We start from the raw sequence: 46,554 nt of genomic DNA, 5'->3' as shown, positions 1-46,554 counted from the left end.
AAGCGCTGCACAATCGGCTTCGATCAGCGCGCGCAGTTCCAGTAAGTGATCCTCCCTGCCATCGACATCGAGGCGGAAGGCATTGCCGCCCGGTGCGGCGGCGACAAAGGCGCCCTTGCCCTGGCGGGTTTCGACATAGCCATCGGATTTCAGCCGGGCGATCGCCTCGCGCACCACGGCGCGGCTGACCTGATGCTGCTCGGCCAGGGCATGTTCCGACGGCAGCCGGTCATGCGGGCGCCAGGCACCGGCCAGGATCGGCTGCAGCAGGGCATCCGCGAGGCTCTCGACCAGCGAGGGGGTCTCGGCGCGAAGGGGCAGGCGGAGGATAGCGGGCTGGGCTGTCATGCTGGCTGTAACCTGCCTGACAAGTTATCCGGATTATTCAGTTATATCAATGTGAGAACTAGTCTCAACTGGCAGTGCCGCTTTCGCCGGCGCCGCCCTGTTCGATCAGCCAGGCAACGAACTGCATCACGCTACCCTTGCTGCGGTTGGCCGGATAGAGCACGTGATAGCCGTCTGACAGTGCAATCGGGCCGCTGAGTGGCGCCACCAGGCGGCCGGCAGACAGGTCGTCATCGATCAGCGGCAGGGCGCCGACGGCAAAGCCCAGGCCCCGCGCCGCCGCCTCCAGGGTGAAATAGTAATTCTCGAACCGCGCCCCTGCCGTGGGCACCTGGCTGCGCCGGATACCGGCGGCGGTGAACCATTCGGTCCAGGCAAAGGGTTTGGAATCGCAATGCAGCAGTGGCGCGGTGAGCAGGTCGCGTGCGGTTTTGATCGGGTGCTTCTGCAACAGCGCTGGCGCCGCCACCGGGAGATTGCGCTCGAGCAGGAACTGCTGGCAGGCAAAGCCCGGCTTGTGCATCTGGTGGCGGCGGATCACCACATCGAAATCGCCATCGATCTGTTCCAGCGATGGCGTCGCCGAGGTCATCAGCCGCACCTCGACCTGCGGATGCGCCATCTGGAAGGCCGAAAGCCGCGGGATCAGCCAGCGCATGGCAAAGGTGGCCAACGTAGAGACGCGCAGCACGCGCATCGCCGTGGGCTCGCGCATGCGTTCGGTGGCGCCGGCCAGACGATCCAGCGACGCATGCACATCGGCAAAGTAGGTGGCGGCGCGCGGCGTCGGCACCCGGCCACGGCCGGATGGCTGGAACAGCTTGATGCCGAGAAAGCCTTCGAGCGTCTGGATATGCCGGCTGATCGCGCCATGGGTGACGCCGAGTTCCTCGGCCGCCTTGGTCAGGCTGCCAAGCCGCACCGTGGCCTCGAAGGCGCGCAGGGCATTGAGCGGAGGCAGCGGGCGCATCTGTGAGTTTTCCTGACAGACAGGTGAGCAGAAAGCGTCTGGTTCGGCAAGCCCGCTTGCGTAGACTTCGCCCGTAAAGCAGCCCTGTATTGAGAGGTTTCTGGTGATGTCCAGTCTTTCACTGCCCGCGCGGATCGCGCAGGGCAGCACGCTCTTTCTATGCCGTTTGCTCAACCATCTGTGGCAGGCCCATAAGGCCCGCGCCGCCTATCAGCGCAGCCTGGTCGCCCTGTACGAACTGGATGACAGCCGGCTGCGCGATATCGGCCTGACCCGGGCGGACCAGAAGCGCGGCTATCCGGAATATTAGTCCGGCTTGATCGGCGCGTTGGGCAAAGCGCTGTCGCCCGGCCCGAGCGGGCGCTGCATGAACACGCTGTCGACCCAGCGGCCATGCTTGAAGCCGATCGAGGGCAGTGTGCCGACAACACGGAAACCCAGCGCCGCATGCAGGCCGATCGAACCGAGATTCTGCGTGTCGCCGATCACCGCCACCATCTGGCGATAGCCCTGGGCGCTGCAGCGCGCGATCAGGTTTTCCAGCAGGGCACGGCCGATGCCCCGGCGCGGCGCATCGGCCGCGACATAGATCGAATCCTCGACCGAGAAGCGATAGGCGATGCGCGGACGATAGGCGCTGGCATAGGCATACCCCACCACTCGACCATCCAGTTCGGCCACCAGATAAGGCAGGCCCTTGGCCAGGATATCGGCGCGCCGGCGGCCGATCTCGGCGGCGTCTGGCGGCACTTCCTCGAAGCTGCCGAAGCCGTGCTTGACGTGATGGCCATAGATGGCGGTGATGGCGGGAAGGTCGCGCTCGTCGGAGGCACGGATGATGACGGGAGAGGCAGACATGACAGATCCAGCAATAGACGTGGCCATCACTATGCCACGCGGCCGGCCGTCGCGAAATCGTCAAGACCGGTCCTGCGCCGGAAGCCGTTGATATCGGGCACATATCCGGAAATTCACTTGTCCGGATCATGGTTAATGCCCAGATTGGGGCGATGAACACCCTGTCCCCGCCCGCGCAGCTTTCCGATGGCAATGGCCTGCGATTCAACGCCACCGGCGCGGCCGCCACGCCGCAGCCGGACTCGCCCGTCTTGCAGCAGTTGCTGCGCTACTGGGAGTCCAAGCTCGGCCCGAATGGACGGCTGCCGGCGCGCCGCGACCTCGATCCGCTCGAAATCCGCAGCCTGCTGCCGCATATCTACCTGATCGATGTGGTGCCGGGCGATGCAGCAGACCATTTGCGCTTTCGCATCCGCCTGCTGGGTGAAAAACACGTCGATGTATATGGCAACGGGCTGGTCGGCCGGATGATCGACGAAATTTATCCGGCTGCTGTGGCCACTGAATTCACCCGCCTCTATGCCGCCGTGGCACGACGCCGCGCCCCGGTGGTCAACCGCGGCCAGGTCAGCTGGATCCACAACAAGGAATGGCTGCAGTATGAAGGCCTGCATGCGCCGCTGGCGGCCGATGGCATCACCACGGACACCATCTTTGGCGCCGGTGCCTTTGTCGGGTTTGACTGAGAATCTTTAAGACGTGGCGAGCAGCCTGGCCGCCACAGCCTTCGGCAACAGCAGCCAGAAACGGCCCGGATGCTTCATGCGGCCGGCCACGCTTTCGGCTTCGGTGCCTGCGCCCCAGAAGACATCGCCGCGCACCGCGCCACGGATGGCGCCGCCGGTATCCTGTGCCACCATCAGCCGCTGCAACGGCTTGTCCCCCGTGGGCAGCGCCGGCTGCTGGGCATCGAGCCAGAGCGGCAGGCCGAGTGCATGGTGGCTGCGATCCACCGCCAGGCTGCGGCCCGGCACCAGCGCCACACCCTGGGCACCCGGCGGGCCGTCGAGATCATCCTTCGGCGCCGGCAGTTCGCGGAAAAAAACGTAAGACGGATTCTGTTTCAGCAGTTCCGGCGCCGCATCGGGATTGGCGCGCAGCCAGGCACGGATCGCCTGCATCGAGACATCCTCGCGGCTGATCGTGCCGCGATCGATCATCACCCGGCCGATCGCCACATAGGGGTGGCCGTTCTGCGCGGCAAAGCCGACGCGGGTTTTCGCGCCGGTATCGAGCTGCACCAGGCCCGAGCCCTGCACCTGCAGGAAAAAGGCATCGGCCGCATCGTCGAGCCAGACCAGTTCCAGATTCTTGTTCGCCAAGGCACCGGCATCGATCTGGCTGCGGTCTTCATAGGGCCGCAGGCGACCGTCACGCACGCGGCCGGCGATGCGCTGACCCTTCAGGCTGTCGCGGAATTCGCCGAGATCGACCTGCACCAGATCCGGCGGCTGGCGATACAGCGGCACGGAATAGCGGCCCTGTTTCTGGCGGCTGCCGCGCACCAGCGGTTCGTAATAGCCGGTGAAAAGCCCCTCCGCCTTGCCATCGCCGATCACGGCGACGGGCTGCAGCTCGGTCTCGATCAGGCGGCGCAGCGCCGCATCGTTGCCGGGCGGCAGCGCGGCCAGCGCCGAACAGAAGGCTTTCCAGTCATTGCCGCTGCCGTAGCGCTCGTAATTGTCGAGCGCACGCTCATTGCGCGGGATCATGCGTGCGCAGGACCGTATCAGTGCCGGCAGGGCGTCGGCGACGCGGTCGGCGGCATAGCCGGGCAGATCGGAAAAGGCGGCGGCGCGGAAGGCCAGAGCCGGTGGCGCGGGCGGCGGCTTGGGGGCGCAGGCTGCGAAACAAAGCAGAACCAGAACTGCGAGGCTGCGCCACCCCGTGCGCATCATCAGGCCGGGCTCAGTTCGGCGCCGAGGTGGCGATCAGCGTCCAGTTCGGATCGCGCGACTTGGTATCGCGGGCAAAGGTCCAGATATCGGTAACCTGCTCGACGCTGTTGGCATGGCCGCTGATGACATGGCCCTGGGCATCCTTGGTCACGCTGATCAGCTCGGATTCGAACTTCACCGTCACTTCACCGATGCGGTTGTTCACCTGGCTTTCGATGATCGTGGCACCACGCAGGCCGACAAAGGTGGTTTCCACCGTTTCGTTGCGCTTGGCGCGTTCGTCGATGGCGCCGGCGAAATCGGCAAAGACCTCACGCGACAGCAGCGGGCGCAGGGCTTCCTTGTCGCCGGCGGCAAAGGCGGTGACCACCATTTCATAGGCGGCCTTGGCACCGCCGAGAAACTCGGCGGCATCGAAATTCGGATCGGCGGCGCGCAGCGGCGCCAGGGCGGCCTCCTGGGCCGGATCGACGGGCGGGGCTGTTTCGCCGCGCGGCGGCAGGGCCACGACATTGTCGTCGCCGGCCTCGACCTCCTTGCCATCCTTGTCGGCAAAGGGCGGCCGGCGGCGTTTCTGTTCATGGCCGGTGCGCTGGCCCAGCACGGCGCGCAGACGCAGGGCGATGAAGCCGGCAATGGCGCCAAGCAGAAGAATGTCGAGGAACTGGAAACCGTCACCCATTTGAATTGCCTGATATCCCTGTTTTGGGAATTTTACCCCCGCCGCCTGAGGCGGTCCAGCCATGCCGCCGCCAGAAGCGCGGGTATGCCGGGGAAATAAGGGCAAATCGTGGCAAAGCAAGTGCCGCGGCCGGTAAACCGCGCCGGCCCCGGGGCCACCGCCTTGTCGATATCCGCCAAAGCATGCTAGGGACAGCCCGCCCTTTCAGCGACCGACAGTCTGCATTCGAGACGGAAAGACAGAGCCGCCATGACCGATACCGCCAATCCGCCGCCGGGTTTTGACCCCAACAGCGCACCGCATTTCGGCCTGAGCGCGCAATACACCAAGGACCTGTCGTTCGAGCATCCGATGGCGCCGCGCACCTTCAGCATGCAGGGCGCGCCGCAGATCTCGGTGAATGTCGGCACCGCCGCCGAGCGGGTCAACGACACGCTGTTCGAGGTGACGCTGCGCATCCTGTGCGAAGCCAAGCATGGCGAGGAGGTCGCCTTCGTGGTCGACCTGCATTATGCGGGCCTGTTCACGCTGCAGAATATCCCGGCCGAGCATGTCGAGCCGTTGCTGCTGGTCGAGGCGCCGCGCCTCTTGTTCCCGTTTGCCCGCCGCATTGTTGCCGATGCGACCCGCGACGGCGGCATGCCGCCGCTGATGCTCGACCCGATCGACTTTGTGCAGCAGTACCAGCGCAGCAAGCAGGCCGAAGGCCAGGCTGGCACGGCCTAGGCGTCCGCACTGATGGGCCCGGGTGGCAGCCCGGTTTTTCTTGCCATCCCCCTTGCCCGGCTGCAAGCTGACCCTTTGTATTTAAGTGACGGATTGGGCAGGGGATCGGGTGAGCAACTCGCTGTGGGCAAGTCACTGGACGACGAAATCAGCAGTTCGACCTATCCGCGCCTGCTCGGTACCGCGTTTCTGGATCAGTGTTCGCCGGCGATCCGCCGCATCTGGGACTACTGGGACAGCTTGCGTGGTGCGCGGCAGATGCCGGCCCGCAGAGACATCGATCCGCTGGATATCCCCGTCGACCTTCTGCCCGGCATTCTGCTGACCGAGGTGCTGCAGGCGCCACCCTGGCTGCGCTATCGGCTGGTCGGCACAGCGCAGGCTGCCCTGCGCGGCCGCGATCCCACCGGACAGCCGGTGCAAGGCAATTACATGGGCGCCCATCTGGGCGTCGCCGGCGACGATGTGATGCTGAACTACCGCATCGTCATCGAGAAACGCATCCCGGTCTATACCTACAATCCGGTGGCCGGCGCGTTGCCGGGCGGCGGCTCGTTGCGACAGGTGCCCTTGCGGGCCAACAGCTCGCTGCTGATGCCGCTGTCGAGCGACGACAGCAGGGTCGACATGGTGTTCTGCTTCAGCGAACTGGAAGAACCCTAGGCCCGCCTCTACGCGGCCGATGACGCGGCCTGCGCTGGACTGGCTGCGTTTTCAAGCCCCATGGCACGCAGCAGTTTGTCCAACTCGACCGGCTTGGCCACCACCGCATCGAAACCGGCGACTTCGTAGCGCGCCAGCGCTTCGGGCACCACATCGGCGGTCAGTGCGATGATGCGCTGATCGCGTCCATGCGCCAGGTTGCGCAGGCGGTGATGGGTCTCGATGCCATCCATGTCGGGCATGTGGATGTCCAGCAGCACGACATCGAAGGGCTGTGCCGCCGCCAGGCTAAGTGCCTCCAGGCCGCCCTCGGCCAGCACCAGTGTCTTGCAGAAAGGCGCTAGCAGAGTTTCGATGATGCGACGGTTGACGTGATTGTCGTCGACGCAGAGCACGCGCGGCGGCCCGGGCGGCAAGGGCTGCAGCGCCGGCAGGGCGCTGTCGTAGGATTCGTTCTCGTCTCCCAGCTCAAGCGGGATCTCGATCCAGAACAGCGCGCCGCGGCCCTGCTGGCTGTGGCAGCCGATTTCGCCGCCCAGCAGATGACAAAGCCGCCGGCAGATGGCGAGGCCAAGCCCGGTGCCGCCAAAGCGGCGCGAGATAGATCCATCCTCCTGGGCGAAGCGTTCGAAGATGCTGGCCTGCGCCGCAGCCGAGATGCCGGGGCCGGTATCCTCGATCTCGAAGCGCACACCGGCAACGTCGTTGGCCAGCCGCGCCGGTTTGGCGCGCAGCGTGATATGACCGGTCGTGGTGAATTTCACCGCATTGCCGATCAGGTTGACCAGAATCTGGCGCAGACGCATCGGATCGCTTTCGATGCCGGGCGGCAATGCCGGGTCGATCTCGGTGCGGAAGCCGAGTTTTTTCTGGGCACAGGCCGAGGAAAACAGTGCCGACATGGAATCCATCAGCACGCGCAGCCGGATCGCGCTGGGCGAGACCTTGAGCTTGCCGGCTTCGAGCCGCGAATAATCGAGGATATCGTTTATAATACCGAGCAGGCTTTCCGCCGACTCCCGGATCACGCCGACATAGTCGCGCGCCATAGCATCAAGCGGCAGGCCTTCGAGCGCCTGCGCCATGCCTAGCACGCCATTCATCGGCGTGCGAATCTCATGGCTCATGGTGGCAAGGAATTCGCTTTTCACCGTTGCCAATCTTTCGGCCCGTGCAGTCTGGTCCTGCAAATCACTGTTCAAGGCTGCCAGGGCGCGGGCCTTGCGCTCGCGATCCGCCAGCACATCCATCGCGATCAACGTTGCAATGATGCCGCTGAGCAGGATCATGCCCGAGATCACGCTGATGATGGCGGCCAGCGAACTCCAGTTGGCGATGCCCTTGTCGAGCGGTCGCGAGGTGGAGAGGATCAGCCGGCCATCGAACAGCCGGCGCACGGCAACAATGCGCGGCTCGCCGGTGAAGGGATTATCGTAGACACCGCTATGCGCATCTCGGCCACTGGCGGCAAAGGCTTCGTAGGCTGAAACGCGGGCCTGCGATTTTCCGATTTCATCCTCGCGCCAGGGCGAGCGGGCAATCATGGTGAAATCGCGGCTGAGCAGGGTGACGTAATCCCCCGGTGCCACCACTTTCTCGAAGGCCTGCGCATAGGCGTAAGGATCGACGATGGCGCCGATCACGCCCTTGAACTGGCCGTTGCGATCGCGCACGGCCATGCTGAGATTGAGTTGCCAGCGCTGGTCGACCGTATTCCTGCTGGGGCCGGCAAACAGGAACCGCTCATCGGGGTTGTCGCGCAGACGGGAGAAGATCTCGTTTCTGGACGCGTTATAGGGCTGGATTGGATAGGAGCGCGAGGAGTACAGGCCATCGCCCTTGGCATTGACCATGCCCAGCGCCCGCACATAGGCCAGCTGTTCTTCCATCTGCCGCAGATGCCGGTGCATCTTGGCTTCGTCTTCGCCATCGATCTGCCACAGCAGCTCGATCTTCTCGAGTACGAAACGCGCGCTCTGCAGCGAGTTTTCGATTTCATGGGCGCGGATTTCACCCTGGCGTTCCAGATCGCCGATCTCTTCCTCGATCGCGGCCTGGCGCAGCGTGGTGTAGACATAGTGATTGAGCCCGGCCAGCGGCAGGATGATGGCGCAGATGACGAGCGCAACAAAAAGATACTTCCGACGCATCCGATGGTCTCGGGCAGTCCAGGGCCGATTCAGTCCGTGTTTCGGGACCGCAAACTAAATCGACACCAGAGCCTGACGGCATAGGATTGCAAATAGGTTATCGGAAAATTAGTCCCGTAAACCCGACCTAGTCGCCCCTGAGCCAGATGGCATCCTTCAGCTTGGCGACAAAGGCCGCGTGGGCCGCCTGTTCAGCTTCGCTGGCCTGATGCGGGCGCGGTGGCCGGGCGGGCCCACGCATCTGCGGTGCCGCCACCAGGCTGTCGCCGGCTTCGCTGCCGGCCAGGCCCAGGCCCTGCTGCCGGCCGCCGATCAGCTCGAGATAGACCTCCGCGAGCAATTCCGCATCCAGTAACGCGCCGTGCTTGATACGCGCCGAATTGTCGATGTTGAAGCGTTTGCACAGCGCATCCAGGCTGACCTGGGCGCCAGGGAATTTGCCGCGCGCCAGACGCACCGTGTCGATGGCGCGTTCCATGGCGATATGCGGGAAACCATCCAGCCGCGCCAGCTCAGCGTTCAGGAAGCTGAGATCGAAGGCCGCATTGTGGATCACCAGCATGTCCTCGCCGATGAAATCGCAGAATTCGCGCGCGATGGCAGCGAAGAGCGGCTTGTCCTTGAGAAATTCGTCCGACAGGCCATGCACCTTGAAGGCGTCTTCCGGCATCGCCCGCTCGGGATTCACATAGACATGGTAATGCCGGCCGGTCGGGATGTGATTGACCAGCTCGATGCAGCCGATTTCGACCAGGCGGTCGCCTTCATTGGCCTTGAAGCCGGTGGTTTCGGTATCGAGGACGATTTCGCGCATCAGCTGCTTCCCGCCTTTTGGCGCAGGGTGGCAATCAGCGCCTCGACCTGCTGTTCGGTCTCGGCCAGGCTGACGCCGGTATCGATGATATAATCGGCCCGCGCGCGTTTTTCCGCATCGGGCATCTGGTTGGACAGGATGCCGGCGAGTTTTTCTTCACTCATGCCGGGGCGTGCCAGCGCGCGGTCGCGCTGCATCGCCTCCGGCGCGCTCACCACCACAATCGCATCCAGCGTCTTTGCGCTGCCGCCTTCCAGCAGCATCTGGATTTCCAGCACCACCATGGCTTCGCCGCGCTGTTCCGCCTGGCTGAGAAAGTCCTCGCGCAGGCGCGCCACCAGCGGATGCACGATCGCTTCCAGCCGCTTGATCTCGGCCGGCTTGCCAACCACCAGCGCGGAGAGCGCCGGCCGGTCGATGGCGCCGTCCTTCACCGCGCCGGGGAAGGCGGCGCCCACCGGCGCCACCGCTGCACCGCCACGGGCATAGAGCTGATGCACGGCGGCATCGGCATCGAAAACCGGGATGCCGCGCGCAGCGAACATTTTCGCCACCGTGGTCTTGCCCATGCCGATGGAGCCGGTGAGGCCGATTTTCAGCATGGCTGTCTCATGCCAGCACCGCGGCGCGCAATTCCGGGGTTACCGCCGGCGCCACCCCGAACCAGGCCTCGAAGCCCGGGCGGCCCTGATGCAGCAGCATACCCAGGCCATCCACCACCGGGTTGCCGCGGGCCCGGGCGCGAGCCAGCAGGTCGGTTTCCAGCGGGCTGTAGACGATGTCATTGACCAGGGCCGTGGCCGGCAGATCGTCGAGCGCGAGATCCAGCGGCGGCTGGCCGGCCATCCCCAGGCTGGTGGTGTTGACCAGCAGGCCGGCGCCGCCCAGCGCCTCGGCGCGTGCCTCCCAATCCGCCGGAGCAATGCGCGAGCCAAATTCGGCGGCCAACGCATCGGCCTTGTCGCGGCTGCGGTTGAGCAGGCGGATTTCCGGCGTGCCGGCATCCAGCAGGGCGACGATGATCGCCCGTGCCGCGCCGCCGGCCCCCAGCACGGCCGCCGGGCCGGCCGCGGGACTCCAGCCGCCTGGCGCATCCGCTTTCAGGCTCTCGAGGAAACCGAAGGCATCGGTGTTGCTGCCATGCAGGCTGCCATCGGGCTGCACGGTGATGGTGTTGACCGCACCGATGCGCTGGGCCACCGGATCGACCTGCGCCAGATAGGGCAGCGCGGCAACTTTGTGCGGGATGGTGACATTGATGCCGCGAAAGCCCGGTTCCTTCGGCAGGTCGGCCATGAAGGCGGCAAGGTCTTCAGGCGGCACCGGCAGCTTGTCATAGCGGCCGCTGAGGCCGTGCTGCTGCAGCCAGAAGCCATGCAGCTTCGGCGAGCGCGAGTGATCGACCGGCCAGCCGATCACGCCGGCCCGCGGGATGATGTCGTCTTCGGTATCGAAACCGGTCATGCGCCCAGACTCATGACCGGAGCACCTTGTTCTCGCGCAGGATATCCAGCAGCGGCAGCATGGGCAGGCCGAGAATGGAGAAGAAATCGCCCTGGATGCGGCTGAACAGCTGCACACCGCGCCCTTCGAGCTGGTAACAGCCGACGCTGTAGAGAACGGCGTCTCCAGCCTGCGCCAGATAGGCATCCAGAAAAGCGTCGGAGAAATCGCGCATGGTCAGCTTCGCGCTTTCGGCATGGCGCCAGATTACGCTGCCGCCGCGCGCCAGCACCACCGCACTGACCAGCTCATGGGTCTTGCCGCGCAACCGCAGCAGCTGGTCGCGCGCTGCCGCCGGCGTTGCCGGTTTGTCATACCATGTGCCGCCGCAGTCCAGCATGGAGTCGGCGGCGATGACGAAATCCTGCGAGGTGCCGTGGCTGACGCGATGGGCCTTCAGCTCGGCCAGTGCGATGGCGGCATCGCGCACGCTGGCGCCTTCGGCCTTCAGGCTGTGCTTGATTTCCTCTTCATCGATGCGTGCCGGGACGATGTCGAAATCAAGTCCGGCAGCCCGCAGCATGGCCGCACGTGAAGCGCTGGCCGAGGCAAGAACCAGACTCATGACACGATGCTCACGATTACATTCACCAACATACTCACTGACCCGATCCCTCGAGGCCAAGCTCCTGCTGCTTGCGCTGTTCCTCGCGCCTTGTGTGCAGGTTCAGGATCGCCGCGGCGGTTTCCTCGATCGAGCGGCGCGTCACGTCGATGATCGGCCAGTTATGCTTGGTGCAGAGCTTGCGCGCGATGGTGAGTTCCTCCTTCACGCGCTCGTCATCCACATAGGCGGTCTCGGTCGTCTGGTTCATCGAGATCAGGCGGCTGCGTCGGATCGAGACCAGGCGGTCGGGCGAGGTGGTGAGGCCGACCACCAGGGGCTTTTTCAGCGTCTCGACCTCGGGCGGGATGATCAGGCCCGGCACGATCGGCACATTGGCGGTCTTGAACCCGCGGTTCGCTAGATAAATGGAGGTCGGCGTCTTGGAGGTGCGCGATACGCCCACCAGCACGATATCGGCCTTGTCGAGGTCTTCCAGATGCTGCCCGTCGTCATGGGCGATGGTGAAATGCATGGCATCGATGCGGTGAAAATATTCCGCATCCATTTCATGCTGGCGGCCGGGCAGGTTGACCGCCTTCTCGCCGAGATATTTGCCAAAGGCCATGATCACCGGATCGAGCACCGGCACGATCGGCAGCTTGGCCTTGGCGCAGCCCTTGATCAGGATCTCGCGCAGCTCCTGGTCCACGATGGTGAACAGCACCAGCCCGCCCATGGCGGCGATGGCTTCCACCACGCGCTCCATCTGCAGCGGCTTGCGCACCAGCGCCCAGGTATGGGTTTCCACCTCTTCCTGCGATTTCTGGAACTGCACCAACGCCGCCTTGGCGACCGATTTCAGGGTCTCGCCGGTGGCGTCGGAAACCAGATGAATATGCGGCCGGGTGGTTTTCGGCATCAGTCTCGCGCGCGGTGGATTATGGGGATAAAGCGCATAAGGCGGGGGTTTTCCCCAATGGCCTCAATTTCATGCCCGGAAGCAGGATTCCATGCAACCGGCCTGTCACCGCTGGATCAATTTTATGACGCCCCTGTGGAAAGCGGGGAGAATGCGTCATTCCGCCACAATGCTTACCAATCCCCGTTATCCCCATAATCCCCATTGTAGCTTTTTTGCGGCCCATCGCAGCTTTCCGCCGGCTTATCCCCGTACCGGCGGTTTTGCCGCACATAACCGGCTGTCGGGATGGAATCCGGGAGGATCGCTGGATTGGCGATTATCCCCGACTCTCACCGCACTACTGCCTCCACTATCTCTTTTAATTTAAATTAAAATAGAAGAGGAATAAGGCATGAGCCCAGTTCCTGCGGCCCCGAGCATGAGGCAAATGGCTACCCAGCCGACCAAACCGCTGTTGCGTACCCTCGCCGGCCTGCCGAGTGCGCGCCCGCCTCTGTGGCTGATGCGCCAGGCCGGCCGCTATCTGCCGGAATACCGCCAGACCCGGGCGCAGGCCGGCAGTTTCCTCGATCTTTGCTACAATCCGGAGCTGGCTGCCGAAGTGACGTTGCAGCCGATCCGGCGCTTCGGCTTTGATGCCGCCATCCTGTTCGCCGATATCCTGCTGATTCCCCAGGCGCTGGGCCAGCATCTGGCCTTCAGGGAAAACGAAGGTCCGGTGCTGGATGCGATCCGCACGGCCGGCGAACTCACCCGCCTGAACCCCGATGGCATCCACAAGACGCTGGGACCGGTCTACGAGGCGGTCGGACGCATCAAAGCGGAGCTACCCGCCAACTGCACCCTGATCGGCTTTGCCGGGGCTCCCTGGACGGTTGCGACCTATATGCTCGAAGGGCGCGGGTCGAAGGATTTCCCTGCCGCCAAGACCTGGGCCTTTGGCAATCCGGTCGGCCTGGACACCCTGATGGATATCCTGGTCGAGGCCACGATTGCCTATCTCGACCGCCAGGTGCAGGCCGGCGCCGAGGTGGTGCAGCTGTTCGATACCTGGGCCGGGGTGCTGCCGGAACAGGAATTCCGCAGGTTCTGCGTCGAACCGGTGCGCCGGATCATTGCCGCGCTGAAAGAGAAATATCCCACCCTGCCGGTGATCGCCTTCCCGCGCGGGGCCGGCATCCTCTACGAGACCTATGCCCAGGCCACCGGCGCCGATGCGCTGGGGCTGGACTACACCATGCCGCTGGGCTGGACCCGCGACCATCTGTGGTCGAAGACCGTGGTGCAGGGCAATCTCGATCCGCGCCTACTGGTGGTGGGCGGATCCGCGCTGGCGGAAGGCGTGCATCGCCTGCTCTCCACCTTCAAGGGCCGTGGGCATATCTTCAATCTCGGTCATGGCATCGTGCCGGAAACCCCGGTGCGTCATGTCGAGGAGCTGGTGCGGCTGGTCAAAGGCACGGAGACGGCGGCATGAGTCTTTTTCAAGCGGGCTCCGGGATATTTCGCTTTAGGTCTTGCTGACCATGACCCAGACGACAGCCCCCCAGAAGACCGCCGTTGTGCTCTTCAACCTCGGCGGACCCGACAGTCCGCAGGCGGTGCAACCCTTTCTGTTCAACCTGTTCAATGATCCGGCGATCATCCGGCTGCCCAATCCGTTTCGCTGGCTGCTGGCGAAACTGATCTCGACGCGCCGCGCACCGGTTGCGGCCGAGATCTATGCCAAGATGGGTGGCCGTTCGCCGATCCTGCCGCAGACCGAGGCACAGGCTGCGGCCCTGCAGGCTACGCTGGGCGACGGTTTCCGCGTCTTCATCGCCATGCGCTACTGGCATCCGTTTGGCGATGAAACCGCGCGGCAGGTGAAAGCCTGGGGTGCCGACCGCATCGTGCTGCTGCCGCTGTATCCGCAATTCTCCACCACCACCACGGCATCGTCCTTCACCGACTGGCACCGGGCCGCGGGCAGAGTTGGGCTGGCAGCACCGACGGCGGCAATCGGCTGCTACAACGACGAGCCGGGCTTTGTCGCTGCGCAGACTGCGCTGCTGCGCGACCGCCTGCCGGCGGCCGAGGCAAAGGGCCGGGTGAGGATCCTGTTCTCGGCCCATGGCCTGCCGAAAAAGATCGTCACCGACGGCGATCCCTACCAGCAGCAGGTCGAGCGCAGTGTCGCGGCGATCCTGCAGCAGCTTGGCCGCGCCGATCTTGATAGCCGCATCTGCTATCAGAGCCGCGTCGGCCCGCTGGAATGGATCGGCCCGGCCACTGATGCCGAGATCACGCGCGCGGCACAGGAGACGCGCTCCATCGTCGTCGTGCCGGTCGCCTTCGTCTCCGAACATTCGGAAACCCTGGTCGAGCTGGATATCGAATATGCCGAACTGGCCCATCACAACGGGGCGGCCAGCTATATCCGTGTGCCCACCGTGGGCGCGCAGCCGGCTTTCATCGAGGGTTTGGCGCGGCTGGTGCGGGGCGCCGGCTTTGACGGCCAGACCCGCTGCGGCAGCAGCCAGCCCTGCGGCCCGGCCTGGCGCCGTTGTGCCTGCGCGGCCTGACCGGTAAAACCGCCGCATGCTCTACGACTGGCTGAAAGCCCTGCACATCATCGCCATCATCGCCTGGATGGCCGGCATGCTGTATCTGCCGCGGCTGTTCGTCTACCACGCCGATGCCGCACCGGGCTCGCCGCAATCGGAAACCTTCAAGGTGATGGAACGCCGGCTGCTGAAGGCGATCATCAATCCCGCCATGATCGCCGCCTGGATCTTCGGCGGCAGCATGGCCTGGCTCGGCCATCACTGGGACCAGCCCTGGTTCTGGGCCAAGATTGTACTGGTGCTGGGCATGCAGGCCATCCATGGCAACATGGTGGGCTGGCAGCGCGCCTTTGAAGCAGACCGCAACACGCGCAGCGCGCGCTTCTATCGCATGGTCAATGAAATCCCGACCGTGCTGATGATCGGGATCGTGCTGCTGGTGATCCTGAAACCCTTCTGATCCTGACAGCAGGTGTCAGCAGAGGGATTGTCTGCCGACAATGTTCCCGTTGCGTGCTATATAACCTGATGGTATTAGGCGGCCAAACCATCTGACACTGTTATCTGGCAGATCAGATTTCTAAGCTGCCGTTGCGTCAGTGTTTCGTGCGATCTGTCACACAGGATTGGCTTGTCGTTCGCGCGATAGCCGCATACTTCTTCGCGCATGCAAAATAACTGGGGGTCTCCCAATGTCTTTCGGTAAGTTCCGTCACGGCGCGCTGGCCGTCGCCCTTCTGACCGGTATCGGCTCGCTGGCGTCCACCGCCGCGGCGCAGATGGGCGGCCCGCCGCCGGTGACCGTCGCCAAGCCGGTGGTACGCCCCATCGTCGAGATGGATGAATACACGGGCCGCTTCGATGCGATGAATTCGGTCGAGATTCGTGCCCGCGTCAGCGGCTATCTCGACACCGTGCATTTCCAGGACGGCGCCACCGTGAACCAGGGCGACCTGCTCTTCACCATCGACCGCCGCACCTATCAGGCCAATTACAATCAGGCCCAGGCGACGCTGAACAACCGGCAGACCGAGTTCGATCTCGCCAAGCTGGAATACGAGCGGTACCAGAAGCTGACCCAGACCGGCGCCGCCGCCACCGCGACGCTGGACCAGCGCCGCCAGGCCTTCCTCGCCGCGCAGGCCAATATCTCAGGTGCTCGCGCCGCCGCCGAAACCACCCGCCTGCAGCTCAGCTTCACCGAAGTGCGTTCGCCGATCGCCGGCCGCATCTCGCGCAAGCTGGTGTCGGAAGGCAACCTGGTGCGCGAGAACGAGACCCTGCTGACCACCGTGGTGCAGCTCGCGCCGGTGCATTTCTATTTCGACATCGACGAGCGGTCGTATCTGTCCTACCAGCGCATCGCCAAGCAGGGTGGCCAGAGCAGCAGCGGCGGCAGCAACGGCCGCGGCCTGCCGGTCGCCGTGATGCTGACGGATGAAAAGACCTTCATGCACACCGGCGTGCTCGACTTCACCGACAACCGTGTCGATACCGCCACCGGCACCATGCGCCTGCGCGCGGTGTTCGAGAACAAGGACCAGTTCCTGACCCCGGGCCTGTTCGGCCGCATCGCCGTGCCGGGCAGCCCGGAATACCAGGCGGTGATGCTGCCCGATGAAGCGATCCTCACCGATCTGGACCGCCGCTATGTCTATGTGGTGGGCGATGGCGGCGCCGTGCAGCAGCGCCCGGTGCGCATCGGCTCGCGCACCGACAACTACCGCATCATCCGCGAAGGCCTGAAGGGTGACGAGACCGTCGTGATCAACGGCCTGCAGCGCGTGCGGCTGGGCGGCGGCAAGGTGACGCCGATGCCCGTCGAACTGCCCAAGGTCTGGAATGGCCTGATGGCGCTGCCGCAGCCGGCTGCCCAGGGCGGCCAGCAGGCGCCCGCCAAGTAATCCAGTCATTCTTCGCCGCGAGGGCGCCATGAAATTCGGACATTTCTTCGTCGACCGGCCGATCTTTGCCGCGGTGATCTCCATCGTCACGGTGATTATCGGCGCGATCGCCTTCATCAACCTGCCGGTTTCGGAATATCCCGAAATCGCGCCGCCGCAGATCAACGTGACCGCCAGCTACCCCGGCGCCGATGCCGAGACGCTGGCCCGCACGGTCGCCACGCCGATCGAGCAGGAAATCACCGGCATCGAAAACCTGCTCTACATGTCGTCGTATTCCACCGCCGACGGCCTGATGCAGCTGACCGTCACCTTCAAGCCCGGCACCGATCTGGATACCGCGCAGGTGCAGGTGCAGAATCGCGTCACCATCGCCGAACCGCGCGTGCCCGAAGAGGTGCGCCGCCAGGGCATCACCACGCGCAAGCAGGCCGGCGACTTCCTCATGGTCGTGCATCTGCTCTCGCCTGATAAGCGCTACGACCAGCTCTATATCGCCAACTACATGCAGTTGCGCATCCGTGACCAGCTGCTGCGTCTGGACGGCGTGGGCAACGTCACCATCTTCGGCGGCAGCGAATATGCCATCCGCATCTGGCTCGATCCCAACCGCATGTCGGCCTATGGCCTGGCCGGCGCCGATGTGGTGGCCGCGTTGCAGGCGCAGAATGTGCAGGTTTCCGGCGGTTCGCTCGGCCAGCAGCCCTCGCCGGACAGCAACGCGCTGCAGGCCATCGTCACCACGCAGGGGCGGTTTGAGGATATCCGCCAGTTCCGCAATGTCATCATCAAGGCCGGCGCCGATGGCCGCCTGGTGCGGCTGGAAGATGTCGCCCGCGTCGAGCTGGGCGCCAAGGAATACAACAGCCGCAGCTATCTCGATGGCCAGACCGCGATTGCCATGGGCGTGTTCCAGCGCCCCGGCACCAATGCGCTGGAGACCTCCACCGCCGTCATCAAGAAGATGGACGAGCTGAAGAAGGATTTCCCCGAAGGCCTGGAATACACCGTCATCTACAACCCGACCGAGTTCATCGCCGAATCGGTGAACGAGGTGTACAAGACGCTGATCGAGGCGATCATCCTGGTCGCGCTGGTGGTGCTGATCTTCCTGCAGAACTGGCGCGCCTCGCTGATCCCGATCCTGGCGATCCCGGTCTCGCTGGTCGGCACCTTTGCGGTCATGCTGGCCTTCGGCTTCACGCTGAACGTGCTCAGCCTGTTCGGCCTGGTGCTGGCCATCGGCATCGTGGTCGACGACGCCATCGTGGTGGTGGAAAACATCGAACGCAACATCGCGCTCGGCATGTCGCCCCGCGATGCGGCGCATGAAACGATGGACGAGGTCGGCACCGCCGTCGTCGCCATCGCCGTCGTGCTGTCGGCGGTGTTCATTCCCACCGCCTTCATCCCCGGCATCACCGGGCAGTTCTACAAGCAGTTCGCGCTCACCATCTCGGTGGCGACGATCCTGTCGGCCTTCAACTCGCTGACCCTGTCGCCGGCGCTGGGCGCCGTGCTGCTGCGCAAGCATGAGCCGGGCCATGAGCCGAAATTCGCGCCGCTGCGCTGGCTGAAAGTCGCTGCCGACAAGTTCAACACCGGCTTCGACAAGACCAGCAACAGCTATGCCAAAAGCGTGGGCAAGATCGTCACCCGCCGCATGCTTATGCTGGGCGTCTATGGCCTGCTGGTGGCGGCGACCTTCTTCATGTTCCGCACCGTGCCGCAGGGCTTCATCCCGCCGCTGGATCGCGGCTATGCCATCGTCGTCATCCAGCTGCCCGATGGTGCCTCCTTGAGCCGTACCGATGCGGTGACGCAGAAGGCGACCAAGCTGGTCGAGTCTGTGCCCGGCGTGGCGCATGTGGTGGCGATCCCCGGCTTCAACGGCGCCACCTTCACCAACGCCACCAATGCGGCGGTGATGTTCACCACCTTCACGCCATTCCATGAACGCCTGCCGCAGGGCCTGACCGCGACGGCCGTCATTGGCCAGATGATCGGTCGCCTGCAAAGCATCGAGGAAGCCTTCGTCATCGCCGTGCCGCCGCCGGCGGTGCCCGGCATCGGTTCGGGTGGCGGCTTCAAGATGCAGCTGCAGAACCGCGTCGGCGACGATGTGCGCCCGCTGCTCGCCGCCGCCTATCAGATGATGGGCATGGCGATGCAGACCCCGGGTGTCACCGGCGTGTTCACCACCTTCTCGGCCTCCTCGCCGCAGGTGTTCCTGAATATCGACCGGACCAAGGCGCAGATGCTGAACGTGCCGCTGTCCAACGTGTTCGAGGCGCTGCAGGTCAATCTCGGTTCGGCCTATGTGAACGACTTCAACGCCTTTGGCCGCATCTTCCAGGTGCGCGCCCAGGCCGATGCGCAGTTCCGCCTCAACAAGGAGGATATCTCGCGTCTGAAGGTGCGTTCGGCCACCGGCGACCTGGTGCCGCTCGGCACGCTGGTCGAGATCAAGGAGACCGCCGGCCCCGATCTGCTGCAGCGCTACAACACCTATGTGTCGGTGCCGCTGCAGGGCAACACGCCGCCCGGCGTGTCGACCGGCCAGGCGCTCGCCGTGATGGAAGGGCTTGCGGCCCAGGTGCTGCAGCCCGGCCAGAGCTTCGAGTGGACCGAGATCGCATTGCAGGAGCGTTCGACCGGCAACACCGCCACCTACATCTTCATCCTGGCGGTGGTGTTCGTCTTCCTGGCGCTGGCGGCCCAGTATGAAAGCTGGGTGCTGCCGCTGGCGATCATGCTGATCGTGCCGATGAGCGTGCTGTTCGCGCTGTTCGGCGTCTGGGTTGCCGGCATCGACAACAACGTGTTGGTGCAGATCGGCCTGGTGGTGCTGATCGGCCTGGCGGCGAAGAACGCGATCCTGATCGTGGAATTCGCCCGCCAGCTGGAAGCCGAAGGCAAGTCGGCGGCCGAAGCGGTGATCGAGGCCTGCCGCCTGCGTCTGCGCCCCATCCTGATGACGGCATTCGCCTTCATCCTGGGCGTGCTGCCGCTGGTCACCTCGGTGGGTGCCGGCGCGGAAATGCGCCGCGCGCTGGGCACCGCGGTGTTCTCGGGCATGATCGGCGTCACCCTGGTGGGCCTGTTCCTCACCCCGGTGTTCTACGTGGTGCTGCGCGGCTTCGTGAAGGGCCGTGTCGCCAAGCGCCAGGTGCCGCACCAGGAGCAGCCCAATCCTGCGGGTGAATAAGCCGCCCGATAAAACAGAAAAGGCCCGGTGTAAAAACCGGGCCTTTTTATTGCCTGAAAGATAAAGGGTTCAGCGCTGCCAGCCTTAGCGCAAGAGGGCCGGATCGAGCGTGAACAGTTCCGATGGATTCTCGACGCCGCGCAAGGCAAAGCGCCCGAGCGAGATCGCATGCTCCTTCAGCCCGCCGGCGGCCGCCTTGAATGCGGCGGAGTAGATCGCGCGCTGGTCGACCGAGCGGGCCAGGCCGGAAATGCGCGAGAGTTCGTTCACCGCCGGGCCGACCACGGTGAAATCCAGCCGATCCTCGCCGCCGAAATTGCCATACAGCACTTCGCCGACGTGCAATGCGACGGACATGTCTGTCACGGGAAGGCCGGCATTGGCGCGGCGGTTGCGCACCTCGCGCAGTTCGCGCATGCAGGCCTTGAGCGCCTTCAGCGACTGCATGCAGGCATTTTCCAGGTTGCCGTCGTCGCGGAAAATCGCCAGCACGCCGTCGCCGACGAATTTCAGCACCTCGCCGCCATGGGCATGCACGGCCGAGACGGCAGCGCCGGCATAGTCGTTGAGCAGCGGCATGATCAGTTCAGGCGATACGGTATCGACCAGGCGGGTGAAGCCGCGCAGGTCGCTGAACCACAGCGCCGCCGTGATGCGTTCGGCCTCGCCGCGCCCGATGGTGCCGCTGAGCACGCGCTGGGCGGCGTTGCGGCCGAGATAGGTTTCCGCCAGCGTCTCGGCGATGCGGCGCACGCTGGCCGAGCGCACGGCGGCGGCGGCAAACGGGATCAGCGCATTCAGCGTTTCGAGCTGCTTCTCGGTGTAGCCTTCACCATGCGCCGTGGTCCAGGAGGCATAGATCGAGTCGAGCTGGCCGATGACGGCGCGCTCGCCGAAGCGCGTCATGGTGACGAGATAGTCGGTATAGCCCTGCTCGGCCAGTTCGGTCAGCACCGGGAAGGGATAATCGCCGTTATGGCCGATCATGCGGAAACGCAGATGCGGCTCGCCATTGGTCTCCAGATGATAGAACGGGCTTTCGCGCCACTTGCGCTGGCCTTCCTCAGAGATGGAACGGCCGAATTCATGCAGCGCCACCTGCTCCTGGTCGACATGCCAGGCAAAGATGCGGCCGGCCAGCACCGGATGCAGCGTGTCGGCGCCGAGCAGCGCGCGCTTCACCGGGATGCCGGCCTTGTTCAGATTGAGGCAGAAGTTGCCGAGAATCTCGCCCTCGCTATGGCCGTTCAGCGAGGCATCGGCAATCGAGCGGGCAATATTGGTGAAAACCTGTGGATCCATGGCGGCCAAGATAAGGCGGCAATGTGTAAAAATCGATGGGGCGGCCGCGTGTTTTCGTCAGCATGGTCGGCGGATCCGTGCAGACGCAATCAATCCTTTTCCCAGCGCACCCAGCGGCCGTGATAATCGCCGACACCGAGCTTTTCGGTGACGCCGGTCTGTGCATCGCCGGTCCACAGCGTCAGGGTCAGGTCGGCGCCATCCTTTGCGGCGCCCGGCTCGAACCGCAGCCAGGCCAGCGGCGCCGCGGCGGTAACCTGCTTACCGGCCTGCTGCATCAGGGCGGTGATGCGCTGCTGTTCCGCCGCCGCCACATACTGCCAGACGATGGAATGATAGAGCACGAAGACGGCATCGGGCCGGCGGTTTTCCAGCTGCGCGGCGAGAAAATCCGCCGCATGGGCGCGCGTCACCTGGATGCCGGCGGTCTTGGCATGGTCCAGCGCGCTGATCACGCGCTGCAGCCGTTCGGGCTGGTCGGCCCAGATATACGACAGCAGACGCTGGCGGTCGGTGGCACTGGCGGCATCCAGCGGCGCCACATCGCAACCGGCGCGCGCGACCACCTGCGGCAATGCCTGCGGCGGACGCGGCCCGCCCCAGCGGCTGTGCAGTGTCAGGGCGGCCGTGGTCGCAGCGCCATGCTGCCAGCGGCCATAATCATAGGCGTAAGCATCCCACGACAGGTTGAGGCCGGCGCTGGCGCCGATCTCGCAGGTCTGCAGGGCTAAGCCTGGACAGGCCTGCGCGATCTGCAGGAAGCCGCCGAGCAGCACCGCGGAGCGCTGCGGATCGTTGGTCTGCGGCGGGCTTTGCAGATACTGCGCCAGCAAACCGCCATGGCGCGTCAGCGCGGCATCGAGATCCTCGGCATCGATCTGGCGTGCCGCATAACAGGCGGCCAGTTGCTGGTCGCCGTCGAGCACGGCGCGATGCAGGGCGCCGGCCAGACGCAGCGCGAGTGCATCGGCCCGCGCATCGCCGCGCCAGGCCAGCAGCGGCGCAGCCCAGGGCGCGTTGGCGGCCAGGCGCCCGGCGGCGAGATCGAGCAGGCTGCCGGTGAAGGGCGAGCCGAGATTGCGACAATAGGCGGCCTGATCGCGGAAGGCCGCAATGATGGCGCCAGCATCGGGAGCGGGGTTGGACATGGCATATTGTGTTGGCTGCGGCGGGGCATCGTCCAGCACAGCATTGCAGCCCGACAATTGACCCGACTGCGGCGCGCCGCGTAGACAGAGGACGCCTGCCCGCTTGGCGGAATTGGTAGACGCACGGGACTTAAAATCCCGAGGCCGCAAGGCCGTGCCGGTTCGAGTCCGGCAGCGGGCACCAGCCTTTTCTTCGATATCCGTGCCTCCCGCAGGCCCTCTCCAGCCCGGCTGCCGGTTCCGACACCGGAGCGTGACAGCCGACACAGAGGCCCGTGCAACATTTGCTTGATCTTCGATATCTCAAAGTATATCTTACGATATGTCAAATGAGGTTATCTTATGAGCGAATATCTGATGAATCCTAACATTATCAATGCTTTCCGTGAGCATCGCTGCATGCACAAGGGCGGCGGCCGGCGCCATTTCCGTGGCCGGCTGGCGGCAGCCCTGTTCAGCGCCGGCGATGACAGCCTGGGCGGCCATGGCTTCCGCGCCAGCCGCGTGGTCTCGGCCGCCGATCTGCAGCTGCTGATCCTGGTGCTGCTGGAAGAGCACCCGCGCCATGGCTACGAGATCATCAAGGCGCTGGAGGAGCACACCTCCGGCTTCTATGCGCCCAGCCCCGGCGTGATCTATCCGGCGCTGACCTATCTGGAAGAGATCGGCCATACCAGCGTGGCGGCCGATGGCGCCAAGAAGCTGTACAGCCTGACCCAGGCCGGCCGCGACTACCTAGCCGAGAACCGCGTCAATGCCGACACCATGATGGCGCAGCTGGCCAAGATCGGCGAACGCATCGCGCGCGCCAAGCAGTTTTTCCGCGGCGGCAGCGCCGCGGTCGAGGAGGATGACATGCGGCGCGGCCGTCATGGCCGTCCCGGCAGCGAAGACCCGTCATCCTCGCTGCGCGCCGCGCGCCACCACCTGAAGGCCGCACTGTTCGACAAGGACGATGCCTCGCCCGAGGAACAGCGCCGCATCATCGACATCCTGGTGCGCGCCGCCAAGGAGATCCGCGGCCAGTAGGCTGCAGCACCGAAGACAGTGCGGGGGAATGCTGATGGGCCATATTGAATCGGGCGACATCGCCTGGAAAGGACATACCATGCGGGGACACCGCTATCGCGTTACCATCGAGCATGTCGGTACGCCGCGCGAAGGCGCGGAGATTCAGCCGGCGCTGAGTTTCGAGACGATCAATCACGACGAGATCATCGGCATCGTCGCGCGCATCCGTGCCAGCGGCCAATATGCCGAGGATGAGGCGGCCTCGCTCGGCATCGGGCTCAAGCTGTTTTCCGAAGTGATGCTGAAGCGGCGCGACGATCCGCTGTTTGCTGCCGTGCAGCCGGCCATCCGCGCCTTTATCGGTGGCCTGAAGGAGCGCAATCGCGCGGCCGCAGCGCCGGCGTAACAGCGACCCGGCTGCGGCAGAAACGTCCGGGGCGACACCGTATCGCTGCCTCAGCAATACGGTATCGCCCCGGTGCCCCCCTCGGCGTCCTAATCGGCAAAGCGACAGCTTATTGTGTCGCTGAAGATGGTTCGGCCAGCAGCTGATCAGAGCCAGCAGCGAGCGTGATTCCGAGAATGGCGTCTGCCTGGATTCCATCGCCGGCCAGCGGCAGCATCAGCGTTTCGACTTCGTCATGCTTCAAATCGCCGGCATCGGCTTCCTGTGACTGTGACCCGCGTCGCCAGGTCGGCATGCCATCGCGCGCAGTGGCAATCAGGCGGCTGCGGTTGGCGGTCCAGGCCTGCGGGCGCAACTCGTCATACCATTCATTTCCGACAGCCTGACCGATCAGGCGGCTGAATGCGGCGCCGGCCGTCCGGTAGCGGAAGCGCCAGGGCTCGCGATGGACATCGAGCAGCCATAAATGCGGCAGTAGGTCTGCCAGCAGCGGGCATTCGATCAGCTGTGGTGTCGGCAACCGGCCATCAGTGCTGCAGGAACGCAGCCAGCGATACAGCAGGTGCCGGACTTGCGGATGCCAGTCATCGCCGCTTTCGGCCGCACGCACGACATGCCAGCTTCCGCGCAAAGCGGCGGGCAGGGACAGGGTGGGTATGAAGACGGGATGCACCATGAGGAAGCCGGACCCTAACGACCCCCGCCAGCATCCACGCATTACTTTCCGGTTAGGTCGCGACAGCATTTGCCCGCCGGACCACTTGATTTATCGCAATGCGGCAAAGCGCGGTGTTGCGCAAGCTGCGGCCAAGCCGGCGGGACATGGCCAGGGTTTGCGATGAGGACGAGTGATGCGGCGTTGGATTCTGGCAGTTCTGGTAATCATTGCCGCGGTCGGTGCCGGCTGGTGGTATCTGCAGCGCGGCCGTGCGGTGCTGCCGCCAGGGTTCGCTTCGGGCAACGGCCGCATTGAGGCCAATGAAATCGACATCGCCACCAAATATGCCGCGCGTATCCTGGAAATCCGCGCCGATGAAGGCGACCTGGTCAAGGCCGGGCAGATTCTGGCGGTGCTGGATACCCGTGATCTGGCAGCCCAGCTGCGCTCGGCCGAGGCGCAGATCGCGCAGGCGCAGCAGCAGCGCAACCAGGTGCTGGCCGAGATCCGCCAGCGCCAGAGCGAACTGACCCTGGCCGACAAGGAGCTGCAGCGCACGCTTGTCCTCTCGGGCAAGAATTTCGTTTCCGAGCAGAAGGTCGACCAGCAGCGCAACATCCGCCGCACGGCCGAAGCCGTACTGGCGGCCAGCGAGAGCAAGCGCGGCAGCGCCGATGCAGCGATCAAGGTGGCCGAAGCCGAGGCCGAACGCATCCGCGACCTGTTGCAGGATGGCACACTGACGGCACCGAAAGCCGGCCGCATCCTGTTCCGCCTTGCCGAAGTCGGCGAAGTGCTCGGCACCGGCGGCAAGGTCGCGACGCTGCTCGACCTATCCGATGTCTACATGACCTTCTTCCTGCCGGCACAGGCGGCCGGGCGTGTCGCCATCGGCTCGGAGGCGCGGCTGCTGCTGGATGCGGCGCCCGGCCTGGCGGTGCCGGCGCAGGTTTCCTTCATCTCGGCCCAGGCGCAGTTCACGCCGAAACAGGTGGAAACCCGCAGCGAGCGCGAACGCATGATGTTCCGCGTCAAGGCGCGCGTACCGCAGCAGCTGGTGCAGCAGCATCTCGACCAGGTGAAGACCGGCCTGACCGGCATGGCCTATGTCCGTCTCGATCCGCAGGCGACCTGGCCCGCCTGGCTCGAGTCCGACCTGACGCGGAAATCGACGGCGCCATGACAGGCGGTGGCCTGCTGATCGAGTCCGTCAGCCACCATTACGGCAAAGCCATCGCACTGCAGGATGTGAGCCTGTCGATTGCACCGGGTGCGACGCTGGCGCTGGTGGGGCCAGACGGCGTCGGCAAATCGACGCTGCTGGCGCTGGCGGCGGGCGTGCGCCGGCTGCAACAGGGCCGTATCCTGGCCCTGGGCGCCAACCTGGCCGACCGCGGGGCCCGCGATTCCGTGCAGCCGCGCATCGCCTATATGCCGCAGGGCCTGGGCCGCAACCTCTATGCCGGCCTTACCGTGCGCGAGAATATTGCCTTCTTCGCCCGACTGTTCGGCCATGACCGCGCCGAGGAGGCGCGTCGCATTCCGGCCCTGCTGGAGGCCACCGGCCTCGCCCCCTTCGCCGACCGGCCGATGCAGAAACTGTCGGGCGGCATGAAGCAGAAGCTCGGCCTGTGCTGCGCGCTGGTGCATGACCCGGACCTGCTGATCCTCGACGAGCCGACCACCGGCGTCGATCCGCTGTCGCGCCGGCAGTTCTGGAACCTGATCGACACCATCCGTCAGGGCCGGCCGCAGCTTGCCCTGCTGGTCGCGACCTCGACGATGGACGAGGCCGAGCGCTTCGACCATGTCGTGCTGCTGGATCATGGCCGCATCCTGGCCTCCGGCAGTCCGGCCGCGCTGAAGGCACAGACCGGACAGCCGGGCCTGGAGCTGGCCTTCATCGCCCTGCTGCCGCCGGAGCGGCGCGCGGGTCTGCTGGCGGCCACACCGTCGGTACCGGGCGCCGGCGATGGCGAGACGGTGATCGAGGCGCATGGCCTGACGCGCCGGTTCGGCGATTTCACCGCCGTCGATCACATCGACCTGGCGATCCGGCGTGGCGAGATTTTCGGCTTCCTCGGCTCCAACGGCTGCGGCAAGACCACCACGATGAAGATGCTGACCGGGCTGCTGCCGATCAGCGAGGGCGAGGGCCGGCTGTTCGGCCAACCGGTATCGGCGCGGGATTTCTCGCTGCGCCGGCGCATCGGCTACATGGCGCAGAGCTTCTCGCTCTATGGCGAACTGACGGTGCGGCAGAATCTGGTGCTGCATGCCGGCCTCTACGGGTTGAACGGCCGCGCCGCGGCTAAGCGCATTCTGGCGCTGGCGCAACATTTCGATCTGCAACCGGAACTGGAGACGGTGGCCGATGCGCTGCCGATGGGATTGCGCCAGCGCCTGTCGCTGGCGGTCGCCATCGTGCACGATCCGGAAATCCTGATCCTCGACGAGCCGACCTCCGGCGTCGATCCGGTGGCGCGCGCGATTTTCTGGCAGGAGCTGGTGCGGCTGTCGCGCGAACGCGGCGTCACCATTTTCATCTCCACGCATTACATGGCCGAGGCCGCGCGCTGCGACCGCGTCGCTTTCATGCATGCCGGCCGCCTGATCGCCACCGGCACGCCGCAGGAACTCCAGGCGGCGCAGCAGGCCGCCAGCCTGGAAGACGCCTTCATCGCCTATATGGAACTGGGCGGCCGCAAGGCCGAGGCGGCCGTGACCGGCGGCATCGCCGCCGCCGCAATGGAATCCGCGCCGCCGCGCCGTGGCCTGTTTTCGCTGCAGCGCCTGCTGGCCTATGCCTGGCGTGAAGGGATCGAGTTGATGCGCGATCCGATCCGGCTCGCCTTCGCGCTGGGCGGCACCCTGCTGCTGATGCTGATGTTCGGCTATGGCATCACCTTCGATGTCGACCGCATCACCTTTGCCGCGCTGGACCGCGATGCCACGCCGGAAAGCCGCGCCTATGTCGAGGCGTTCTCCGGCTCGTCGTATTTCCAGCGTCAGAGCGATCTGCCGGATGGCGAGACGCTGCTGCAGCGGCTGCGCGGCAACCGCATCGTGGTGGCGGTGGAGATTCCGCCCGGCTTCGGCGCCGACCTGCGGCGCGGTCGCCAGGCCGATATCTCGGTCTGGATCGATGGCGGCATGCCGTTCCGCGCCGAGACGGTGGAGGGCTATGTCAACGGTGTGCATACCGGCTTTCTCGCCGACCTGTCGCGGCAGCAGGGCGCCAGCCTGGTGCAGCCGGCCACCGTGGTGCCGCGCTTCCGCTACAACCAGGCCTTCCGCAGCCTGGATGCCATGGTGCCGGCGCTGTTTGCCATGATGCTGATGCTGATCCCCGCCATTCTGGCCGCGCTGGGTGTGGTCTCGGAACGCGAGCGCGGCTCGATCACCAACCTTTACGTGACGCCGGTGCGCAAGATCGAATTCCTGCTCGGCAAGCAGCTGCCCTATGTCGGGCTGGCCTATGTCAACGTGCTGCTGCTGATCGCCATGGCGGTGTTCGTTTTCGGCGTGCCGCTGAAAGGCAGCCTGATCGGCCTGCTGCTGGGCGGCCTGTTCTATGTGCTGGCCAGCACGGCGATCGGCCTGCTGACCTCCTGTTTTACATCGAGCCAGGTGGCGGCCCTGTTCGGCACCGCCGTGCTCACCATCATGCCGACGGTGCATTTCTCCGGCCTGCTGCAGCCAGTGTCGACCCTGCAGGGCGGCGCACGGCTGATCGGCTCGCTGTTTCCCGCCACCTATTTCCTGCGCACCAGCGTCGGCGCCTTCACCAAGGGCCTGGGCTTCGCCGAACTGCTGCCCTTCATCCTGTCGACGGCGGCCTTCTGGCCGGTGCTGCTGGCCATGGCCTGGCTGTTCCTGCGTAAACAGGAGGCGTGATGCGGATGCCGTCGCTGCGCGCCGTGCTGCTGCTGGCTGGCAAGGAAATCACCAGCCTCTTCCGCGACCGCGTGCTGTTCGCCTTCATGCTCTATGCCTTCAGCCTGATGGTCTACGCCCAGGCCACCGGCACCTCGCATGATCTGGTGCGTGCCTCCCTCGGCATCATCGACGAGGATCGCTCGACGCTGTCCGAACGCATCGTCGAGGCCTTTCTGCCGCCGCGCTTCCAGGCCCCGGTGGAAGTGACGCCCGATGCGGTGGATCGCGCCATGGACCAGGCCCGCTTCACCTTCGTGCTGAACATCCCGCCGGATTTCCAGGCCGATGTTCAGGCCGGTCGCCGGCCGGAACTGCAGCTGCTGATCGATGCCACGGCGATCATGCAGGCCGGTATCGGCAGCAGCTATATCCAGTCGATCGTCGCCGGCGAGATCGCGCGCTTCCTGCATCCCGGCGCCAGCAGCAGCGATGTCGTGCGCCTCAACCTGCGCATCGCCTTCAACCAGACGGTGGAATCCACCTGGTTCACTGGCGCGATGGCCCTGCTGCAGGTGATCAACATGCTGGCGATCCTGCTGACCGGTGCGGCCGTGATGCGCGAACGCGAACGCGGCACGCTGGAGCATCTGCTGGTGATGCCGGTGCATGCCGCCGAGATCATGCTGGCCAAGATTCTCGCCAATGGCGGCGTGATCCTGCTGCTGTCGATGGCCAGCCTGCTGGCGGTGCTGCAGGGCCTGCTGGGCATGCGGATCGCGGGCTCGCTGGTGCTATTTTTCGCCGAGACGGCGGCCTTCATCTTCGTCGCCGCCGCACTCGGCATCGCACTGGCCACGCTTGCCGGTTCGATGGCGCAGTTCGCCCTGCTGTTCATGCTGGTACAGATGCCGATGCATCTGCTGTCCGGCGCGCTGACACCCCTGGAAGCAATGCCGGACTGGTTGCAGATGGCGGTGCAGCTGTTGCCGACCAAGCATTACGTGGCATTGACTCAGGCGATCCTGTCGCGCGGCGCCGGCCTGGAGACCGTCTGGCCGGAGACGCTGGCCATCCTCGCCATGGGTGCGGGCGCTTTCTTCGTCAGCCTGCTGCGGTTTCGCCGCTTCCTCAGCCTGCAGCAGTGATCATTCACGCATCGGGCAGCGCCAGCCAGTGCAGGCTGAACAGGCTGTCGTCATCGGTCCACATCGCCGCGGGCCGGAACCCGGCTTTCTCGGCCAGCTGGCGGAAGCTGGCCGGCGTGTATTTGTAGGAATTCTCGGTATGGATCGATTCACCGGCGGCAAAGCTGTAGCGCTGATTGCACAGGGTCACGGTCTGCGCGCGCCGGCTGACCAGATGCATCTCGATGCGATGCTGGGTCGGCTGGTAAAAGGCGTAATGGTCAAACGCACCGAGATCGAAATCGCCGTTCAGCTCGCGATTGATCCGCTGCAGCAGGTTGAGGTTGAAGGCTGCCGTCACGCCGGCGCTGTCGTTATAGGCGGCATGCAGCAGGGCCGGGTCTTTCACCAGATCCACGCCGATCAGCAGGCCGGCACCCTGTGATCCCTCGCTGCGCAGCATGGCCGCGGCATTGCGCAGGAAGGCGAGCGCCTCGTCCGGGGTGAAATTGCCGATGGTCGAGCCGGGGAAGAAACCAACGCGGCAGCGCGCCTGCGGCAGCGGCGCGGGCAGCGGCAGGGCCTGGGTGAAATCACCGGCGACGACGCGGATCGTCACATCCGGATAGTGCCTGGCCAGCGGCGCGACGGCCTCGGTCAGATGCGGCCCGGAAATGTCGATCGGCAGATAGCCGGCCGGACGCGGCAGCGCATCGAGCAGCAGGCGCACCTTTTCGGCGGCGCCGGCGCCGAATTCCACCACCTCGACATCGGCACCGATGATGGCGGCGATCTCACGCGCATTGTCGCGCAGGATCTTGCGCTCCGTGCGGGTCGGGTAATATTCCGGCAGCCGGCAGATCTGCTCGAACAGCGCCGAGCCATGGCTGTCGTAGAAATACTTTGCCGGGATCGCCTTTGCCGCTGCGCGCAGGCCGGCATGCACGTCGCGGCCAAACCGAGTCGGCCGCCATTCGGTGGATTGGGGAACCGGGCGTTCTTCGCGCGGCCACAGGATGGCGAGAGTGTTCATGCGTCCTCCGCGAGACGGATGCCGGAAAATTGCCAGCGCGCGGCCGGCGGGAAGAAGTTGCGATAGCTGGCACGCACATGGCCGGGTGGCGTGACACAGGAACCACCGCGCAGCACCAGCTGGCTGACCATGAATTTGCCGTTGTATTCGCCGATGGCACCCTGCGCTGGCCGGAAGCCCGGATAGGGCTCATAGCCCGAGCGCGTCCATTCCCACACCTCGCCCAGCATCTGCAGCCGGCCGGCGGGGGCGGTGCTGGCGCGCGGATGCGGATGCGCGCGGTCGAGGAACCCGCCGCGGAATTCGCAGCGGCCGGAATTGGCGGCGTGCTCCCATTCGGCCTCGGTGGGCAGGCGCTTGCCGGCCCAAGCGGCGAAGGCGGCGGCCTCGTAGAAGGAGACATGACAGACCGGCTCGGCCGGATCGATGGCGCGCTTGCCGTTGAGCGTGAAGATCTGCCAGCCGCTTTCATGGCGCGCATCGGGCGACCAGTACAGCGGCGCCTGCCAGCCCTCGCGCTGCACGGTGGCCCAGCCATCGGAGAGCCAGAGTTCGGGCTGGCTGTAGCCGCCGTCTTCCATGAACATCAGGTATTCGCCGCAGGTGATCGGCCGCGTGGCGATACGATAGGGATTGAGCAGCACGCGATGGCGCGGGCCTTCATTGTCGAAGGCGAAGCCATGACCGTCATGGCCGATCTCGACGATGCCGCCGGCAAAGCCGATGAAATCCAGCGGCGGTGCCGGTTCGCGCGTGAAGGCCTGCGGCGGCTGGTAGGCCAGCGACACCGGATTGCGCCAGAAGGCATGCTTGATATCGGTGAGGATCAGTTCCTGGTGCTGCTGTTCATGCGCCAGGCCCAGGGCCAGCAGCGGCGCGATCACGCCCAGCGCTGCATCATCGATGCGCGCGATCAGCTCGGCCATCGCAGTATCGACATAGCGGCGATACTGCGTGACGGTTTCGGCGGTGGGGCGGCTCAGGATGCCGCGCTCGGGCCGCGGATGCCGTTCGCCGACGGCTTCGTAATAGGAATTGAACAGGTAGTTGAAATTCTCGTCGAACACGCAGTAGCCGGGCTGATGCGGCTGCAGCAGGAAGGTTTCGAAAAACCACGTGGTATGGGCGCGGTGCCATTTTGCCGGGCTCGCATCGTCCATCGACTGCAGCATCTGGTCTTCCGCCGTCAGCGGTTCGACCAGGCGCTCGGTGAGCTGGCGCACGGCGCGATAGCCATCCAGCAGGGCATCGCGCACCGGCTGGCTGTGGATGGTTTTGCCCTGCGGATCCTCGGCATCGTAAATCGCAGCGCCGGCATCCAGGCTTTGGGTCATCGGGGTGAAGCCGGTTTCTTCAAAGGCGCCGGTCTCTTCAAAGGTTACGGTGCCGCTCATCTGCAGGCTCTCTTTCAATGCGATCCTGGAAGACCGCCAAAAACGACCTAAGGCGTCGCAGCCGAAAGTCACGGCGCCAGTGGAGTTACACAACGCCAGCCCGGCCCTGTTGTTCCGCCCCTGTGGCGCCCCTCAGATTGGGCGGTTTTGGCTGCCGATCCAGTATCCTGGCATGACCGAAGCGTGACTGCTGACAGAATCTGGCAGTCCGGGGCTCACTTTCTGGATCCGGCGTGGCTGGTTTATCCTGCCCGCGGGAGGGCGGGCGATGGACGACAGCAAGGATTGGCGTGACGGGGTTTCGGTGCGGCGCGCGGCGACAGTGGCGGCCGAACGCGGCAGTGGCGGCGGGCGCACCACGGCCTTTGACTTCGGCGGCATCGGCGGCGGCGACAAGACCTGGATCGGCAGCGTGCAGGTGGCGCCGCAGGCCAATACCGGGCCGCATACCCATGGTCGCCATGAGGTGATGCTGTATGTCGTGAAAGGCCGCAGTGAAATCCGCTGGGGTGCGCGGCTGGACTATGCCACCGAGATCGGCCCGGGCGACTTTGTCTATTTCGCGCCGCATGTACCGCATCAGGAGCGCAGCCTGGAAAGCACGGAGACCGTGGAATATCTGGTGGTGCGCAGCGACAACGAGAAGATCGCGCTGAAACGCGATGACATCACGCCGGTGGCAGAGCCGGAGCGGCTGTATTAGCCCTTCAGGTGGCTGTCGATCAGCCGTTCGGCCGCTTCGGCCAGGGCCCGCGCCGGGCCGCCGCCGGCATGGAACAGCTGGCCGGTGACGAAAGCCCCTTCGATCAGCAGCATCAGGCTGTCGCCCAGCAGCTTCGGATCGTCGGCGCCCATGTCGGCGGCCAGTTCGGCCAGCCGCAGCCGCAGCTTTTGCTTGTGATGCTCCGACACCTTGCGGGCCGGATGGCTGTCGTCGGGATATTCGACCGCGGTGTTTGAGAGGCCGCAGCCGCGATAGTGCGGCGCGCCCGCGCGGGAGCCCAGATTGTGCAGGAAGTCCATCAGGCCGGCGCGCGGATTGTCGCGTCCGGCAGTGTCCAGCCGGGCCTCGAAGCGCTGCCAGAATTCGGCGTCGTAATCGCGCAGGTAAGCCGCCGCGAGTTCATCCTTGGAGGGGAAGGCACGATACAGGCTGGGCTTGGTGACGCCGGCCTTGGTGACGATCTCATCGACACCGACCGCACGAATGCCGGCGGCATAGAACAGCTCGCGGGCGGTGCGGCGGATCTTGTCGGCTGCACGCGGCACCGCAACCGGGATGGTCTCCACAACAGGCTGATCGGGCAGCGGTTTCTGCGCCATGGCTTACATCCTTGACAATGTTACCGATCGGTACGCATATTGGCGCCGTCGCAACACGTACCGGTAAGTCACATGAGCCTAACACGCCCTGCCTTTCCAGGCAAAAAGATCTTGGGCCAGAAATATGCGTTTGTGGTCGTTGGCGTCATTTTCCTCTGCCTGCTGGTCGCCGCCGGCCTGCGCTCCACCCCCAGCGTGCTGCTGGTGCCGTGGGAAAAGGCCTTCGGCTGGAACCGCGACACCACCTCGCTGGCCGCCGCCATCGGCATTTTCCTCTATGGCCTGGTTGGGCCGTTCGCCGCCGCCCTGATGCAGAGCTTCGGCATCCGCCGCACCCTGCTGACCGCGCTGGCCCTGATGGCCGGGTCGACTGCGCTGTCGACCATGATGACCGAGTCCTGGCACCTGATCGCCAGCTGGGGCGTGCTGTCGGGCCTGGGCTCGGGCGCCGTGGCGCTGGTGATGGGGGCGACGATCACCAACCGCTGGTTCGTCAGCAACCGTGGACTGGTGATGGGCCTGCTCACCGCCAGCACGGCGACCGGCACGCTGATCTTCATTCCGCTGCTGTCAGCCATTGCCGAGGCCGGCGGCTGGGCCACCGTGGCCTGGACCGTGGCGATTGCCTGCGCCGCGCTGATCCCGCTGGTCTTCTGGCTGCTGCCGGAAAAGCCCGCCGATATGGGGCTGATGCCCTATGGCGCCACGGCGATGACGCCGCCGGCCGGGCCCGCGCAGAATCCGCTGGTCTTTGCTGTCAGCGCGCTGGGCCGCGCCTCGAAGAAACCCGACTTCTGGTTCCTGTTCGCCACCTTCTGGATCTGCGGCTTCACCACCAACGGCCTGGTTGGCACCCATATGCTGTCGTTCTGCGGCGACATGGGCATCGCGGTGACCACGGCAGCCGGCGTGCTGGCGCTGATGGGCTTTTTCGACCTGTTCGGCACCACGGCATCCGGCTGGCTCACCGACCGTTACGATCCGCGCAAGCTGCTGTTCATGTATTACGGCCTGCGCGGGCTTTCACTGGTCTACCTGCCCTATACCGATTTCTCGCTGGTCAGCCTGTCGATCTTCGCCGTGTTCTACGGCCTCGACTGGATCGCCACCGTGCCGCCCACCGTGCGGCTCGCCACCGAGGCCTTCGGCGAACGCGACGGCCCGGTGGTGTTCGGCTGGATCGCCGCCGGCCATCAGCTGGGTGCGGCGAGCGCTGCCTTCTTCGCCGGCTGGATGCGCGTGCAGCAGGGCGACTATATGCAGGCCTTTGTCATTGCCGGGGTCACCGGTGTGGTGGCGGCGGGCATTTCGCTGCTGATCCGTGGCGGCAAGGGCCGTTCGACCCTGGCGATCTGATTGAGGGTGGCGAGAATCTCGGCCGGCGTCAGGCTGGGCTCCAGCAGGGGAACCTGCTTGATGCGGATCTGGTCCTCATGCGGTGCCAGCGACAGCAGGCGGTTTTTGTAGCGATCCGCGCCGGCGATAAAGGCTTCGCGTTTGATGCGGGCGATGAAATGTTCGATCATCCGCACCACCCACTCATCGGCTTCCGAATGGCGGCTGGCTTCGCGACCGCGCACGGCGTGAAACATTTCCTGCGCCCATAACCGGGACGACTTCAGCTTTTCCATAGGACCAGATCCTGCGTGGTTGTAACGCAACCAGCATAGGCGGCACCGCCGGCGCCGATGGATTAGCAATGTGTAATCCAGGCTCCGCCAGTGCCGGGTTACCGGAAAGATAGGGTGCAGACATGCCGGCGACGGCCACTGTCGCGGGCAATTGCATCCGGCGCGCAGGAATCAGGCGTCAGACCGCCCGCGTCGCTTTCAGCGAGGCGACAAGTTCGGCTGGCGTCGTCACCGGCAGGCCGCAGGTGGGGCCGATGCAGACATAGGCGGTCGGCTTGCCGTCGATCGGCGTCTTGCCGGTGGCCGGATGGGTTTCCGGCAGCATCGCATCGGGCGCGGTGACCAGCACCACGCGATTGGGCACCGATACGCTGTAGGCGGCAGCGACCAGCGCGTCGGTGGCCGGCTCTCCCCGGCGGCCGATGATCGCCACCTGCACGGCATTCATGAACAGGTCGACGCCGTTGAGGAAGCTGCCCATCGGGAAGAAGTTCTTGCCGACATCGGCCGAGAAGGCATCGATCAGGTTCTGCGCGCGCTCGCGCCAGACCAGTTCGCCGGTGAGATACCACAGCCGCGCGAACACGCCGACCAGCGTGCCGTTGCCGGCCGGCGTGGCGTTGTCGGCCGCATGGCGTGTGCGGGTGACAAGATCCTCGGCCTCTTTCGAGGTGAAGAAATAGCCGCCATTCACGGTGTCGAGATAATCGCTTTCCACCACATCGAGCCAGCGCTTGGCCTGCGCCAGATAGGCCGGATTGCCGGTGGCCTCATGCAGCGCCAGCGCCGCCGCCGACATGTTGGCGTAATCGTCGAGCAGGCCGGGGAAGACCAGGATGTCGCTGCGCCAGCTGTGGCCCAGGCGATCCTCGCCCTGCTGCATCGTATTCACAATGAAACTGTAGGCGCGTTCGGCAGCGGCCAGCCAGGCGGGCTGCGCATATTGCTGCGATAGGTCGGCGAGGCTGGCGATCATCAGGCCGTTCCAGTCGGCCAGCACCTTGTCGTCCCAGCCCGGCTTGATGCGCTTGTCGCGCGCCGCGAAGAGTTTCTCACGCGCGATCTTCAGCCGCTTCTCGCCGGCCTCGTCCTTCAGGTCGGGTGCCAGCGAGCGGCGCAGGATGTTGCTGTGCTCCCAGTTGCCGTCGTCGGTGACGTCATAGGCGGCGCAGAATTCGCCGGTATAGGGCCCCAGGATCTCGGCGATCTCGGCCTTGTCCCAGACATAGAACTTGCCTTCCTCGCCTTCGGAATCCGCATCCTGCGTGGCGGCGAACCCGCCGGCTTCGGCCACCATCTCGCGCAGCAGCCAGCCGACGGTTTCCACGATGCGCTGGCGCAGGATCGGGTCGCCGGTCTCGGCCTCGACGGTCGCCATATGCGACAGCAGCTGGGCGTTGTCGTAGAGCATCTTTTCGAAATGCGGCGCCAGCCATTCGGCATCGGTGGAATAGCGCGCGAAGCCGCCGCCGAGGTGGTCGTAGATGCCGCCCTGCGCCATGCGGATAATCGTGGTGATCACCGCCAGCGAATAATCCGGGATGCCGGTGCGCAGGTAGGCGCGCCACAAGAGATCGAACAGGCCGGTCTGCGGGAATTTCGGCGCCGTGCCGATGCCGCCCTGGTCGGGATCGACATGGCCGAGAATCTGCGCCGCCACCTGGTCGAGCACATCGTTGCTCAAGGGCAGGCGGTCGCGGCTCTGCGGCTTGGCCAGGTTGCGCAGGGCGCCGACGATCATCCTGGTGTTCTGCGCGATGGCATCGGGTTTCTGCTGCCAGGCGTCGGAGATTTTCTCCAGCACCTCGCGGAAGCCGGGCCGGCCGTATTTGCCCTCGGGCGGGAAGTAGGTGCCGCCCCAGAAGGGCTCGCCCTTCGGCGTCAGGAACATGGTGAGCGGCCAGCCACCCTGTTCGCCCAGCACCTGCAGCGCGTTCATGTAGATGCTGTCGATATCGGGGCGTTCCTCGCGGTCGACCTTGATGTTGATGAACAGCGCATTCATCACCGCGGCGATCTCGGGATTCTCGAAGCTTTCATGGGCCATCACATGGCACCAGTGGCAGGCGGCATAGCCGATGCTGAGCAGGATCGGCTTGTTGGCGGCCTGGGCGGCGGCCAGCGCCTCGGGGCCCCAGACCTGCCAGTGCACCGGGTTGTCGCGATGCTGCTGCAGATAGGGCGAGGCCGCCTTATCGAGATTATTACGGTTGATCCCTGACAACGCGCCTTCGGTCATGCTAGGTATTTGTCCTGCTTCTCAATTCGGGCATTTCCCTCAAAGCAGTATGGTGCAGCGATGAAGGTGACTGTCAATGTGGATTGCACGCCGGAGGAGGCTCGGTCCTTCCTCGGCCTGCCGGATGTACAGCCCCTGCAGGAGGCCGTGATGGCCCAGATGCAGGAGCGCATGATGAGTTCGCTCAAATCCATGGACCCGGAGGTGCTGCTGCGCACCTGGGGACCGATGGGGCTGAACAACCTGGAGCAGATTCAGAAGTTCTTTTTCAGCCAGTTTCCCGCCGGCGGCATGACGGGCGGCGGCGCGGCGAAGAAATAAGCCATGGCGATCCGTTACCAGGTGCGCCCCCCGGCGAAAGCCGGTGATCCCGCCGATTTCTACCGCGCGCATATCTTTGTCTGCACCAACGAGCGGCCGGAAAACCATCCGCGCGGTTCCTGTGCCCGCAAGGGCGCCGAGAAGCTGCGCAATTACATGAAGACCCGCGCCAAGGAACTGGGGCTGGGGCTGGAAGACGGCGTGCGGGTCAACCAGGCCGGCTGCCTGGAGCGCTGCGAACTGGGCCCGACGCTGGTGATCTATCCCGAGGGCGTGTGGTATCGCGCGGACAGTTTCGCCGATATCGACGAGATCCTGGACGTGCATGTGAAGAATGGTGGCCGGGTGACGCGGCTGATGCTCAAGCCCGAAGACGGCCCGGATCATACAGAAAAGAAGAAGTGAGGCGAGCGGCGACCAACCCCCTGTTCGTCATGGCCGGGCTTGACCCGGCCATCCACGTGCGAGGGTTCGCCGCAGTCTCTGCAAGTCCTGTGAAGCGGCTGGACATGGATGCCCGGATCAAGTCCGGGCATGACGATCTTTAATGATCCCGGAAACCATCTACGCACTGTCGTCCGCCGCAGGCCGTGCCGGCGTGGCGGTGATCCGCCTGAGCGGACCGCAGGCGGCCGATGCGCTGCTCGATCTGATCGGCGGCCAGCTGCCCAAGGCGCGCACGGCCAGCTTGCGCAAGCTGAAGGACGACAGCGGCGCCCTGCTGGACGAGGGCATGGTGCTGTGGTTTCCGGCACCGCACAGTTTCACCGGCGAGGATGTGGTCGAGCTGCAGGTGCATGGCGGCCGCGCCGTGCTGGCCGCCCTCTTTGCCGCCTTGGCGAAACTGCCGGGCCTGCGCCTGGCCGAGCCGGGCGAGTTCAGCCGCCGCGCGTTCGAGCATGGCAAGCTCGACCTCACAGCGGCCGAGGGGCTGGGCGATCTGATCAATGCCGAAACCGAGGCCCAGCGCCGACAGGCGCTGCGCCAGATGCAGGGCGCGCTGGGACAGCTTTACGAGGGCTGGCGCAACCAGCTGGTGCGCGCACTCGCCCATCTCGAAGCCGATATCGATTTCCCCGATGAGGACCTGCCCGAGGGCGTGGCGGCTGAGGTGCGGCCGCAGCTGGCGCGCCTGCGCGAGGAGATCGCCGCGCATCTGGCCGACAACCATCGCGGCGAGCGTCTGCGCGATGGCCTGATGGTGGCAATCCTGGGCGCACCCAATGTGGGCAAGTCGTCGCTGCTCAATGCGCTGGCCAGGCGCGAGGCGGCGATTGTCTCCGATATCCCCGGCACCACGCGCGACGTGATCGAGGTGCATCTCGATCTCGGCGGCTATCCCGTCGTGCTGGCCGATACGGCTGGCTTGCGCGAGAGCGCCGACAGCATCGAGAGCGAGGGTGTGGCGCGGGCGCTCAAGCGGGCGGAGTCCGCCGATCTCAAGCTGGTCGTGCTCGATGCCACGCAGAAAGCCGTGCCCAAGGACACTGCGGCGCTGATCGACGCCGATGCCATTGTGATCGCCAACAAGGCCGATGCGGCCAGCACGCCCAGCGGCTGGACGATCAACGACCGGCCGGTGCTGCCGATATCCGTGCGCGCCAATACCGGCATGAAGGCGCTGCTGGATGCGCTGGAGGCCGAGGTCACCGCGCGCATTGGTTTAACAGGCAGCGCGACGCTGACCCGCGCCCGCCACCGCGAGGCGCTGACCGACTGCATCGCAGCATTGGACCGTTTCGTGCGCGGCGCCGAGCGCCACAACACCAGCGCCGAACTGGCGGCGGAGGATGTGCGGCTGGCGGCGCGCGCACTCGGGCGCATCACCGGACGCATCGATGTGGAGGATCTGCTGGATGTGATCTTCCGCGATTTTTGTATCGGGAAGTAACATAGTGCCATGAGCGCGCCGCTGTTCGACGACATCACCAGCAGCTGGGACATGGCGGGCCTCGATGTGCCGCTGCTGCTCGAGGCCTACCGCTACTGGCTGTCGAAGAAAGGCGACCGGCCCTGGCCGCTACGCGCCGATATCGAGCCGACCGAAATTCCGCGCCTGCTGCCCAACCTGTTCCTGGTCGAGGTGCCGCAGATCGGCCCGCCGATGCGGTTTCGCCTCCGCCTGATCGGCACGGCCTTCCGGCCCTTCTTCGGCACCGATATCACCGGCCGCGAAGTGAACGAGGACGAGGTGAGCCCGGACCGCGCGCGCTTCTGCAGCGACTGGCGCGAGATCCTGCAGCGCGGCGCGCCGCGCTGGGCCCGCATCCGCCAGCGGGTGCGGGGCGAACAGGCCGAGCGCGACGGCATCGCGGCGGCGCGCTTCACCGGGCTGGTGATGCCGCTGTCGCGCGACGGCACGGTCGCGGATATGCTGCTGGGCGCGACACTCTACGATCCGGTCCAGCCCTGATGCGCATTCTCGTCCTCGGTGACACCGGCTTCATCGGGCGGCATATCACGGGAGCCCTGCTGGGCGCCGGCCATCACGTGGTGGCCGCCGTGCGGCGCCCGGCCGAGGCGCAGCGCCGCTTTCCCGGCATCGACACCGTTCAATGCGATCTGGCCCGCGATGTCACGGCGGCTGTGTGGCTGCCGCGCCTGCGGGGCATCGATGCGGTGGTGAATGTTGCCGGCCTGCTGCGCGGCCCGGCGATCACGGCCGTGCATGTGGAGGGTCCGCGTGCGCTGTATGCCGCCTGCCGCTCTGCCGGCCTCCGCCGCATCATCCATATCTCGGCGATCAGCGCCGACACCGCGGCCGGCACCGACTATGCCCGCAGCAAATGGCAGGCCGAGGAAGAGCTGCGGGCGCAGGACGATCTCGACTGGGTGATCCTGCGGCCATCGCTGGTCTATCACCAGGGCAGCTATGGCGGCACTTCGCTGCTGCGCGGCCTGGCCGGGCTGCCCGGCCTGCTGCCGCTGCCGGGCGACGGGGCGCAGCTGTTCCAGCCGATCCATGCCGACGATCTGGCGCGCGCAGTGTGTCAGCTGGTCGCCGACAGCACGGTGACCCGCGCGACGCTGGAGCCGGCCGGGCCGGAGACGCTGCGTCTGCGCGATATCCTGCTGCGTCTGCGCGCCTGGCTGGGCCTGCCGCCGGCGCGGCTGATACCGCAGGTGCCGATGCCGCTGATCCATGCGATGGCCGGGCTGGGCGAGATGTTCGGCCGCGGGCCGGTAAGCCGCAATGCGGTGGCGCAGATGATCCATGGCAATACCGGCGATGCCGCCGGCTTTGCGCGGGCCATCGGCTGGCAGCCGATGACCATGGCCGAGGCGCAGGCGCGCCATCCCGCCCATGTGCAGGACCGCTGGCATGCGCGGCTCTACTGGTTGCGGCCGGCGGTGCGCCTGGCGCTGGCGCTGCTCTGGCTCGCATCGGGCATCATCGGCCTGTTTGCCGGGATCGAAACCGTGCAGCCGGTGCTCGATCTGCTGCAGCTGCCGCCCGCCGCTGCCCGGCCGCTGGCGATTGCCTTCTGCGGCCTCGACCTGCTGCTGGGGGCGGCCTTGCTGCTGCGCTGGTTCGGCACCGGGCTGCTCACGGCGGTGCAGCTGGCCGTGGTGACCGGCTATTCCCTGGTGCTGACGCTGGCCGCGCCGGCGCTATGGGCCGATCCGTATGGGCCGCTGCTGAAGAACCTGCCGATCCTGGTGCTGATCGCGATCCACTGGGCGCTGGATGACGACACATGATGATGGACTGGTATCTGCCGATCAAAGCCCTGCATATCCTGAGCGCAACGGTGCTGTTTGGCACCGGCCTGGGCATCGCCTTTTTCATGCTGTTCGCGCATTACAGCCGCAATGTGGCGACCATTGCCGGGGTTGCCCGGCTGGTGGTGACGGCGGACTGGATCTTCACCGGCACGGCCGGCCTGCTGCAGCCGGTGAGCGGCATCGCGCTCATCGTCATCGTCGGCCACGACCCGCATGAGGGCTGGCTGATGCTGAGCTATGCGCTCTACGGCCTGGCCTTCCTGTGCTGGGTGCCGGTGGTCTGGCTGCAGTTGCGTATCCGCGACATGGCCGTTGCCGCGCTGCGTGACGGATCGGCTTTGCCGTCCCGCTATTATCGCTACATGCGGCTGTGGTTTATGCTGGGCTGGCCTGCCTTCTTTGGGCTGTTGCTGATATTCTGGCTGATGATCAGTAAAACCGTTCCCGGATTCTGACCATGCCCGACGCCTTCCCATCGCTCCGCACCCAGCGCCTCATCCTGCGCGGCTTTACGCCCGCCGACGAGGCGGCCTTCCAGGACTTCGCCGTCAAGCAGGACTTCTGGCAGTTCCTGCCCGGCCCGGCGCTGGATGCCGAGCTGGTGACGCGCTTCATCGCCGCGCGCGTCGCCGAAGCCGCCAATCCCACCGGGCGCGACTGGCTGTTTGCGGTGGAGGAGCGCGCGCTGGGGCGCGCCATCGGCATGGTGCGGCTCAGCATCGCCTCGCCCGAACACCGCCAGGGCAATATCGGTTTTTCGTTTGACGGCAGCATCCGCGGCAAGGGCTATGCGTCGGAAGCCATGCAGGGCGTGCTGCGCTTCGGCTTTGCCGAACTGGGCCTGCATCGCATCACCGCGCTGGCCGATGTGGAGAACCAGCGCAGCCATGCGGTGCTGCGGAAATTAGGCTTCCGCCATGAAGGCCGGCTGCAGCAGAATTTCAGCGTGCGCGGCGAATGGCGCGACAGCGACCTGTTCGCCATCCTGCGCAGCGAATGGCCGCCGGCCGATCATCACGGCGACGGCACGACGGCGCTGGCTTAAATCACGTTCCGTCTGCGGGCCGCCGTTACGTCTTCGGCCACTGCACCATCGGCAGGGCGCCTTCCACCGGGCGGCCGGTGCGCGGATCGATCTTCAGGTCGCGGTCGCGGCCATCGCGCGTGCGGTACTGCACGATGTAGCGGCCGTCATCCCAGTCGATGTCCCTGATGAAGGCGAAGTCGGGCCGGCTCTCGATCTGGGTGATGATCTGCGACAGCGACAGTGCCCCGGCCGGCGGCCCGTCGGGCGGCTCGATCTGCGCAGCGGGCGAGTCCGGCGCGGCGGGCGCCTGCGAAGATGGCGCGCCCTGCACCTGCACGATGCCGGCACTGGGGCCGGTGCTGGTGCCGGCACCGACACTGGGCGCGGGACCGCGCACCGGCTCCATCGCCTGGGCCGGCGCCGTCATGCCGCTGATGGCACCGAGGAGGATCAGGGCAGCGAGATTGTTCATGGCGAGACTCCACACTTTCGCAGGGGCAGACCCCGTGTATGGAGACAGGACGCCCCCCGAATGTGGCATCACCGGGGCTATCGGAGGGCGATTCGACGGATTCGTCGTTTAACCCGGAAGGGTGGCCGGCTGGCCACCCGGCGATCCCGGCAGGGGCCGGACGAGGGCCAGGATCATGTCGACGGTCCGGCCGTCGCTGGCGAGCGGCAGGGCAAGACGGCCAAACCACAGAAAACCCCGATCTGTCGACCCGGAGGGCGCGGCGAAATAGATCGGTCGGCGCTCCTCGGCCATGGCGGTGAGCATGGCATCGAGCTTTTCATACAGGCCGGGCTGGTGGGTCACCTCGTCGTAATAGCGGCCGGTTTCGTTGCTGCCGCCGGTCATCGCTTCCAGGCCGCTGCCGAACAGGCGCAGCCGATAGCGCCGTCTGCCATCGGCCTGCCGCTCGATTTCCAGCAGGGCGATGTCGGGCAGCAGCTCGCGCGGAATCTCGAGCGGATCGATATCGGCCCGCGCCGGCAGGCGGTCACCGCGCGTCTTGGCCAGCCAGTAGGCATGCAGCCGGGCAAAGGCGGGGTCGCTCTCGGCGCCGGCGGGCAGGGCCCAGGCTTCAGGGGTGGCGGGAGATGACATGGCCGGCACACTGGCAAGGCGACGGGGCGCTGCCAAGCTATTTAGCGATTACCTGCGGTTTTGTGACGCGGGGCTCAGTAAATCCGGCCGACGCGGTCGCCGGGCCGGATCGTGCCGCCCTGGATCACCCGGCCATAGACGCCGCATTTGTTATGGCCGTAGTCGCGGTTCAGCAGGCCGACCAGGTCGCTGTCGGGCACGCCGGTATCGGGGTTCACATGGGTGGCGGCGCAGCGGCCGATCACCGCCTCGATCTGCAGCACGGTTTCGCCGATCTGGAGTTTCGCGCCGACCCATTTCATCTCGGCCCAGGCGGCGAACCCATCCACCAGCAGATTGCCGCGCAGGCGGCGATGGTCGAGCGGCGCGCCGACCTGCTGATCGGCGGTGCCGAGCTTGCGGCCGAGTTCGAGCAGCGTCGCGGTATTCTGAATCGAGATGAAGGGATCGGGCACATCGGCGAACCAGGCGCCCGGCGCTTCCGCCACCTGCACGCTGCCGCGCGTGGCATCCGGTCCGAGATGATCGAGCACCACTTTCTCGACGGCGGGACGACTGATCGGCGAGGTGAGATCGGCATCCTGCACCAGCACCCTGCCGGCTTTTGAAATCGTGATGCGCGTGCCGCCCGCATCGAAGCTGCAGTCCAGCGCGGCCAGCGGCGGATTGCGGATCCAGGTGAGGAAATGCGCCTTCTTCTGGAAAGCCGGTGCGGCCGGATCGAAGGCCGAGCCGCCATGGGCCAGCGCAAACCGGCGGTCGCCGGCAATCGGCTGATCGGGCGTGAGCTGCGCAGCCTGCAGTTTCTGCGGCGTCAGGCCTTTGACGGGGAAGCGGGTGATGGAGAGAAGCGAGGCGGTCTGATCCTGTGTCATGGCCTTTCTATGGCCAACCCGGTGAATCCGGTCAACGCCAGAATTGCACCCCAAATGTCCCTCTGCGAAATTGAGCATAGTCACATAGAGAGATATTCAGATGCTGCTGCATGCCATCGCGCTCTACGCCACCGCCATCCTGCTCGGCGCGATGCTGTTCTTCTCGTTTGTCGTGACGCCGATGGTGTTCAGGACACTGGATGGCGAAGCGGCATCACGGTTTCTGCGCGCGCTGTTTCCGCTCTACTACAGCGTCATCATTGTGCTGGGCGCGATCGCGGCGCTGATGCTGGCGCTGGCCGCGCAGCCGATGCCGGCCGCAGCGATGGCCGTGACCGCTGCACTCGCGGTGCTGACGCGGCAGGTTCTGATTCCGCAGCTGGATGCGCTGCGCCCGGGGCGGGCGGCCGGCGATGCCGGGGCGATACGGTCATTTCGCCGCCTGCATGGCGTGAGCATGGTGATCAACCTGGCGCAGATGCTGGCGGTCGCCGGGGTTCTGTCCATCTTTGTTCTTTAGATAGCGCGCAGCGGACCGTCGGCCTTTTTCATTAAGAACAAAAAGAGAATATAAGATTAAATCGGCCCGTTTCACGTGAAACGCCCCCGGTTTCCCGTGTAACAGAGCCTCGCCGGCGATTCCCTTTGACGGCCTGTGGACAACGCCTTAGAACCCGCGCCCATGCACAGCAGCTTTGATGTCATCGTGATCGGCGGCGGCCATGCCGGCTGCGAGGCCGCATCCGCCGCGGCCCGGCTGGGTGCGCGCACCGCGCTGGTGACGCACAAGCCCGAGACCATCGGCGAGATGTCGTGCAATCCGGCGATCGGTGGCCTGGCGAAAGGCCATCTGGTGCGCGAGATCGATGCGTTGGATGGCGTGATGGGCCGCGTGGCCGATGCCGCCGGCATCCAGTTCCGCATGCTCAACAAGTCGAAAGGCCCGGCGGTGCGCGGCCCGCGCACCCAGGCCGACCGCAAGCTCTATCGCCAGGCGATGCAGGCGATCCTCGCCGAGCAGGAAAATCTCAGCATCATCGGCGCCGCTGTCGAAGACATCCGCATCGAGCATGGCGAGATCAAAGGTGTTGTGTGTGGTGATGGATCTTTCATCGCGGCACCGAAAGTCATTCTGACCACCGGCACCTTTCTGCGCGGCCTCATTCACATCGGCGAAGAGAAGATTCCAGCCGGCCGCGTCGGCGAGGCGCCATCGCTCGGCCTCTCGAAAACCCTTGAAACATGCGGCTTTTCGCTGGGTCGCCTGAAAACCGGCACGCCGCCGCGGCTTGATGGCCGCACCATCGATTGGTCATCGCTGGAGATGCAGAGCGCCGACGATCCGCCGGTGCCGTTCAGCTTCCTGACGACGAAAATTTCCACGCCGCAGATCCAGTGCGGTGTCACCTACACATCTGAAGCCGGTCATGCGCTGATCCGCGACAACCTGCATCGCGCGCCGATGTATTCCGGCCAGATCGAAGGCACCGGGCCGCGCTATTGCCCGTCCATCGAGGACAAGGTGGTGCGCTTTGCCCAGCGCGACCGCCATCAGATCTTCCTCGAGCCCGAAGGGCTGGATGACGACACCGTCTATCCGAATGGAATCTCCACTTCGCTGCCGCGCGATGTGCAGGCCGGCCTGCTCAAGACCATTCCCGGCCTGGAAAACGCCGTCATGCTGCGGCCGGGCTATGCCATCGAGTATGATTTCGTCGATCCGCGTGAGCTGAAGCCCACGCTGGAGACCAAGCGGCAGAAGGGCCTGTATCTCGCCGGCCAGATCAACGGCACGACGGGATACGAGGAAGCTGCCGCCCAAGGCCTGATTGCCGGCCTGAATGCTGCCATTGCGGCCGGAGGCGGGGAGACCCCCTTCATCCTGGGCCGGGCCGATGCCTATATCGGCGTGCTGGTCGATGATCTGGTCACTTTGGGCACCCGCGAGCCCTACCGCATGTTCACCAGCCGGGCGGAATACCGCCTGAGCCTGCGCGCCGACAATGCCGACCAGCGCCTGACGCCGCTGGGCCTGGCGCTCGGCTGCATCGGCGTTGCACGTGAAACAGCCTGGAAATCCAAGGAAAACCGCCTTTTTTCCGCACGAGGGCTGGTTCGCGACCTGAAAATGACGCCGCCGGAACTGGCCAAGCGGGGCTTGAGCATCAACCAGGACGGCCAGCCGCGTTCGGCCGCCATGCTGCTGGGCTACCCGGACATGACCGTGGCCCGGCTCAGCGCCATCTGGCCGGAATTGGCAGACCTGGCCCCGGAGATCGTCGAGCAGATCGAGATCGACGGGCTCTATGCCGGCTATATGGAGCGCCAGGAGGCGGACATCGTCGCCTTCCGCAAGGATGAAGGCCTGATCCTGCCGGCCGGGCTGGATTACGACGCCGTCGGCGGCCTGTCGAACGAGGTCCGCGCCAAGCTGAAGCAGCACCGGCCGGGCACGCTGGGGCAGGCGGCGCGCATCTCCGGCGTGACGCCGGCAGCGCTGTCGGCCCTGCTGGGCCATGTGAAAAAGGCAAAACGCAGCGGGTCTGAAGCGGCTGAATAAGTAATTTCAATGGTTTATCTGAAAAGGGGGATGTTTCACGTGAAACATCC

The 46,554-nt window shown here is 65.5% G+C and carries 47 protein-coding genes and 1 tRNA gene; 26 read left to right on the top strand and 22 right to left on the bottom strand.

The features are described 5' to 3' along the window. Together AAG821_RS18085 and AAG821_RS18080 are read right to left on the bottom strand one after the other, a co-directional pair. Positions 1–348: winged helix-turn-helix domain-containing protein (locus AAG821_RS18085; RefSeq protein ID WP_341916375.1), on the bottom strand; the 348-nt coding region annotated here is incomplete at its 3' end. A 64-nt stretch (positions 349–412) separates the two neighbouring features. Continuing rightward, entirely contained in the window at positions 413–1,318 is a 906-nt protein-coding gene (locus AAG821_RS18080; RefSeq protein ID WP_341915721.1) for a LysR substrate-binding domain-containing protein, read from the bottom strand. A gap of 106 nt (positions 1,319–1,424) precedes the next feature. Here AAG821_RS18080 and AAG821_RS18075 point away from each other — a divergent pair, with 106 nt between their 5' ends. After that, positions 1,425–1,628 carry a DUF1127 domain-containing protein gene (locus AAG821_RS18075; RefSeq protein ID WP_341915722.1) on the top strand — a complete coding sequence of 68 codons (204 nt, stop codon included), beginning with the start codon at positions 1,425–1,427 and terminating at the stop codon, positions 1,626–1,628. On the opposite strand, the gene AAG821_RS18070 is transcribed toward AAG821_RS18075, so the two are convergent. Then, positions 1,625–2,176 (bottom strand): N-acetyltransferase family protein, encoded by a 552-nt coding sequence (locus AAG821_RS18070; RefSeq protein ID WP_341915724.1) that lies wholly within the window; start codon positions 2,174–2,176, stop codon positions 1,625–1,627. The two genes, AAG821_RS18075 and AAG821_RS18070, sit on opposite strands and share 4 nt — an antisense overlap. 152 nt (positions 2,177–2,328) lie before the next feature. Here AAG821_RS18070 and AAG821_RS18065 point away from each other — a divergent pair, with 152 nt between their 5' ends. Beyond that, a complete protein-coding gene (locus tag AAG821_RS18065) occupies positions 2,329–2,862 on the top strand; it encodes a PAS domain-containing protein (protein ID WP_341915725.1) in 534 nt (177 codons plus the stop codon). A gap of 6 nt (positions 2,863–2,868) precedes the next feature. Here AAG821_RS18065 and AAG821_RS18060 read toward each other — a convergent pair whose 3' ends face one another. Next, complete coding sequence (locus AAG821_RS18060) at positions 2,869–4,074, bottom strand: MltA domain-containing protein (protein WP_341916373.1); 1,206 nt, start codon at positions 4,072–4,074, stop codon at positions 2,869–2,871. A gap of 10 nt (positions 4,075–4,084) precedes the next feature. Next, positions 4,085–4,756: a Tim44/TimA family putative adaptor protein gene (locus AAG821_RS18055; protein ID WP_341914018.1), complete on the bottom strand. Its 672-nt coding sequence runs from the start codon at positions 4,754–4,756 to the stop codon at positions 4,085–4,087. A 249-nt stretch (positions 4,757–5,005) separates the two neighbouring features. Here AAG821_RS18055 and secB point away from each other — a divergent pair, with 249 nt between their 5' ends. Next, a complete protein-coding gene (secB, locus tag AAG821_RS18050) occupies positions 5,006–5,482 on the top strand; it encodes a protein-export chaperone SecB (RefSeq protein WP_341897737.1) in 477 nt (158 codons plus the stop codon). A gap of 123 nt (positions 5,483–5,605) precedes the next feature. Then, positions 5,606–6,145 carry a PAS domain-containing protein gene (locus tag AAG821_RS18045; RefSeq protein WP_341914017.1) on the top strand — a complete coding sequence of 180 codons (540 nt, stop codon included), beginning with the start codon at positions 5,606–5,608 and terminating at the stop codon, positions 6,143–6,145. Between the two features lie 8 nt (positions 6,146–6,153). Here the strand turns inward: AAG821_RS18045 and AAG821_RS18040 are convergent, their stop codons facing one another. The 6 genes from AAG821_RS18040 to AAG821_RS18015 all read right to left on the bottom strand — a co-directional run bounded on the left by AAG821_RS18040 (position 6,154) and on the right by AAG821_RS18015 (position 12,078). Then, positions 6,154–8,295, bottom strand: coding sequence for an ATP-binding protein (locus AAG821_RS18040; RefSeq protein WP_341914015.1), 2,142 nt, complete (start codon positions 8,293–8,295; stop codon positions 6,154–6,156). A 127-nt stretch (positions 8,296–8,422) separates the two neighbouring features. Then, entirely contained in the window at positions 8,423–9,109 is a 687-nt protein-coding gene (gene dnaQ, locus AAG821_RS18035) for a DNA polymerase III subunit epsilon (protein ID WP_341914013.1), read from the bottom strand. Further along, complete coding sequence (gene coaE / locus AAG821_RS18030; RefSeq protein ID WP_341914011.1) at positions 9,109–9,711, bottom strand: dephospho-CoA kinase; 603 nt, start codon at positions 9,709–9,711, stop codon at positions 9,109–9,111. The genes dnaQ and coaE overlap by 1 nt, the downstream gene beginning before the upstream one ends. Positions 9,712–9,718: 7 nt before the next feature. Further along, entirely contained in the window at positions 9,719–10,573 is an 855-nt protein-coding gene (locus AAG821_RS18025; RefSeq protein ID WP_341914009.1) for a shikimate dehydrogenase, read from the bottom strand. Between the two features lie 10 nt (positions 10,574–10,583). Continuing rightward, the gene (locus AAG821_RS18020) at positions 10,584–11,177 is read right to left on the bottom strand and encodes a Maf family protein (RefSeq protein ID WP_341914007.1); all 594 of its coding nucleotides are present in this window, start codon (positions 11,175–11,177) and stop codon (positions 10,584–10,586) included. A 34-nt stretch (positions 11,178–11,211) separates the two neighbouring features. Next, positions 11,212–12,078 carry a pyruvate, water dikinase regulatory protein gene (locus tag AAG821_RS18015; protein ID WP_341914005.1) on the bottom strand — a complete coding sequence of 289 codons (867 nt, stop codon included), beginning with the start codon at positions 12,076–12,078 and terminating at the stop codon, positions 11,212–11,214. Positions 12,079–12,508: 430 nt separating this feature from the next. Between AAG821_RS18015 and hemE the strand changes: the two genes are divergently transcribed. The 5 genes from hemE (at position 12,509) to AAG821_RS17990 (ending at position 19,739) form a co-directional block, all read left to right on the top strand. Further along, positions 12,509–13,558, top strand: a complete 1,050-nt coding sequence (gene hemE, locus AAG821_RS18010; protein WP_341914003.1) for a uroporphyrinogen decarboxylase — start codon at positions 12,509–12,511, stop codon at positions 13,556–13,558. A 49-nt stretch (positions 13,559–13,607) separates the two neighbouring features. Beyond that, entirely contained in the window at positions 13,608–14,645 is a 1,038-nt protein-coding gene (hemH, locus tag AAG821_RS18005; RefSeq protein WP_341914001.1) for a ferrochelatase, read from the top strand. Positions 14,646–14,661: 16 nt separating this feature from the next. Continuing rightward, on the top strand, positions 14,662–15,087 hold the full coding sequence (gene hemJ / locus AAG821_RS18000) for a protoporphyrinogen oxidase HemJ (RefSeq protein WP_341914000.1): 426 nt from the start codon (positions 14,662–14,664) through the stop codon (positions 15,085–15,087). Between the two features lie 232 nt (positions 15,088–15,319). Beyond that, entirely contained in the window at positions 15,320–16,531 is a 1,212-nt protein-coding gene (locus AAG821_RS17995; RefSeq protein WP_341913997.1) for an efflux RND transporter periplasmic adaptor subunit, read from the top strand. Between the two features lie 28 nt (positions 16,532–16,559). Then, complete coding sequence (locus tag AAG821_RS17990; RefSeq protein WP_341913995.1) at positions 16,560–19,739, top strand: multidrug efflux RND transporter permease subunit; 3,180 nt, start codon at positions 16,560–16,562, stop codon at positions 19,737–19,739. An 84-nt stretch (positions 19,740–19,823) separates the two neighbouring features. On the opposite strand, the gene AAG821_RS17985 is transcribed toward AAG821_RS17990, so the two are convergent. After that, the gene (locus AAG821_RS17985; RefSeq protein ID WP_341913993.1) at positions 19,824–21,041 is read right to left on the bottom strand and encodes an adenylate/guanylate cyclase domain-containing protein; all 1,218 of its coding nucleotides are present in this window, start codon (positions 21,039–21,041) and stop codon (positions 19,824–19,826) included. 89 nt (positions 21,042–21,130) lie between these two features. After that, complete coding sequence (locus tag AAG821_RS17980; protein ID WP_341916371.1) at positions 21,131–22,189, bottom strand: DUF2332 family protein; 1,059 nt, start codon at positions 22,187–22,189, stop codon at positions 21,131–21,133. 97 nt (positions 22,190–22,286) lie between these two features. Here AAG821_RS17980 and AAG821_RS17975 point away from each other — a divergent pair. From AAG821_RS17975 to AAG821_RS17965, 3 genes are all read left to right on the top strand, one after another. Next, positions 22,287–22,373: transfer RNA gene (locus AAG821_RS17975), tRNA-Leu, on the top strand. A gap of 158 nt (positions 22,374–22,531) precedes the next feature. After that, a complete protein-coding gene (locus AAG821_RS17970; protein ID WP_341913990.1) occupies positions 22,532–23,218 on the top strand; it encodes a PadR family transcriptional regulator in 687 nt (228 codons plus the stop codon). Positions 23,219–23,252: 34 nt separating this feature from the next. Then, on the top strand, positions 23,253–23,606 hold the full coding sequence (locus AAG821_RS17965; RefSeq protein WP_341913988.1) for a DUF3861 domain-containing protein: 354 nt from the start codon (positions 23,253–23,255) through the stop codon (positions 23,604–23,606). 109 nt (positions 23,607–23,715) lie between these two features. Here AAG821_RS17965 and AAG821_RS17960 read toward each other — a convergent pair whose 3' ends face one another. Further along, a complete protein-coding gene (locus AAG821_RS17960) occupies positions 23,716–24,282 on the bottom strand; it encodes a hypothetical protein (protein ID WP_341913986.1) in 567 nt (188 codons plus the stop codon). A gap of 175 nt (positions 24,283–24,457) precedes the next feature. On the opposite strand from AAG821_RS17960, the gene AAG821_RS17955 reads away from it, so the two are divergent. From AAG821_RS17955 to AAG821_RS17945, 3 genes are read left to right on the top strand one after another with little or no spacing between them, the layout of a single operon-like run. Further along, on the top strand, positions 24,458–25,447 hold the full coding sequence (locus tag AAG821_RS17955; protein ID WP_341913984.1) for an HlyD family efflux transporter periplasmic adaptor subunit: 990 nt from the start codon (positions 24,458–24,460) through the stop codon (positions 25,445–25,447). Further along, complete coding sequence (rbbA, locus tag AAG821_RS17950) at positions 25,444–28,161, top strand: ribosome-associated ATPase/putative transporter RbbA (RefSeq protein ID WP_341913982.1); 2,718 nt, start codon at positions 25,444–25,446, stop codon at positions 28,159–28,161. Before AAG821_RS17955 ends, rbbA begins: the two co-directional genes overlap by 4 nt. Continuing rightward, positions 28,161–29,288: an ABC transporter permease gene (locus tag AAG821_RS17945; RefSeq protein ID WP_341913980.1), complete on the top strand. Its 1,128-nt coding sequence runs from the start codon at positions 28,161–28,163 to the stop codon at positions 29,286–29,288. Before rbbA ends, AAG821_RS17945 begins: the two co-directional genes overlap by 1 nt. 4 nt (positions 29,289–29,292) lie before the next feature. Here the strand turns inward: AAG821_RS17945 and egtD are convergent, their stop codons facing one another. Together egtD and egtB are read right to left on the bottom strand one after the other, a co-directional pair. Then, positions 29,293–30,300 (bottom strand): L-histidine N(alpha)-methyltransferase, encoded by a 1,008-nt coding sequence (gene egtD / locus AAG821_RS17940; protein ID WP_341913978.1) that lies wholly within the window; start codon positions 30,298–30,300, stop codon positions 29,293–29,295. Next, positions 30,297–31,694 (bottom strand): ergothioneine biosynthesis protein EgtB, encoded by a 1,398-nt coding sequence (gene egtB / locus AAG821_RS17935; RefSeq protein ID WP_341913976.1) that lies wholly within the window; start codon positions 31,692–31,694, stop codon positions 30,297–30,299. Before egtB ends, egtD begins: the two co-directional genes overlap by 4 nt. A gap of 268 nt (positions 31,695–31,962) precedes the next feature. Here egtB and AAG821_RS17930 point away from each other — a divergent pair, with 268 nt between their 5' ends. Then, complete coding sequence (locus AAG821_RS17930; protein ID WP_341913973.1) at positions 31,963–32,397, top strand: cupin domain-containing protein; 435 nt, start codon at positions 31,963–31,965, stop codon at positions 32,395–32,397. Here AAG821_RS17930 and AAG821_RS17925 read toward each other — a convergent pair. After that, positions 32,394–33,017, bottom strand: coding sequence for a TetR/AcrR family transcriptional regulator (locus AAG821_RS17925; RefSeq protein WP_341913972.1), 624 nt, complete (start codon positions 33,015–33,017; stop codon positions 32,394–32,396). The genes AAG821_RS17930 and AAG821_RS17925 overlap by 4 nt on opposite strands. A gap of 111 nt (positions 33,018–33,128) precedes the next feature. Between AAG821_RS17925 and AAG821_RS17920 the strand changes: the two genes are divergently transcribed. Next, positions 33,129–34,373 (top strand): MFS transporter, encoded by a 1,245-nt coding sequence (locus tag AAG821_RS17920; RefSeq protein WP_341913970.1) that lies wholly within the window; start codon positions 33,129–33,131, stop codon positions 34,371–34,373. On the opposite strand, the gene AAG821_RS17915 is transcribed toward AAG821_RS17920, so the two are convergent. Further along, a complete protein-coding gene (locus tag AAG821_RS17915) occupies positions 34,271–34,648 on the bottom strand; it encodes a hypothetical protein (protein WP_341913968.1) in 378 nt (125 codons plus the stop codon). The two genes, AAG821_RS17920 and AAG821_RS17915, sit on opposite strands and share 103 nt — an antisense overlap. A gap of 178 nt (positions 34,649–34,826) precedes the next feature. After that, complete coding sequence (locus AAG821_RS17910; protein ID WP_341913966.1) at positions 34,827–36,887, bottom strand: thioredoxin domain-containing protein; 2,061 nt, start codon at positions 36,885–36,887, stop codon at positions 34,827–34,829. Positions 36,888–36,947: 60 nt separating this feature from the next. Between AAG821_RS17910 and AAG821_RS17905 the strand changes: the two genes are divergently transcribed. The 7 genes from AAG821_RS17905 to AAG821_RS17875 all read left to right on the top strand — a co-directional run bounded on the left by AAG821_RS17905 (position 36,948) and on the right by AAG821_RS17875 (position 41,979). Then, complete coding sequence (locus AAG821_RS17905) at positions 36,948–37,208, top strand: DUF6489 family protein (protein WP_341913965.1); 261 nt, start codon at positions 36,948–36,950, stop codon at positions 37,206–37,208. Between the two features lie 3 nt (positions 37,209–37,211). Further along, the gene (locus AAG821_RS17900; RefSeq protein WP_341913963.1) at positions 37,212–37,613 is read left to right on the top strand and encodes a (2Fe-2S) ferredoxin domain-containing protein; all 402 of its coding nucleotides are present in this window, start codon (positions 37,212–37,214) and stop codon (positions 37,611–37,613) included. A gap of 142 nt (positions 37,614–37,755) precedes the next feature. Next, positions 37,756–39,099, top strand: a complete 1,344-nt coding sequence (mnmE, locus tag AAG821_RS17895; RefSeq protein ID WP_341913961.1) for a tRNA uridine-5-carboxymethylaminomethyl(34) synthesis GTPase MnmE — start codon at positions 37,756–37,758, stop codon at positions 39,097–39,099. 9 nt (positions 39,100–39,108) lie between these two features. After that, on the top strand, positions 39,109–39,621 hold the full coding sequence (locus AAG821_RS17890; protein WP_341913959.1) for a PAS domain-containing protein: 513 nt from the start codon (positions 39,109–39,111) through the stop codon (positions 39,619–39,621). Continuing rightward, positions 39,621–40,910, top strand: a complete 1,290-nt coding sequence (locus AAG821_RS17885; protein ID WP_341913957.1) for an NAD(P)H-binding protein — start codon at positions 39,621–39,623, stop codon at positions 40,908–40,910. The genes AAG821_RS17890 and AAG821_RS17885 overlap by 1 nt, the downstream gene beginning before the upstream one ends. Further along, the gene (locus tag AAG821_RS17880) at positions 40,907–41,389 is read left to right on the top strand and encodes a DUF2269 domain-containing protein (protein ID WP_341913954.1); all 483 of its coding nucleotides are present in this window, start codon (positions 40,907–40,909) and stop codon (positions 41,387–41,389) included. The genes AAG821_RS17885 and AAG821_RS17880 overlap by 4 nt, the downstream gene beginning before the upstream one ends. Positions 41,390–41,391: 2 nt before the next feature. Then, on the top strand, positions 41,392–41,979 hold the full coding sequence (locus AAG821_RS17875; protein WP_341913953.1) for a GNAT family protein: 588 nt from the start codon (positions 41,392–41,394) through the stop codon (positions 41,977–41,979). A gap of 25 nt (positions 41,980–42,004) precedes the next feature. Here AAG821_RS17875 and AAG821_RS17870 read toward each other — a convergent pair whose 3' ends face one another. The 3 genes from AAG821_RS17870 to AAG821_RS17860 all read right to left on the bottom strand — a co-directional run bounded on the left by AAG821_RS17870 (position 42,005) and on the right by AAG821_RS17860 (position 43,944). Then, positions 42,005–42,433 (bottom strand): hypothetical protein, encoded by a 429-nt coding sequence (locus AAG821_RS17870; RefSeq protein ID WP_341913951.1) that lies wholly within the window; start codon positions 42,431–42,433, stop codon positions 42,005–42,007. A 108-nt stretch (positions 42,434–42,541) separates the two neighbouring features. Then, the gene (locus AAG821_RS17865) at positions 42,542–43,069 is read right to left on the bottom strand and encodes a PAS domain-containing protein (RefSeq protein ID WP_341916369.1); all 528 of its coding nucleotides are present in this window, start codon (positions 43,067–43,069) and stop codon (positions 42,542–42,544) included. Positions 43,070–43,143: 74 nt separating this feature from the next. Further along, the gene (locus tag AAG821_RS17860) at positions 43,144–43,944 is read right to left on the bottom strand and encodes an MOSC domain-containing protein (protein ID WP_341913949.1); all 801 of its coding nucleotides are present in this window, start codon (positions 43,942–43,944) and stop codon (positions 43,144–43,146) included. A gap of 100 nt (positions 43,945–44,044) precedes the next feature. On the opposite strand from AAG821_RS17860, the gene AAG821_RS17855 reads away from it, so the two are divergent. Continuing rightward, entirely contained in the window at positions 44,045–44,464 is a 420-nt protein-coding gene (locus AAG821_RS17855; protein ID WP_341913948.1) for a DUF4149 domain-containing protein, read from the top strand. Positions 44,465–44,626: 162 nt separating this feature from the next. After that, on the top strand, positions 44,627–46,504 hold the full coding sequence (gene mnmG / locus AAG821_RS17850) for a tRNA uridine-5-carboxymethylaminomethyl(34) synthesis enzyme MnmG (RefSeq protein WP_341913946.1): 1,878 nt from the start codon (positions 44,627–44,629) through the stop codon (positions 46,502–46,504). The last annotated feature ends 50 nt before the right edge of the window (positions 46,505–46,554 follow it).

Source organism: Ferrovibrio terrae (assembly GCF_943372915.1).
GTDB classification, from domain to species: domain Bacteria; phylum Pseudomonadota; class Alphaproteobacteria; order Ferrovibrionales; family Ferrovibrionaceae; genus Ferrovibrio; species Ferrovibrio terrae_A.
Note: the sequence above shows the minus strand (reverse complement) of the source record. Positions and strands in the feature narration are given on the sequence as shown.

Coding starts and splice junctions, on each gene's coding strand:
- AAG821_RS18080 (WP_341915721.1), bottom strand. CDS start 1,318: ATGCGCCCGCTGCCTCCGCTCAATGCCCTGCGCGCCTTCGAGGCCACG.
- AAG821_RS18075 (WP_341915722.1), top strand. CDS start 1,425: ATGTCCAGTCTTTCACTGCCCGCGCGGATCGCGCAGGGCAGCACGCTC.
- AAG821_RS18070 (WP_341915724.1), bottom strand. CDS start 2,176: ATGTCTGCCTCTCCCGTCATCATCCGTGCCTCCGACGAGCGCGACCTT.
- AAG821_RS18065 (WP_341915725.1), top strand. CDS start 2,329: ATGAACACCCTGTCCCCGCCCGCGCAGCTTTCCGATGGCAATGGCCTG.
- AAG821_RS18060 (WP_341916373.1), bottom strand. CDS start 4,074: ATGATGCGCACGGGGTGGCGCAGCCTCGCAGTTCTGGTTCTGCTTTGT.
- AAG821_RS18055 (WP_341914018.1), bottom strand. CDS start 4,756: ATGGGTGACGGTTTCCAGTTCCTCGACATTCTTCTGCTTGGCGCCATT.
- secB (WP_341897737.1), top strand. CDS start 5,006: ATGACCGATACCGCCAATCCGCCGCCGGGTTTTGACCCCAACAGCGCA.
- AAG821_RS18040 (WP_341914015.1), bottom strand. CDS start 8,295: ATGCGTCGGAAGTATCTTTTTGTTGCGCTCGTCATCTGCGCCATCATC.
- dnaQ (WP_341914013.1), bottom strand. CDS start 9,109: ATGCGCGAAATCGTCCTCGATACCGAAACCACCGGCTTCAAGGCCAAT.
- coaE (WP_341914011.1), bottom strand. CDS start 9,711: ATGCTGAAAATCGGCCTCACCGGCTCCATCGGCATGGGCAAGACCACG.
- AAG821_RS18025 (WP_341914009.1), bottom strand. CDS start 10,573: ATGACCGGTTTCGATACCGAAGACGACATCATCCCGCGGGCCGGCGTG.
- AAG821_RS18020 (WP_341914007.1), bottom strand. CDS start 11,177: ATGAGTCTGGTTCTTGCCTCGGCCAGCGCTTCACGTGCGGCCATGCTG.
- AAG821_RS18015 (WP_341914005.1), bottom strand. CDS start 12,078: ATGCCGAAAACCACCCGGCCGCATATTCATCTGGTTTCCGACGCCACC.
- hemE (WP_341914003.1), top strand. CDS start 12,509: ATGGCTACCCAGCCGACCAAACCGCTGTTGCGTACCCTCGCCGGCCTG.
- hemH (WP_341914001.1), top strand. CDS start 13,608: ATGACCCAGACGACAGCCCCCCAGAAGACCGCCGTTGTGCTCTTCAAC.
- hemJ (WP_341914000.1), top strand. CDS start 14,662: ATGCTCTACGACTGGCTGAAAGCCCTGCACATCATCGCCATCATCGCC.
- AAG821_RS17995 (WP_341913997.1), top strand. CDS start 15,320: ATGTCTTTCGGTAAGTTCCGTCACGGCGCGCTGGCCGTCGCCCTTCTG.
- AAG821_RS17990 (WP_341913995.1), top strand. CDS start 16,560: ATGAAATTCGGACATTTCTTCGTCGACCGGCCGATCTTTGCCGCGGTG.
- AAG821_RS17985 (WP_341913993.1), bottom strand. CDS start 21,041: ATGGATCCACAGGTTTTCACCAATATTGCCCGCTCGATTGCCGATGCC.
- AAG821_RS17980 (WP_341916371.1), bottom strand. CDS start 22,189: ATGTCCAACCCCGCTCCCGATGCTGGCGCCATCATTGCGGCCTTCCGC.
- AAG821_RS17970 (WP_341913990.1), top strand. CDS start 22,532: ATGAGCGAATATCTGATGAATCCTAACATTATCAATGCTTTCCGTGAG.
- AAG821_RS17965 (WP_341913988.1), top strand. CDS start 23,253: ATGGGCCATATTGAATCGGGCGACATCGCCTGGAAAGGACATACCATG.
- AAG821_RS17960 (WP_341913986.1), bottom strand. CDS start 24,282: ATGGTGCATCCCGTCTTCATACCCACCCTGTCCCTGCCCGCCGCTTTG.
- AAG821_RS17955 (WP_341913984.1), top strand. CDS start 24,458: ATGCGGCGTTGGATTCTGGCAGTTCTGGTAATCATTGCCGCGGTCGGT.
- rbbA (WP_341913982.1), top strand. CDS start 25,444: ATGACAGGCGGTGGCCTGCTGATCGAGTCCGTCAGCCACCATTACGGC.
- AAG821_RS17945 (WP_341913980.1), top strand. CDS start 28,161: ATGCGGATGCCGTCGCTGCGCGCCGTGCTGCTGCTGGCTGGCAAGGAA.
- egtD (WP_341913978.1), bottom strand. CDS start 30,300: ATGAACACTCTCGCCATCCTGTGGCCGCGCGAAGAACGCCCGGTTCCC.
- egtB (WP_341913976.1), bottom strand. CDS start 31,694: ATGAGCGGCACCGTAACCTTTGAAGAGACCGGCGCCTTTGAAGAAACC.
- AAG821_RS17930 (WP_341913973.1), top strand. CDS start 31,963: ATGGACGACAGCAAGGATTGGCGTGACGGGGTTTCGGTGCGGCGCGCG.
- AAG821_RS17925 (WP_341913972.1), bottom strand. CDS start 33,017: ATGGCGCAGAAACCGCTGCCCGATCAGCCTGTTGTGGAGACCATCCCG.
- AAG821_RS17915 (WP_341913968.1), bottom strand. CDS start 34,648: ATGGAAAAGCTGAAGTCGTCCCGGTTATGGGCGCAGGAAATGTTTCAC.
- AAG821_RS17910 (WP_341913966.1), bottom strand. CDS start 36,887: ATGACCGAAGGCGCGTTGTCAGGGATCAACCGTAATAATCTCGATAAG.
- AAG821_RS17905 (WP_341913965.1), top strand. CDS start 36,948: ATGAAGGTGACTGTCAATGTGGATTGCACGCCGGAGGAGGCTCGGTCC.
- AAG821_RS17900 (WP_341913963.1), top strand. CDS start 37,212: ATGGCGATCCGTTACCAGGTGCGCCCCCCGGCGAAAGCCGGTGATCCC.
- mnmE (WP_341913961.1), top strand. CDS start 37,756: ATGATCCCGGAAACCATCTACGCACTGTCGTCCGCCGCAGGCCGTGCC.
- AAG821_RS17890 (WP_341913959.1), top strand. CDS start 39,109: ATGAGCGCGCCGCTGTTCGACGACATCACCAGCAGCTGGGACATGGCG.
- AAG821_RS17885 (WP_341913957.1), top strand. CDS start 39,621: ATGCGCATTCTCGTCCTCGGTGACACCGGCTTCATCGGGCGGCATATC.
- AAG821_RS17880 (WP_341913954.1), top strand. CDS start 40,907: ATGATGATGGACTGGTATCTGCCGATCAAAGCCCTGCATATCCTGAGC.
- AAG821_RS17875 (WP_341913953.1), top strand. CDS start 41,392: ATGCCCGACGCCTTCCCATCGCTCCGCACCCAGCGCCTCATCCTGCGC.
- AAG821_RS17870 (WP_341913951.1), bottom strand. CDS start 42,433: ATGAACAATCTCGCTGCCCTGATCCTCCTCGGTGCCATCAGCGGCATG.
- AAG821_RS17865 (WP_341916369.1), bottom strand. CDS start 43,069: ATGTCATCTCCCGCCACCCCTGAAGCCTGGGCCCTGCCCGCCGGCGCC.
- AAG821_RS17860 (WP_341913949.1), bottom strand. CDS start 43,944: ATGACACAGGATCAGACCGCCTCGCTTCTCTCCATCACCCGCTTCCCC.
- AAG821_RS17855 (WP_341913948.1), top strand. CDS start 44,045: ATGCTGCTGCATGCCATCGCGCTCTACGCCACCGCCATCCTGCTCGGC.
- mnmG (WP_341913946.1), top strand. CDS start 44,627: ATGCACAGCAGCTTTGATGTCATCGTGATCGGCGGCGGCCATGCCGGC.